The sequence below is a fragment of the Mesorhizobium sp. WSM3859 genome (assembly GCF_002295065.1).
Lineage (GTDB): Bacteria > Pseudomonadota > Alphaproteobacteria > Rhizobiales > Rhizobiaceae > Mesorhizobium.
On sequence record NZ_NSGG01000024.1, the window covers coordinates 1 to 56,233 of the forward strand.

Annotated in this window: 56 protein-coding genes, 1 tRNA gene and 3 pseudogenes (1 of these 60 cut by a window edge); 37 read left to right on the forward strand and 23 right to left on the reverse strand. The window is 63.3% G+C overall.

The features are described 5' to 3' along the window. The 3 genes and pseudogenes from CK230_RS30775 to CK230_RS30785 form a co-directional block, all read left to right on the forward strand. A partial coding sequence (locus CK230_RS30775) for a PLP-dependent aminotransferase family protein (RefSeq protein WP_141246162.1) occupies positions 1-1,462 on the forward strand: 1,462 nt, incomplete at its 5' end. Between the two features lie 201 nt (positions 1,463-1,663). After that, a complete protein-coding gene (locus tag CK230_RS30780; protein WP_095820600.1) occupies positions 1,664-1,879 on the forward strand; it encodes a hypothetical protein in 216 nt (71 codons plus the stop codon). 95 nt (positions 1,880-1,974) lie between these two features. Next, a pseudogene (locus tag CK230_RS30785) lies at positions 1,975-2,307 on the forward strand (formate dehydrogenase); the annotation flags it as partial. Here the strand turns inward: CK230_RS30785 and CK230_RS30790 are convergent. Next, positions 2,280-2,475: pseudogene (locus CK230_RS30790) on the reverse strand (MucR family transcriptional regulator); the annotation flags it as partial. The pseudogenes CK230_RS30785 and CK230_RS30790 sit on opposite strands and share 28 nt — an antisense overlap. Before the next feature lie 229 nt (positions 2,476-2,704). Between CK230_RS30790 and CK230_RS30795 the strand changes: the two are divergent. Beyond that, the gene (locus CK230_RS30795) at positions 2,705-4,060 is read left to right on the forward strand and encodes an FAD-binding oxidoreductase (protein WP_141246163.1); all 1,356 of its coding nucleotides are present in this window, start codon (positions 2,705-2,707) and stop codon (positions 4,058-4,060) included. A gap of 281 nt (positions 4,061-4,341) precedes the next feature. Here the strand turns inward: CK230_RS30795 and CK230_RS30800 are convergent, their stop codons facing one another. After that, complete coding sequence (locus tag CK230_RS30800; RefSeq protein WP_095820601.1) at positions 4,342-5,313, reverse strand: LysR substrate-binding domain-containing protein; 972 nt, start codon at positions 5,311-5,313, stop codon at positions 4,342-4,344. A gap of 138 nt (positions 5,314-5,451) precedes the next feature. On the opposite strand from CK230_RS30800, the gene CK230_RS30805 reads away from it, so the two are divergent. From CK230_RS30805 to CK230_RS34145, 5 genes are all read left to right on the forward strand, one after another. Beyond that, a complete protein-coding gene (locus tag CK230_RS30805; RefSeq protein WP_095820550.1) occupies positions 5,452-6,423 on the forward strand; it encodes an ABC transporter substrate-binding protein in 972 nt (323 codons plus the stop codon). A gap of 194 nt (positions 6,424-6,617) precedes the next feature. Beyond that, on the forward strand, positions 6,618-7,583 hold the full coding sequence (locus CK230_RS30810) for an ABC transporter permease subunit (protein WP_245430124.1): 966 nt from the start codon (positions 6,618-6,620) through the stop codon (positions 7,581-7,583). Further along, complete coding sequence (locus tag CK230_RS30815; RefSeq protein WP_095820552.1) at positions 7,580-8,671, forward strand: ATP-binding cassette domain-containing protein; 1,092 nt, start codon at positions 7,580-7,582, stop codon at positions 8,669-8,671. The genes CK230_RS30810 and CK230_RS30815 overlap by 4 nt, the downstream gene beginning before the upstream one ends. Then, positions 8,668-9,630, forward strand: coding sequence for an aldehyde dehydrogenase family protein (locus CK230_RS30820; RefSeq protein ID WP_348629179.1), 963 nt, complete (start codon positions 8,668-8,670; stop codon positions 9,628-9,630). The genes CK230_RS30815 and CK230_RS30820 overlap by 4 nt, the downstream gene beginning before the upstream one ends. Beyond that, positions 9,512-10,090: an aldehyde dehydrogenase family protein gene (locus CK230_RS34145; RefSeq protein WP_348629180.1), complete on the forward strand. Its 579-nt coding sequence runs from the start codon at positions 9,512-9,514 to the stop codon at positions 10,088-10,090. The genes CK230_RS30820 and CK230_RS34145 overlap by 119 nt, the downstream gene beginning before the upstream one ends. Positions 10,091-10,215: 125 nt before the next feature. On the opposite strand, the gene CK230_RS30825 is transcribed toward CK230_RS34145, so the two are convergent. The 7 genes from CK230_RS30825 to CK230_RS30855 form a co-directional block, all read right to left on the reverse strand. After that, positions 10,216-10,740 carry an NAD(P)H-dependent oxidoreductase gene (locus CK230_RS30825; RefSeq protein WP_095820553.1) on the reverse strand — a complete coding sequence of 175 codons (525 nt, stop codon included), beginning with the start codon at positions 10,738-10,740 and terminating at the stop codon, positions 10,216-10,218. A 149-nt stretch (positions 10,741-10,889) separates the two neighbouring features. After that, the gene (locus tag CK230_RS30830) at positions 10,890-11,927 is read right to left on the reverse strand and encodes a GlxA family transcriptional regulator (RefSeq protein WP_095820602.1); all 1,038 of its coding nucleotides are present in this window, start codon (positions 11,925-11,927) and stop codon (positions 10,890-10,892) included. Between the two features lie 60 nt (positions 11,928-11,987). Further along, positions 11,988-13,592, reverse strand: a complete 1,605-nt coding sequence (locus tag CK230_RS30835; RefSeq protein WP_095820554.1) for a GMC family oxidoreductase N-terminal domain-containing protein — start codon at positions 13,590-13,592, stop codon at positions 11,988-11,990. Then, positions 13,589-14,593 carry a flavin reductase gene (locus CK230_RS30840; protein ID WP_095820603.1) on the reverse strand — a complete coding sequence of 335 codons (1,005 nt, stop codon included), beginning with the start codon at positions 14,591-14,593 and terminating at the stop codon, positions 13,589-13,591. Before CK230_RS30840 ends, CK230_RS30835 begins: the two co-directional genes overlap by 4 nt. A 23-nt stretch (positions 14,594-14,616) precedes the next feature. After that, complete coding sequence (locus tag CK230_RS30845; protein WP_095820555.1) at positions 14,617-15,978, reverse strand: LLM class flavin-dependent oxidoreductase; 1,362 nt, start codon at positions 15,976-15,978, stop codon at positions 14,617-14,619. A 595-nt stretch (positions 15,979-16,573) separates the two neighbouring features. Next, positions 16,574-16,650, reverse strand: a tRNA-Arg gene (locus CK230_RS30850). A 214-nt stretch (positions 16,651-16,864) separates the two neighbouring features. Next, complete coding sequence (locus CK230_RS30855) at positions 16,865-17,806, reverse strand: DUF1003 domain-containing protein (protein ID WP_095820556.1); 942 nt, start codon at positions 17,804-17,806, stop codon at positions 16,865-16,867. Between the two features lie 585 nt (positions 17,807-18,391). On the opposite strand from CK230_RS30855, the gene CK230_RS30860 reads away from it, so the two are divergent. Next, entirely contained in the window at positions 18,392-18,841 is a 450-nt protein-coding gene (locus CK230_RS30860) for a universal stress protein (RefSeq protein ID WP_095820557.1), read from the forward strand. A 473-nt stretch (positions 18,842-19,314) separates the two neighbouring features. Here the strand turns inward: CK230_RS30860 and CK230_RS30865 are convergent. Continuing rightward, positions 19,315-20,055 (reverse strand): annotated as a pseudogene (locus tag CK230_RS30865) (D-alanyl-D-alanine carboxypeptidase family protein); the annotation flags it as partial. 451 nt (positions 20,056-20,506) lie between these two features. Between CK230_RS30865 and CK230_RS30870 the strand changes: the two are divergent. The 4 genes from CK230_RS30870 (at position 20,507) to CK230_RS30890 (ending at position 25,361) form a co-directional block, all read left to right on the forward strand. Further along, entirely contained in the window at positions 20,507-22,420 is a 1,914-nt protein-coding gene (locus CK230_RS30870) for a methyl-accepting chemotaxis protein (RefSeq protein ID WP_245430126.1), read from the forward strand. 371 nt (positions 22,421-22,791) lie between these two features. Next, the gene (locus CK230_RS30880; RefSeq protein WP_095820560.1) at positions 22,792-23,895 is read left to right on the forward strand and encodes a hypothetical protein; all 1,104 of its coding nucleotides are present in this window, start codon (positions 22,792-22,794) and stop codon (positions 23,893-23,895) included. Positions 23,896-24,216: 321 nt separating this feature from the next. After that, entirely contained in the window at positions 24,217-24,831 is a 615-nt protein-coding gene (locus tag CK230_RS30885; RefSeq protein ID WP_095820561.1) for a nucleoside triphosphate hydrolase, read from the forward strand. Between the two features lie 188 nt (positions 24,832-25,019). Beyond that, positions 25,020-25,361, forward strand: coding sequence for a hypothetical protein (locus CK230_RS30890; protein WP_095820562.1), 342 nt, complete (start codon positions 25,020-25,022; stop codon positions 25,359-25,361). A 77-nt stretch (positions 25,362-25,438) separates the two neighbouring features. Here CK230_RS30890 and CK230_RS30895 read toward each other — a convergent pair whose 3' ends face one another. The 3 genes from CK230_RS30895 to CK230_RS30905 all read right to left on the reverse strand — a co-directional run bounded on the left by CK230_RS30895 (position 25,439) and on the right by CK230_RS30905 (position 27,756). Further along, the gene (locus tag CK230_RS30895) at positions 25,439-26,143 is read right to left on the reverse strand and encodes a glutathione S-transferase N-terminal domain-containing protein (RefSeq protein WP_095820604.1); all 705 of its coding nucleotides are present in this window, start codon (positions 26,141-26,143) and stop codon (positions 25,439-25,441) included. Positions 26,144-26,288: 145 nt separating this feature from the next. After that, on the reverse strand, positions 26,289-27,497 hold the full coding sequence (locus CK230_RS30900) for a beta-ketoacyl-[acyl-carrier-protein] synthase family protein (protein ID WP_095820563.1): 1,209 nt from the start codon (positions 27,495-27,497) through the stop codon (positions 26,289-26,291). Positions 27,498-27,501: 4 nt separating this feature from the next. Then, positions 27,502-27,756, reverse strand: a complete 255-nt coding sequence (locus CK230_RS30905; RefSeq protein ID WP_095820564.1) for an acyl carrier protein — start codon at positions 27,754-27,756, stop codon at positions 27,502-27,504. Between the two features lie 256 nt (positions 27,757-28,012). On the opposite strand from CK230_RS30905, the gene CK230_RS30910 reads away from it, so the two are divergent. Genes CK230_RS30910 through CK230_RS30930 form a run of 5 tightly spaced genes read left to right on the forward strand, consistent with a single transcriptional unit; the run spans position 28,013 to position 30,364 of the window. Continuing rightward, complete coding sequence (locus CK230_RS30910; protein ID WP_245430128.1) at positions 28,013-28,840, forward strand: urease accessory protein UreD; 828 nt, start codon at positions 28,013-28,015, stop codon at positions 28,838-28,840. Between the two features lie 21 nt (positions 28,841-28,861). Beyond that, positions 28,862-29,164, forward strand: coding sequence for an urease subunit gamma (locus tag CK230_RS30915; RefSeq protein WP_041003069.1), 303 nt, complete (start codon positions 28,862-28,864; stop codon positions 29,162-29,164). Positions 29,165-29,176: 12 nt separating this feature from the next. Beyond that, positions 29,177-29,431 carry a DUF1272 domain-containing protein gene (locus CK230_RS30920; RefSeq protein WP_095820565.1) on the forward strand — a complete coding sequence of 85 codons (255 nt, stop codon included), beginning with the start codon at positions 29,177-29,179 and terminating at the stop codon, positions 29,429-29,431. Between the two features lie 26 nt (positions 29,432-29,457). Further along, positions 29,458-30,051 (forward strand): HupE/UreJ family protein, encoded by a 594-nt coding sequence (locus tag CK230_RS30925; RefSeq protein ID WP_095820566.1) that lies wholly within the window; start codon positions 29,458-29,460, stop codon positions 30,049-30,051. 7 nt (positions 30,052-30,058) lie between these two features. Beyond that, positions 30,059-30,364 (forward strand): urease subunit beta, encoded by a 306-nt coding sequence (locus CK230_RS30930; protein WP_095820567.1) that lies wholly within the window; start codon positions 30,059-30,061, stop codon positions 30,362-30,364. A 20-nt stretch (positions 30,365-30,384) separates the two neighbouring features. On the opposite strand, the gene CK230_RS30935 is transcribed toward CK230_RS30930, so the two are convergent. Both CK230_RS30935 and CK230_RS30940 read right to left on the reverse strand, forming a co-directional pair. Continuing rightward, complete coding sequence (locus tag CK230_RS30935; protein ID WP_095820568.1) at positions 30,385-30,870, reverse strand: hypothetical protein; 486 nt, start codon at positions 30,868-30,870, stop codon at positions 30,385-30,387. Positions 30,871-31,029: 159 nt separating this feature from the next. Continuing rightward, positions 31,030-31,401: a hypothetical protein gene (locus CK230_RS30940; protein WP_095820569.1), complete on the reverse strand. Its 372-nt coding sequence runs from the start codon at positions 31,399-31,401 to the stop codon at positions 31,030-31,032. A 164-nt stretch (positions 31,402-31,565) separates the two neighbouring features. Between CK230_RS30940 and ureC the strand changes: the two genes are divergently transcribed. The 8 genes from ureC to CK230_RS30980 all read left to right on the forward strand — a co-directional run bounded on the left by ureC (position 31,566) and on the right by CK230_RS30980 (position 37,754). Further along, positions 31,566-33,281, forward strand: coding sequence for an urease subunit alpha (gene ureC / locus CK230_RS30945; RefSeq protein ID WP_176480288.1), 1,716 nt, complete (start codon positions 31,566-31,568; stop codon positions 33,279-33,281). Positions 33,282-33,368: 87 nt separating this feature from the next. After that, positions 33,369-33,962, forward strand: coding sequence for a hypothetical protein (locus CK230_RS30950; RefSeq protein ID WP_095820570.1), 594 nt, complete (start codon positions 33,369-33,371; stop codon positions 33,960-33,962). A gap of 46 nt (positions 33,963-34,008) precedes the next feature. Next, complete coding sequence (locus CK230_RS30955; protein ID WP_095820571.1) at positions 34,009-34,614, forward strand: glutathione S-transferase family protein; 606 nt, start codon at positions 34,009-34,011, stop codon at positions 34,612-34,614. Further along, positions 34,611-35,174: an urease accessory protein UreE gene (gene ureE / locus CK230_RS30960; protein ID WP_095820572.1), complete on the forward strand. Its 564-nt coding sequence runs from the start codon at positions 34,611-34,613 to the stop codon at positions 35,172-35,174. The genes CK230_RS30955 and ureE overlap by 4 nt, the downstream gene beginning before the upstream one ends. Continuing rightward, entirely contained in the window at positions 35,116-35,838 is a 723-nt protein-coding gene (locus CK230_RS30965) for an urease accessory protein UreF (RefSeq protein ID WP_176480289.1), read from the forward strand. Before ureE ends, CK230_RS30965 begins: the two co-directional genes overlap by 59 nt. Then, a complete protein-coding gene (locus CK230_RS30970) occupies positions 35,835-36,275 on the forward strand; it encodes a DUF3995 domain-containing protein (RefSeq protein ID WP_095820573.1) in 441 nt (146 codons plus the stop codon). Before CK230_RS30965 ends, CK230_RS30970 begins: the two co-directional genes overlap by 4 nt. Then, positions 36,272-36,904 (forward strand): urease accessory protein UreG, encoded by a 633-nt coding sequence (ureG, locus tag CK230_RS30975; protein WP_095820574.1) that lies wholly within the window; start codon positions 36,272-36,274, stop codon positions 36,902-36,904. Before CK230_RS30970 ends, ureG begins: the two co-directional genes overlap by 4 nt. A gap of 82 nt (positions 36,905-36,986) precedes the next feature. Next, positions 36,987-37,754, forward strand: coding sequence for a class II aldolase and adducin N-terminal domain-containing protein (locus CK230_RS30980; RefSeq protein ID WP_095820575.1), 768 nt, complete (start codon positions 36,987-36,989; stop codon positions 37,752-37,754). 291 nt (positions 37,755-38,045) lie between these two features. On the opposite strand, the gene CK230_RS30985 is transcribed toward CK230_RS30980, so the two are convergent. After that, entirely contained in the window at positions 38,046-38,678 is a 633-nt protein-coding gene (locus CK230_RS30985; RefSeq protein WP_095820576.1) for an HAD family phosphatase, read from the reverse strand. Positions 38,679-38,887: 209 nt separating this feature from the next. Between CK230_RS30985 and CK230_RS30990 the strand changes: the two genes are divergently transcribed. Further along, positions 38,888-39,844: a sugar-binding transcriptional regulator gene (locus tag CK230_RS30990; protein WP_095820577.1), complete on the forward strand. Its 957-nt coding sequence runs from the start codon at positions 38,888-38,890 to the stop codon at positions 39,842-39,844. Between the two features lie 19 nt (positions 39,845-39,863). Here CK230_RS30990 and CK230_RS30995 read toward each other — a convergent pair whose 3' ends face one another. After that, the gene (locus CK230_RS30995; protein WP_095820578.1) at positions 39,864-40,049 is read right to left on the reverse strand and encodes a hypothetical protein; all 186 of its coding nucleotides are present in this window, start codon (positions 40,047-40,049) and stop codon (positions 39,864-39,866) included. A gap of 110 nt (positions 40,050-40,159) precedes the next feature. On the opposite strand from CK230_RS30995, the gene gcvA reads away from it, so the two are divergent. The 9 genes from gcvA (at position 40,160) to CK230_RS31040 (ending at position 50,162) form a co-directional block, all read left to right on the forward strand. Then, a complete protein-coding gene (gene gcvA, locus CK230_RS31000) occupies positions 40,160-41,068 on the forward strand; it encodes a transcriptional regulator GcvA (protein ID WP_095820579.1) in 909 nt (302 codons plus the stop codon). A 173-nt stretch (positions 41,069-41,241) separates the two neighbouring features. Beyond that, on the forward strand, positions 41,242-42,552 hold the full coding sequence (locus tag CK230_RS31005; protein ID WP_095820580.1) for a sugar ABC transporter substrate-binding protein: 1,311 nt from the start codon (positions 41,242-41,244) through the stop codon (positions 42,550-42,552). A 144-nt stretch (positions 42,553-42,696) separates the two neighbouring features. Continuing rightward, positions 42,697-43,569, forward strand: coding sequence for a sugar ABC transporter permease (locus tag CK230_RS31010; RefSeq protein WP_095820581.1), 873 nt, complete (start codon positions 42,697-42,699; stop codon positions 43,567-43,569). Positions 43,570-43,582: 13 nt separating this feature from the next. Continuing rightward, entirely contained in the window at positions 43,583-44,407 is an 825-nt protein-coding gene (locus CK230_RS31015; protein WP_042637460.1) for a carbohydrate ABC transporter permease, read from the forward strand. A 46-nt stretch (positions 44,408-44,453) separates the two neighbouring features. Continuing rightward, positions 44,454-45,458, forward strand: coding sequence for an ABC transporter ATP-binding protein (locus CK230_RS31020; RefSeq protein WP_095820582.1), 1,005 nt, complete (start codon positions 44,454-44,456; stop codon positions 45,456-45,458). 10 nt (positions 45,459-45,468) lie between these two features. Beyond that, positions 45,469-46,239, forward strand: coding sequence for an L-iditol 2-dehydrogenase (locus CK230_RS31025; protein WP_095820608.1), 771 nt, complete (start codon positions 45,469-45,471; stop codon positions 46,237-46,239). Positions 46,240-46,394: 155 nt separating this feature from the next. After that, entirely contained in the window at positions 46,395-47,873 is a 1,479-nt protein-coding gene (locus tag CK230_RS31030) for a mannitol dehydrogenase family protein (protein WP_095820583.1), read from the forward strand. A gap of 22 nt (positions 47,874-47,895) precedes the next feature. Continuing rightward, complete coding sequence (locus CK230_RS31035; protein WP_095820584.1) at positions 47,896-48,579, forward strand: HAD-IA family hydrolase; 684 nt, start codon at positions 47,896-47,898, stop codon at positions 48,577-48,579. Beyond that, positions 48,576-50,162 carry an FGGY-family carbohydrate kinase gene (locus CK230_RS31040; protein WP_095820585.1) on the forward strand — a complete coding sequence of 529 codons (1,587 nt, stop codon included), beginning with the start codon at positions 48,576-48,578 and terminating at the stop codon, positions 50,160-50,162. The genes CK230_RS31035 and CK230_RS31040 overlap by 4 nt, the downstream gene beginning before the upstream one ends. Positions 50,163-50,250: 88 nt before the next feature. Here CK230_RS31040 and ugpC read toward each other — a convergent pair whose 3' ends face one another. From ugpC to CK230_RS31070, 6 genes are all read right to left on the reverse strand, one after another. Next, positions 50,251-51,336, reverse strand: a complete 1,086-nt coding sequence (ugpC, locus tag CK230_RS31045; protein WP_095820586.1) for a sn-glycerol-3-phosphate ABC transporter ATP-binding protein UgpC — start codon at positions 51,334-51,336, stop codon at positions 50,251-50,253. A gap of 3 nt (positions 51,337-51,339) precedes the next feature. Beyond that, complete coding sequence (locus CK230_RS31050; protein WP_095820587.1) at positions 51,340-52,386, reverse strand: NAD(P)-dependent alcohol dehydrogenase; 1,047 nt, start codon at positions 52,384-52,386, stop codon at positions 51,340-51,342. 14 nt (positions 52,387-52,400) lie between these two features. Beyond that, positions 52,401-53,213, reverse strand: a complete 813-nt coding sequence (locus CK230_RS31055) for a carbohydrate ABC transporter permease (RefSeq protein ID WP_095820609.1) — start codon at positions 53,211-53,213, stop codon at positions 52,401-52,403. 5 nt (positions 53,214-53,218) lie between these two features. Further along, on the reverse strand, positions 53,219-54,085 hold the full coding sequence (locus tag CK230_RS31060; protein WP_095820588.1) for a sugar ABC transporter permease: 867 nt from the start codon (positions 54,083-54,085) through the stop codon (positions 53,219-53,221). Positions 54,086-54,189: 104 nt separating this feature from the next. Beyond that, entirely contained in the window at positions 54,190-55,464 is a 1,275-nt protein-coding gene (locus tag CK230_RS31065) for an extracellular solute-binding protein (RefSeq protein ID WP_095820589.1), read from the reverse strand. A 240-nt stretch (positions 55,465-55,704) separates the two neighbouring features. After that, positions 55,705-56,233, reverse strand: the 3' portion of a protein-coding gene (locus CK230_RS31070; protein WP_095820590.1) for an AraC family transcriptional regulator. The gene runs 389 nt beyond the window's last position; the window shows 529 of its 918 coding nt (coding positions 390-918); its start codon lies off the right edge, out of view — the gene reads right to left on this strand; it ends in the stop codon at positions 55,705-55,707.

Below are 56,233 nucleotides of genomic sequence, written 5' to 3' on the forward strand. Positions count from 1 at the left end.
CCCCAAACCCCAGCCCTTCCCCCTCGACACGCTCACCGTGAACCGCGCCAGCCCCGAGCATCTGTCGCGCCAGCTCTATCACGGCCTCGTCGCCATCATCCGGAGCCGCGCGCTTCCGCCCGGCTCGGAGCTCCCTTCCACCCGCGCCCTGGCCGCCGAGCTCGGCCTTGGCCGCAACACCATCGTCGCCGCTTACGACCAGCTCGTCACCGAAGGCTATCTCGCCAACCGCCAGGGCGCCCGCCCGGTGATCGTCGACCTGCCTGAAGGCCCGCGCGAGTCGCCGCGCGAGGAACCGCCGGTGCCGCTGCGATCACCCTCGCTGCGCGGCCAGCAGTTGCTCAGCCAGCCCTATCATCACGGCAGGCCGGGGCATGTCGCCTTCCACCCCGGCATGCCCGATGCGCAGAGCTTTCCCTTCGGCGTCTGGGGCCGGCTGGTGGCGCGCCGCGCCAGCCATGGCGGCGAGACGCTGTTCGGCACCTATGACGTCACCGGCCATCCGGCGCTGAAGGACGCGATCGCCGGCTATCTCTTCTCCGCGCGCGGCGTGCGCTGCCGACCGGAGCAGATCGTCGTCACCACCGGCGCGCAGGCCGCCTTCGATCTTCTCGCCCGCCTGCTGCTCGACCCCGACGACACGGTCTGGATGGAGGAGCCCGGCTATTACGGCGCCAAGGCAGCCTTCACCGTGGCCGGCGCAAGGATCCTGCCGATTGCGGTCGACCAGGAGCGCGGCTGGCGGCTCGATGCGCCTGTTTTCTCGCCCCGCCTCATCTATGTGACGCCCGCCTGCCAGCATCCGCTCGGCATCACCATGCGCATGGAGGAGCGGCTGCGCCTGCTCGACATCGCCGAGACCGCGAACGCCTGGGTGATCGAGGACGATTTCGACGGCGAATACCGTTTTCAGGGCCGCCCCGTGCCGGCGATCCAGAGCATGGACCGCTCCGGTCGCGTCATCTATGTCGGTACCTTCGCCAAGCTTTTGTTCCCGGCGCTGCGCCTCGGCTTCATGGTGCTGCCGCCGGAACTCGCCGGCCGCATCGTCAACGCGCTCTCCACCACCGGCCAGTTCGCGCCGCTGCTGCTGCAGGCCGCGCTCGCCGATTTCATCACCGAAGGCCATATGAGCCGGCACCTGAAGCGCATGCGCCGCATCTACGCTCAGCGCCGCCAGCTCTTCCGCGACATCGTCACCGAGCGCCTGCGCGACGAAATCACGCTTTCCCCCGCCGAGGCCGGCATCCAGGTGGTGGGCTATCTGAGGGACGGCATAGACGACATCAAGGTCAGCCAGGCCGCGGCGAAGCGAGCCATCAACGTCTCGCCGCTGTCGAAATATTTCCAGAACACCGCGCCGACCCAAGGGCTGGTGCTGGGCTATGCGGCGTGTGATGCCGCGCAGACGCGGGATGGGGTGGAGAGGCTGGCGGCGGCGATAGGGGAAGTGCTGGGGTGAGGCTTTGGCTGTCCAGAAAACTATATTGAACCGCCTGACATTGGGCACGCCGGAGGGGGATGAAACTGGGCAGTGCCATGTTATTTTGGCACCTGTCAATTCTTAGCACTCACCACTGAACGCACATTCGGTCGGGCATAAATGTCAACGCTAATCGCCGGCCGCTGTGCGAGCGGCGGAACATTCGAACCGGAGGCCCAAATGCCAGTTGTCCAGGAAGAAGAACCTTCGGCCGCCGTTCACTCACATCCTGAGGAAATCAAGTCGGTTTTTGACCTGCGTTTGGGTAAGCATGTCACCTTGCAAGGCAGTGCCAGGATAACGCCCGCAGGCGTGATCAGCGCCGGAATCGCGGTGGCCGCTATGATGCTTGCGCTGGGTTATCTGGCTTCGTCGGGCAGGCGTCGCAGGCAATAAGGTGGGTTGCCCGGCTTTAAATGGCGCACCCGACAAGATTCGAACTTGTGACCTCTGCCTTCGGAGAATGGATAATGGCTTTCGCGGAGGCACTCATGTCCAGTAAGAAGCGTATTCGCCGGTACAACGAACCTGCCGGGGGTTGGGGAGCACTGAAAGCGCTCGGCGCGCACCTCGTCGAACAGGAAATCCCGATCAAGGGCGCCACGACGCTGATGCGCATGAACCAGCCGGAGGGCTTTGACTGTCCCGGTTGCGCCTGGCCGGATCCGAAACACACCTCCTCCTTTGAATATTGCGAGAATGGCGGCAAGGCGGTGGCCTGGGAGGCCACTGAAAAGCGCTGCACTCCCGAATTCTTCGCCGCTCATACGGTCAGCGAACTGGAGAGCTGGACCGACTATGACCTCGAGATGGTCGGCCGCCTGCGTCCGAGCCCCGCCGCCTTCGCAAGCGTAGATCTTTGGGCCGCATAGTTCGGCGCAACCATTGGGTAGTCTGGCTTCAATCCCCACTTCTCTCGACTCGTCTGGAGTGAGCCCGTAATGTACCGCGAGATGCCTTTTCAACGATTTGAATTTCTTCCCGTCTTCCAGATGATGTAGTCCGGCGACGCTACCGACCTTTTCGGATTGATGGCTGGCCCGCGCGTTTCGGGCATTAGGATCCAGCGGCAACGTCAGCTGTTGCATCGGATCGTCGCCAGGATCATGATCCCCTTGGCTAATAAATTCCGACGTAGAACCGTTCGGACCGTTCGCTTTCTGCGCCGGTTTCACCGTGGCTTCCGCGGCGGTGCGGTCGCCTGACAGGAGGGGAAGCGTCATGGAAGTCCAAACAGAACTTGCTCGCAATTTTCTCGGATCAGTTCTCCAGCCCGGCGCGCCCACTTTTGATGAGGTAAGGAGGATACACAATGGCCTCGTCGACCGACGCCCCGCAGTCATTGCTCGTTGTCGAGGTATTGCCGATATCGTGGATGCTGTCCGTTACGCCCAAGCGACCGGTCTAGAGATTTGCGTACGCGGCGGCGGCCACAACGTCGCTGGGCGTGCGGTGGTCGACAATGGCCTTATGATCGACCTCTCCTTGATGAAAGGAGTTCACGTGAATGCTGCCGCCCGGACGGCCGTAGTCGAGGGCGGGGTGACTTGGAGGGAGTTAAATAGAGAGACACAGTTACATGGTCTTGCGACCACTGGAGGGGTGATTGGAAGTACTGGTGTTGCGGGACTTACCCTCGGCGGCGGCCTTGGATGGCTTATGCCGAAATACGGGATGGCGCTGGACAATCTGATTTCCGTCGATCTGGTGCTCGCAGACGGTTCTGTGGTGACGGCGAGCGCGGACGCAAATCCCGATCTGTTCTGGGCGCTCCGTGGCGGCGGTGGCAACTTCGGCGTTGCCGCTTCCTTCGAGTTCCGCCTGCATTCCGTCGGCCCAGTCGTGTTCGGAGGGATCGTTGCCTTTCCATTCCGAGAGGCGAGACAAGTCCTCCGCGGGTTCCGGGACCTCGCTGAAAATGCCTCGGACGACCTTATGATCGTCGCCGGCTTAACTACAGCGCCAGACGGGTCGGGCACCCCGATCGTTGCCATCGTTTCCTGTCATATCGGCTCACCCGAAGATGCCGAGATAGTTGGACGCCAAATCCGGAGCTTTGGTACCGTAGCGGTGGATGCGTTAGGGCCGATACCCTATGTGGACCTTAATGGAATGCTGGACGCGGGCTTCCCTTCCGGCGCATTCAACTACTGGAAGTCCACGTTCCTTCCGCGCCTTGACGACGATGCTGTCGAGGCCCTCGTGATCGCATATGAGCGCTGCCCGGTTCCAACAAGCTCGATCTTGCTGGAAGGTTTCCACGGCTTTGCGTCGCGCGTTCCGGTAGGATCCACCTCCTTCGCGCTCCGTGATATTGGCTTCAACACGCTCGTGCTTGGCCAATGGATGGACAACGCCTCTGCGGACCGCACCATCGCTTGGGCGCGCGCCAGCTTCGATGCCCTCGAGCCCTTTGCTGGCAAGCGTCGCTATGCAAATTATTTGGGGGCAGACGAGGACGCCGGCGCGGCAGCGTTGGCCGCCTATGGTCAAAACCTCGCAAGGCTGCGGCAGTTGAAAACGCGCTATGATCCCAACAACATCTTCCATCATAACCTGAACATACCACCCGCCTAGGATATGGCGTTCGAGTCAGTAGAGCGCGCTACCGCCTTTCCCCCACTGGGTTCTACGGTGTTCGGCCTGATAGGCCTGTCTCGGCGCTGACTGAGGAACGGGAAAGTCTGACTCGAAGCCGACCTGTGTTTTCCACGACGCGAGCGGCCGCTTTGCGCCTATTGTCAGCCGTTGGGATCTGCTTTGCAGCTTCCTCAAAGCGGACATAGTGGGCGACGGCGTCGCAGGCGTGGTTGCGCGAGCTGCTTCGCAGCGGGAGGTAGCTCCTACTGTCGTTACCCTCACTCCATTTCAATCGTCCCCTCAATGCCTGCCTTCTTCGCAGGGAAGGAACCTTTGATCCAATCCGCGAAGGCCTGGGCGGCAGCGGAAGGGATTGATAGCCGGGGAAGCAGGAGGTGAAAAGCATGACGGACCACGGGCCTGGCATTGACGGGTTGAATGAGCGTCCCGTTCGCGAGGAATCTCTGAACCAGCGGCGGGCCGATCAAGGCAAATCCCTGACCTTCGAGCGCGGCCTGAACCAGGTTCGTATAGGAATTCACGGTTATTCCGGCCTTCGCTCGTGCCAGATCGAGGCCGTGAACCCGTAGCCATGTCGACCACCTGGTATGTTCATCATATGGGCCTTCCAGGTGAATGAGGGGATAGGTCAGGAGTTCTGACGGCTCGAGCATCGTGCCCGCGGGAAGAAATGTATTGGCGCAGGTAGGACTTATTTCTTGCCGAACGAGGAATGTCGTCTCGGCGTCATCAAACGGCGGGGAACCGTATCGGATCGCGAGGTCCATATTGTCCTCGAACTGCAAGTTGCTGTCTGAGACGATAAACCTCAGTTCGATGTCGGGGTGGATCGCCCTGAACTCACCGAGTCTCGGTGATAGCCAATAGGTCATGAAACCCGGCGTGGCGCCAACATTGACGACGTTGGTGTCGGCGCGCCGGCTGATTTCGAGCGTCGCGCGCAGCGCTCGCTCAAGGACCTCAGAGATGGCGCGGTGATACCTCTCTCCTGTCCTCGTCAACCGAACCGAGCGTTGCAGCCGCTCGAACAGCGGCACACCGAGAAATCGCTCCAGGGCATGAATCTGCTGGCTGACCGCGACACGCGAAACATTCAGTTCCGACGCCGCTTTGGTAAAGCTAAGCTGACGTCCAGCGGCCTCGAAGGTGATTAGAAGATTGGGCGGCGGCAGCTTGTGGCGAAGTTTTTGCATAAAGCCCAGCTTACCCATTGCGTAGGAATTAAGCAACTTGCCAATCGGCTGCCGGGCCGTAATCTGCCTTCTGCTTAATAAGCCGAAAAAAGACCCGATCGCGCGCCGCAAGGACGCAGCAGCAATCGAGCTCGCCGCGATTGGTCAGGCATAACTTCGCCAAAGGGGAATGACATGAAATCTCTTCTTGCAGCAGTCGGCATGATCGGCGCGAGCTTTCTGGCAGGCGCATCGCCAGCCAGCGCCGCGTGCGGAACGGTGACGATCACCGAAATGAACTGGGCCTCGGCCGCCGTGGTCACTGCCGTCTCGAGCTTCCTGATGGAGCAGGGCTACGGCTGCACGGTGAAGAAGGTGCCGACCTCCACGGTCCCGGCGCTCACCTCGCTTGCCGAGACAGGACAGCCCGACATCCTGACCGAAGTCTGGCCCGGTGTCGCGGATATCTATTACAAGCTCGAGAAGGAGGGCAAGATCGTCAAGGTCGGCGACGTTCTGTCCGACGGTGGCGTCGATGCGTGGCTGATTCCAGATTATCTCGCCGAAGCCCATCCCGAATTGAAGACGCTTGACGGTATCCTGGCCAACCCCAAGCTCGTCGGCGGCCGGTTCAACAACTGCCCTGTCGGTTGGGGTTGTCGCACCTCGAATGATAACCTCATCAAAGCCTTCGAAATCGAGAAACACGGGATCGAGGTTTTCAACCATGGTTCCGGCGAGACGCTGGCGGCTTCGATAGCGGCGGCCTACACGGCGAAGGAGCCCTGGTTTGGTTACTACTGGGCGCCTACGGGAGTCCTCGGAAAGTATAAAATGGTAGAGGTCGACATGGGGCCGGTCGACAAGGACAAGGCAAAGTGCAACGCCACGGCCAATTGCCCAACCCCTGGCAAGACCGGGTGGCCGAAGGCCACGGTTTTGACCACGATGTCGAAGCCCTTCTATGACAAGAACCCCGAGCTGGTCGCGCTCATGAGCAAGGTGAGCTTCACCAACCAGATCATGAACGAGCTTCTTGCCTGGCAGGAGGACAAGAAAGCAACCGCCGACGAGACGGCCGTGTATTTTCTGACGAAGTACAAGGACGTCTGGCCGAATTGGCTGTCCGACGACGCCAAGGCGAAGGTCACCGCCATCGTGAAGTAACGTTTTGGGTTCGCGGACGGACACTGTCCGCGAACCCATTGCCGTTGTTGTGGATCCTGGCTTTCGAGATGGCGTTGCGTTGCGCCAATCCGATGCCAGACTGAAGGCGCCTCATGGCTTATTACGACGGACTATTCAATCAACTCGGACTTCGCGGGTGGTGCGATGCCTCGGACTCCACAGGTCCGATGAGCATGGCCGAATTGCTCAAGAAGAGCAAGGAAGCCGCGGACGGGCAGGCTCCAGAGAGCGTCCCGTTCCCATCGCTCGACGCGCTGCATGATGCTTGTCGCGCCGTGCCGCGCACCAGGGACTTCACTGCCGGCATCGAGAACAGCTTCCTCCATGTGCGGGTGGCGTTGAAGACGGTGCTCGATCCGCTGACGCAGCCACTGTCATGGCTGCTGGATTTCTCACTCAGGGTGGTCGAAGTCGTTCCGTGGTGGGCGCTGGTGATCGTGCTTCTGCTGCTCGTTTATTTCGTGTCCCGGTCCTGGTCCATCCTGGTCCTGGTCGCCGCGACTTTGTTGCTCTTTGGCTTCATCGACCATCTTCATTACGCGCTGCAGACGATGGCAATCGTCTTCACCTGCACGTTCATCTGCATCCTGATTGGCATACCAATCGGCATACTCATGGCGAAGAGCAACCGGTTCGAGAGGCTTTCGCTGCCCGTCCTCGATATGCTGCAGACGCTTCCGTCCTTCGTTTACCTCATTCCGCTGATCTTCCTCTTCTCGGTCACCGAGTCGAAGCTTTACGGGATTGCCATCATTCTTTATGCCGTCGTTCCGGTAATCCGGCTCACGAACCTCGGCATCCGTATGGTCGACGGCAATGTCGGCGAAGCCGCGGATGCCTTTGGCATGGACAGTTGGCAGAAGCTGGCGAAGGTGGAGATGCCGCTGGCGCTTCCGAGCATAATGGCCGGCGTCAATCAAACAATCATGATGGCGCTTTCGATGGTCGTCATCGCATCTCTGGTGTCGGCTCCGGGACTGGGCGTCCTCGTCCTGCGCGGCATCAACAACCTCGAACTAGGCGTCGGATTGGTCGCGGGCCTCGGCATCGTGCTCTTGGCCATCAATTTCGACAGGGTGAGCAAGGCCTCGATGGCGCGCGTCAATGGAACACTCCAGCCGCGAGGAGAAAGCCGTTGACCGAGCAACCGAAGATTTCCATCCGGAACCTGTACAAGATCTTTGGCCCTGACCCGCGGTCCATGGTGTCCAAGGTCCAGGCCGGCATGAGCAAGGCCGAGCTGCTGGGGAAGCACAACCATGTCATCGGACTTCAGGACATAAACGTCGACATGCGCAGCGGCGACATCACCGTGATCATGGGCCTTTCCGGTTCGGGAAAGTCGACGTTGATCCGCCATCTGAATGGCCTCATCAAGCCCACCGCCGGCGAAATCCTCCTCGATGGTGTCAATGTGGCGGGCCTCACCGGCGCGGCGCTCCGCGAGCTGCGCCGGTTTCGGATGTCGATGGTGTTCCAGAGCTTCGCCCTGATGCCGCATATGCGCGCGCTCCAGAACGTCGAGATGGCGCAACGCGTCAGGGGCGACAGCGAAGCGGATGCCAATCATAACGCGATCAGATGGCTGGAGCGGCTCGGCCTCAAGGGGTTCGAGAACCACTATCCGCACCAACTCTCCGGCGGCATGCAGCAGCGCGTGGGTATCGCGAGAGCGCTGGCCTCCAATTCCGATGTCATGCTCATGGACGAGGCGTTTTCGGCGCTTGATCCGCTGATGCGGACGGACATGCAGAGCCTTCTGCTCGAACTTCAGGCGGAGTTGTCCAAGACCATCGTCTTCATCACCCACGACCTGGACGAAGCGCTCAGGATCGCGGATCACCTGGTAATCCTGAAAGATGGCGTCGTCGTCCAGCAAGGCGAGCCACAGAGCATCATCCTCAATCCAGCCGATGCTTACATTGAGAAGTTCGTGAACGACATCAATCGCGCACGCGTGCTCCGCGCCGAGTCCGTCATGGTGCCAGGTATCATCGTCGAGTCCGGCACGTCGGGGCAGGTCGATGTGGACGACAATCTCGAAACGGTGATGGCGCGTTCGCAGGGCGATCTCAGCAAGACCTTCGTCGTCGTCAGGGACGGTGTTCCGGCTGGCTTGATAAAAATGCAGGACGTCTTCAAGGCACTGGTCCCGCGACATGCCGGCCCGCAGGCCCGCACTGGTGGCCAGGCCGCAGGGGCAATCAAAGAGGCACGGACATCTTGAAACATCTCGACCACTTCTACATCGACGGCCGCTTCGTTCCGGCGAGAGACAGGCCACAGAGGGTCGTCATCAACCCGGCTACGGAAGAACCGGCCGGGAGTATTGCAATGGGCACCGCGCAGGACGTGAATGCCGCGGTGCTGGCTGCCCGGAAAGCCTTCGGCACGTATGGCTGTTCGACGCGCGAGGAGCGCCTGGAAATGCTTCGGCGCGTGCTTGCGCTGTTCGATGAGCGTGCCGAGGAGTTTGCGCGGCTGACGACACTCGAGATGGGCGCGCCGATCACATTTGCGCGGCAGGCCCAGATCGCCGGATCGAGGGCGCATATCGCCGACACCATTCGCATTCTCGAACACTATGAATTCGAGCGGCTGGCTGGCCGGACAATGCTGGCGTTTGAACCGGTCGGCGTCTGTGCCCTTATCACGCCATGGAACTTCCCGGTGCTCCAGATCGTCACGAAAGTCATGCCGGCGCTGGCGAGCGGGTGCACGGTCGTGCTGAAGCCCAGTGAGTACGCACCGATCAGCCCGATGCTGTTCGCCGAAGTGCTCCACGATGCCGGCGTGCCGCCCGGCGTCTTCAATCTGATCAACGGCGACGGGGCAACGGTCGGCGAAGCGCTGTCGAGCCATCCGGATGTCGACATGGTGTCATTCACGGGGTCTACCCGTGCTGGCGTTCAAGTCGCGAAAAACGCCGCTGACACCGTCAAGCGCGTCCACCAGGAACTCGGCGGAAACTCCGCCAACATCCTGATGGCGGATGTCGACCTGGAGCCGGCCGTAATAAAGGGGCGCTTATCGCAACGCAGGCCAGTCATGCACTGCGCCGACACGGATGCTGGTTCCTCGGCAACTGCACGAGGAGGCGGTCGGGATCGCCAAACAGGCGGCCGAATCCGTGGTTATCGGCGACGTCAACGACGAAGCTACGATGCTCGGGCCGGTGATGAATGAGCGGCAGTTCGAGCGCCTCAATTCACTGATCGAATCCGCGGTCCAGGAAGGCGCTATCCTCGTCACCGGAGGGCCTGGTAGGCCGTCGTCGCTAAACCGGGGATTTTTCGTGAAACCTACCGTATTCGGTCATGTCACGGCCGAAATGACGGTGGCCCGGGAGGAGATGTTCGGCCCGGTCGTCAGCCTCATCCCCTATGACAGCGTCGATGAGGCGATCGAGATCACCAACGACACGCCCTACGGCCTTGCCGCTTATCTGCAGTCGAAGGATCTCGGCGCGGCCAAACGCGTCGCCTCGAAGCTTCGCGCCGGACAGGTTATGATCAACCACCCGACTTGGGATGCGTCCGCGCCGTTCGGAGGCTTCAAGCAGTCGGGCAACGGCCGCGAATGCGGGGAATTCGGTTTCGAGGCATTCCTCGAGGTCAAGGCGATTGGCGGACTCCATGAAGGCTAGTGCGTTTCGCCGTTTCACGGAAACGGCGAAACGCCCTATCTCTTTGTTTTTACGCAATTCCGAACGGAAAACCGCTCACACTTTTCCTGGAATTGCTCTAAGCCAAGCCGCACTCGCATTCGAACTCAGCGCACCGCGGCGACAAGCGTTCCCACGGCCGTCGCGATCCGCTGACGCAGTCCCTCCGTCGGTTCATTCTCCGGCCCGAAATCGTGGTCCAGGGCATAAACGGACCCGGCCACCACGTTCGCCCGAAAGAAGGCAAACAGCGGTCGAAACTGGTGGTCGATCATCAGTTCGTGGCTCGGCGCCTTGGCGGTCGCGGCGACCAGAACCGGACGCTCGCGAAGAGCGTTCATGTCCAGCACATCGAAGAGATGTTTCAGCAGGCCTGTGTAGGATGCCTTGTACACCGGTGAGCCGACCACGAGCGCATCACATGTTTCGATAGCCGTCCAAATTTCGTCGATTTCGCGCGGCGCCTGTTTCCTGCCGAAGGTGGCGCCAAGCGAAGGTCCGGCGTCCACCAGATCGAAGACCCGGGAATCCCAATTCAGTTCTCTCGCGGCCGTGTCGACAATCGTCTCCACCAAGCTGCGGGTCTTCGAAGGACGGCTGAAATTGCCGCTGATGCCGACTATGGTTGCCATGGAGCCAGCCTCCTCTTCTGCTGTGTGTCGAGTACGTTACAGGCCGGTTGCGGTTGACGGCGCGATCGACGTCAACCGAGCAGACAACGACCATCGCGGATCTATTGCCGCCTGTAGGCCGGTGCGCTCCGGCCCGACAATGTGCTCAGTCATACCATCCGTCCCAAAGATGCGCGCGATCCAACTCGTCCGAGAGAAGGAATGTAGGCACTTCTTGGACGCTGCGTCCGCATCCGCTGTGGGGATACGCCGTGGAATGCTTTGTAGCACTTGGCGAAATGGGACCCCGAGACAAAGCCGCACGCAACGGCCACGTCGATGATGGCCATGCTTGATTGCAGGAGCATCAGCCGTGCTCGATCCAGCCGAAGCTCGAGAAAGTAGCGGGAGGGAGATATCGCGAGCTCTCTGGCGAAAAGACGCTCCATCTGCCTGCGGGAAAGCTTGATGTGCCTCGCCACCGCCGTGATATCGGTCTGATCCGCGATACTGTCTTCCATGAACTGAACGGCCGATAACACGAGCGGGTTGACGCTGCCCAATGTTCTCAACGGACTGGGCTGCCGTTCAGACGGCTCCCTTATGCGGTCGACAATTGCCTGTTCGCATATCGCCAGCGCCACCCGTCGGCCGCAGTCCTTTTCGATAAAGTGGAGCATCATGTCGAAGGAGGCGGTCCCGCCAACGCAGGTATGGATGTTGTCGTCGCTTTCGATCAGGCCACTGCCGATAATGACAGACGGAAACGTCTCTCTGAAGATCGGAAGGTTCTCCCAGTGGATGGTGCAACGCCTCCCAGCCAACATTCCGGCATTCGCGAGGATGTAGGCGCCTGTACAGATCCCCGCCACGGGAATGCCGAAATTCCGGCTTTGGCGCAGCCACCCCGCGACAGATTTGTCCACCGTACGCTCGACGTGCCAGCCGGTGCAGACCACGATCATATTCGGCCGCTCCCCTGGGGTGCTCGAGCGCTCTTCAGCAACAGAGCGATCAGGTGAGACCCACAGTCCGCAACTGGATCGCACGGGGTTACCGTCAACGCTGACGATCCGCCATCGATAGACGTCTTCCCCCATGACCGCATTCGCCAAACGCAACGCTTCGATCGCGGACGTGAACGCAAGCATGGTGAATTCGGGCACGACGTAGAAGACGAAGGTCTTTGACACGCTCTCTTTGGTCATTGTCAGATCACTCGAAACCGGAGCGGCGGTCATGCTTTCGCGCCCCAATCACCCGTCAAATCATGCCGTCGCGTAGGCGGCTTGTTTCTGAAGGATCAGATCGGCGCCCTTCTCTCCGATCGCCATGCTGATGGCATTGAGATTGCAGCTCGGTATCTGCGGGATGATGGAGGAATCGACGACGCGCAAACCCTCCACGCCGATGACTTTCAGATCCGGTGTCACGACGGCCATGGGGTCGATGCCCATCTTGCAAGTGCCGCACGGATGATAGCTGCCGCTTGCGTTCTCGCGCATATAGGCGGTCCACTCATCGTCAGTCTGCACGTCCTTGCCAGGCTTGAACTCGCCGGTGACGTATGGCGCGAACGCCTTCGAGCTCAGCGCGGCGCGGGCGATCCTGCCGCCGGCCATCAAGGTTTCGATGTCATAGCGATCGCTCAGGAGGTTCAGCTGGATCTTGGGTTGCTGGTATGGATCGGCCGATCGCAGTTCGAGATAACCCCGGCTGCGTGAACTGTTGATGTTGGGCTGGAGGTTGATCGCGGCCTCCTTCTGCATCTCAATGCCATCATGGGTGTAGTTCGCCGAAAAAGCCCCGAAATGGTACTGGATGTCGGGATATTCGAGCTCTGGTCGAGTCCGGATGAGACCTACCCCCGTGTAGGTGTAGGTGGCGTAGCCTGAGCGGTCGAGGAGGAACTGCGCGCCGTATTTCAGCTTTCCCAGCAGGTTGAATTCCTGGTTTGCGGTCTTGACGTTGACGTAGGCCTTCACCTGCGTGCTGGCGTGCTCCTGGAGGTTCCGGCCCACGCCGGGACTGGCATGCAGCACGTCGATGCCGTGCGCCCGCAACTGCTCCTGCGGACCGATGCCCGACAGCATCAGAAGTTTGGGCGAGTTGACCGCGCTCGCGGACAGGACGATCTCGCCGGCGCATCGCTCAACCTGCGTCTTGCCACCGGCATCGAACTCGACGCCCCCGGCACGACGTCCGTCGAATAGTACCCTGCGCACCACCGCGTCGGTTATGATCCTGAGGTTTGGCCGCTTCTTGATCGGGTCCAGGTAGCCTCTGGCCGCGCTGAAGCGGGTTCCCATGTGCTGCGTGACATGGATGATGGCGGCGCCGTCGGTGGGTTCGGCGTTGTAGGCCGGGTTGTGTGGATAGCCGAGTTCCTTCATGGCTTCGACGAAGACGTAGGCAAGCTTGGGAGGCTTGCGCACGGCGCTGACGACGACCGGGCCGTCCTTACCGTAGATGTCGGTCACGCCGTCCCGGTTGCCTTCGACCTTCTTGAAGTAGGGCAGAATTTCGTCATAGGACCAGCCCCGGTTCCCTAGCTGCGCCCAATGGTCGTAATCGCCTCGGTTTCCACGGACATAGAACATCGCGTTGATCGAGCTGGAGCCGCCGAGTCCCTTGCCGCGGGGCATCATGTCCCGACGGTTGTTCCGGGTCGGGTCCGGCTCGGTCATGAATTTCCAGTTGGTTCGTTCGTCGGCCATCGCCTTGAAGGCCAACGCCTGCATGATGATGTTCAATCGCTTGTCGCTGCCGCCGGCCTCCAGCAACAGCACTTTCGTGGCTGGGTCAGCGCTCAACCTGTTGGCGAGCACGCAGCCTGCCGATCCGGCGCCTATGACAATGTAGTCCCAGTTCATGGTTTCGCCGGTCTGTTCTGGGCAATCAGCTTCGAGAGGGTTCGCAGCGTGGCACGAAGGTCTGCCTCCGGTATGCCCTCAAGCTGATCTTTCTGGAAATTCTGCCAACGCGTCCGGATTGCCTCGCGCCGATGCCGCCCGGCTTCGGTGAGTATCAACTGGCCGTCGGCCGAACTGACGAGCATCCCGCGCTCGACAAGCGTGGCCAAGGCGTCTTCCGTGTCCCGTTGCCCGAGATATGTCGCCCGCGCCACCTGGTCCGTCTTCAGGCCCGGCATGTCGTATACGCAGGCGATGACCCGGGCCACCGAGATATCGAGACCCTCGGCATGGCGGTGCTCGTCGAAAACTGCCGAAAGGAGATGGTGCGCTTCGAATATCTGAGGAATGATCGTTCCTTCGGTGGATGTCTCGGGGGTCAAGCGGCCGACCTCAGGCGCAGGCGAAACCTCCGGATGAGAGTAGGCGACGCTGTACTGGCCCTGGGCAAAAAGCAGTGGCTCCCCCTCGAAACGACTGGCGCGGCGTACGAGACCGATCAGGATCGTATGGTCGCCGCCTTCGACCTGCGCGTAGGTTTCGCACTCAAAGTGCGCCAGACAACCGTGAAGCAAGGGGGAGCCGAATTCCCCAAGCGACCATGAGGCATCCGCGAACTTGTCCTCGACCTTGCTGGAGAAATGTCTGGAGACATTCATCTGTGTCGAGGCGAGGATGTTTACGGCAAAGCGCTTGCCATTCGTGAACAGCGGATAGCTGCGTGAGGCGCGGCTGATGGACCAAAGCACCAGCGGCGGATCTAGCGACGCGGAAGCGAAGGAGTTAACGGTGACGGCGGCCCGCTGATCCTCCATCTCCGTGGTGATGATGGCAATGCCCGTCCCGTAAAGGCCGAGGCATCTGCGAAAGAGACGGCTATCGCTCGCTGGATCGCCCGCCTCGATCGGCAGGCGAGCGGTGCCCTCACCAAAGAGCGTGTCTCGACCGGGGTTCGTTTGCATATCCGATACTCGTTCGATCAAACTTAACCGGCGAGACGCCTGTCGGAGGAAGCCGTGGCCGCGTAGCGGCTGGCGGGAACGGGAAGGCCGAGATTCTCGCGAAGGGTTCGCCCTTCATACTCATCGCGGAATCGGCCGCGTCTGCGCAGTTCGGGCAGCACCAGTTCGACAAAGTCGTTGATGCCGTGCGGGAGAAGGGACGGCGTTATGTTGAAGCCATCGGCGGCGCCCTGCTCGAACCAGGACTCCATCTCGTCGACGACGTCGGCCGCGGTTCCCACGACGGTCTTGTGCTCCTGGGCCATGCCGATCTTTTTGTAGAGCTGGCGTATTGTTAGGCCCTGCTTCTGGGCGAGGTCGTAATACATCTCAGCGCTGCTCTTGAGGCCGACCTTGTCAAGGTCCGGTTTTGGCACCGGGCCGTCCAGCGGCAGATGCGAAAGATCGCCAAACGAGCGGTAGAGCATTGAAAGGCCAACGATCGGATCGATGAGCGCCTCGAGCTGTTCGTATTTCTCCTGTGCCTCCTCGCGGGTCCGGCCGACGATGGGTGTAAGGCCGAGCATCATGAGGAGATCGCTCCTCTTGCGGCCGAAGTGTTCCAACCGGTCCTTCACCGAGGAATAGTAGTCCTGGGCGGACTTGAGGTCGTTCTTGGCCATGAAGACGATATCGCAGTACTCGGCCGCGATCTGCTGACCAGGCTCCGATACGCCGGCCTGGACCAGGATCGGCCGACCCTGATGTGAACGTCGGACGCTCAACGGCCCTCGGACGGAGAAATGCTTGCCCACATGGTCGAGGACATGCATCTTCTTTTCGTCGTAAAAGACCCCGGATTCCTTGTCGAGAAGAAACGCGTCCTCGTCCCAGCTGTCCCAGAGACCGGTGACCACCTCGACGAATTCGTGCGCGCGCTCGTAGCGGGTGTCGTAATCGAGCTGCTTGCTCATCGAGAAGTTCCAAGCCTCCTGATCCGACCAGGAGGTCACCACATTCCAGGCGGCGCGGCCTCCGCTGATCTGGTCGAGCGAGCCGTATTTGCGCGCGATGTGATAGGGCTCATTGTAGGTTGTCGACGCCGTGGCAACCAGGCCGATGTTGCGGGTAAGAGGAGCCAAGGCTGACAGAAGCGTCAGCGGCTCCAGTTCCACATTGTGGCGCGATCTGCACATCGATCCCTTGGGCTTGTCGTCCAACCGGACCCCTATACCATCCGCCAGGAACAGCATGTCGAATTTGGCGCGTTCGGCTGTCTGCGCCACTTCCAGAAACGATTGGAAGAGAGAGGCGCCATCCGCCGGTACATCCGGATGCCGCCATGAGCCGACATGGTATCCCATGTACCGCATGGAGAGACCCAGCTTCATCTGCCTCTTGCTCATTAAGAAAACCCTCCGTTGGCATGTGCGGCGGCGGCGATCTAACGACCGCCGACCCCTGGGGACATGCTCTTGTTGAGGGCAACGTCCGACTTCGGCCGGATATTGTAAACGCCGAAAAAACTGCCGTTGTTGTTAAGCGGAGCTTACGCCTGGCATGGCAGAAGTTCTAGAAATATGAGGAAATCGTACCGCCAATTTCTCGACCATTGCACCAAGTCAAGTGGGTGCCGGAACAAGAGGTCGCGCCGCTTTCGACGCTAATCCAGCCAGCCTGAAATGTCGCTTTTCGGCATACCACAGCGCGAAGCCACAGACTGCTTGCGGCCCCATTTCGGCCATCTCCAAGCTCCGGGAGATTGCACCTCCGGTGACGCCAAACTCTCCCGTTGAGCGTTGCCCACGTCGGCAACGCTCAACCCCATTTCTAAAGTTCGCCTGCTGTAAACCGGCGTTTTCACACCGTTTCACCGAAATCTGCGGGATTTGGCGACATGGTTTCGCCCGAAATCAGGTTCTCAGCGCTTACGCCGCTCAGCCCTGAAGAACTTTAGGCGAGCAAAGTGCAGGGCTAACTATTTGATACGCAATGAGAAATTGGCGCACCCGGCAGAATTCGAATCTGCGACCTCTGCCTTCGGAGGGCAGCGCTCTATCCAGCTGAGCTACGGGTGCTTCCCGGGGAACCGGAAAACGAACCGGCCGGTGAGCCGGCCAGCCACGGCTTCTTAGCGGAAGCGGCGGCGGGCTTCAACGGGCAATTGGCGATCGTGCGGCGGCAAGGTGGGTCGATTGGCTGGCCGATGGACTATCGGAGAGGGCGCTCCCCTCTCCGTCTCGGCTTCGCCGAGCCACCTCTCTCCGCCTCTGGCGGGGCGAGGAACTGGCGTCACCCCTCCGCCCCCACCTTCGCCGTCTTCCGCCGCACCGCCCGTGTCGCGCGCTTCACCTTCTTCGCCGCGGTCAGCTCGTGCATGGCATCGAGCTGCATCTGCTGCATTTCGGCCAGGCGCTGCCATTGGCGCGAGATCAGGTAATCGAGCTTTTCGTGCAGGTGCCGCACTTCGAGCTCGGCCTTGAGGTTCACCCGGTAGTCGTTGAAGGAGCGCAGCCGGTCTTTGGCTTCCTGGCGCTTCTGGCTCATCATGATCACCGGCGCCTGGATGGCGGCGATGCAGGAGAGCAAAAGGTTGAGCAGGATGAACGGGTAGGGGTCGAAGGCGCTGGTCGTGCCAGCGATCAGGTTGATGCCGATCCACAGCAAAAGCACCGCCGCGAAGGAGATAAGGAACCACCAGCTGCCGCCGAACTCGGCCATGGTGTCGGAGACGCGGTCGAGGAAGGAGCGGTGCTCTTCATATTCCTCTTCCGAGTTCTCCGAGATCGTGTCCTGCTTGGCAATCGATTCCACCACCTGGCGGTCAAGCTCGGAGAATTCGCCGTGCTCCTGCTGCAGCAGCTCCTCCATGTAGCGCATGCGGTAGCGGCCGAGCTCCTCGCGGCTGATGCGGGCGCCGCGCGGCAGGTCGGGATGGTCGGAGCGGATGCGGTCGGCGAGGCTGGGCCTCAGATCGTCGATGCGCACCAGGTCGCGCTTGCGGAATTTCCGACCCGATATCGCCGAGGGTCTTTTCTTGGGCTTGATCCGGGCGGCGCCCGGAACATGCGGTTCGGCCTGCGGCTCGGAATCCGGCACCTCCGGCGCTTCGAGGATCTCGTCGGCGGCTGCCTGCGCATCCTCCGGCACGGTTTCCGCCTCGAGATACTCGCCGGCGACGTCGTTCTCGTTGTCGGCCTGGATTTGCGCGGATGCCTTCGGGTCGCCTGCCATGGTCGGTGCTCCTGTTCGAGGCTTTGCGGGTACGATACGCCAAGCCGGCTCGGCATATCCATGGTGAGTGTGAAGCTGGTGTGACCGAACAAGTTCTTGTGATGGGGGGAGCCGCCGTCGGAGCGCAAACCTTAGCGGGGATGCAGACTGCCAGACCGGCAAGCAACGGCCAATCTCCGAAGTCACCGCTGCCCCTCATCCGCCCTTCGGGCACCTTCTCCCCGTATAGTGACGGGGAGAAGGAAGCGCCCCGCCGGCTAAGCGTCTTCCTGCAACGTTGATGATTGGCGAAACCGTCGAGGAGAGCGCCCCTCTCCCCGTCACTATACGGGGAGAGGATGAGGGCAGGCAGGTGAGGGGCAGCGCCATCTTTGGGATCCTTGACCCCCGGCCCGCTTCATAAGGCATGCCGCTGCGCTATCAATGTTGGAGCAAAGCTCCTGGCGTAATCGTCTCCGCCGCCTGGCCTTGATCCACATCAAACCGGCCCCTGTGGCAGGCCTGATAGGCTGACTATATCCAAACCAGGCCTGATCGTTCAGGCCCACCGGGGCGCATCGCCCCGAGAAATGAGGGATCGCCACCATGTACAAGAAAATCCTGATCGCCACCGACGGTTCGGAACTCGCCCAGAAGGGCGTCGCCCACGGGCTGGAGCTGGCCAAGGGCTTGGGCGCCACGATCACCTTCGTCACGGTCTCCGAGCCGTTCCCGACGCTCGCCTGGGGCGGCGCCATGGCCGGTTACGTCGCCGCCGACGAGCTGGTCAATTACGAGGAGAGCGCGCGCAAATACGCCAGCGAGCTGCTCGGCAAATGCAAGGCCGAGGCCGATGCCAAGGGCGTCGGCTCGAAGGGCGTCCATGTCGAGAACCGCACGCCCGCCGAGGCGATCCTCGAGGTGGCCGCCAGCGAGGGCAGCGATATCATCGTCATGGCCTCGCATGGCCGCCGCGGGCTGGGCCGGCTGGTGCTCGGCAGCCAGACGGCGGAAGTGGTGTCGCTGACCAGGATTCCGGTGCTGGTGGTTCGGTAGGGTCCGCCCGGCGGAGGCGGTGTGAGAATGAGATAGGCAGCGATCCTTCGCGCCCCCCTCTGTCCTGCCGGACATTTCCCCCACAAGGGGGGAGATCAGCCGGCGCCGCCGATTTCGCCAACCACCAACGATGCAGGAGTGAGCCTGCGCCGAAACCGCCAATCTCCCCCCAAGTGGGGGAGATGTCCGGCAGGACAGAGGGGGGCGCTGTCCCGCCGGACATCTCAGACTGTCCCGTCGGCCCCGCCGTCCTACTGCGTCGGCAGCAGCGGCGCGCCGGGCGATGCTAGGTCCGGAGACGGAAAGTCGGACGCCGGCTGGCCCGGCACCGCCGACGCGGGCGTCACCGAACCCGGCTGCGGCAAACCGGGCAACGCCGAGTCCGCCGGCGGAAGCAGGGTGGGCGGCGGCGAGGCCGGCTGCTGCCCGGAATACATCAGCCTCGGCTGGCCGGCATCGGCGATCGTCGGTCCGAGGCTGCGCTGGATCAGCGCCTCGACGTGGTCGTTGCGCTGGCGCGCGCTATCGGCGCCCATCACCACCACGACCAGATGCCGCCCGTCGGCATTGTAGGAGGTGACGATGTTGTAGCCGGAGGCACGGATGTAGCCGGTCTTGATACCGTCGACGCCGCGCACGCGGCCCAGCATGTCGTTGTGGCCGCGCACCAGCCTGCCGCGGAACATGAAGTCGCTTTCGGAGAAATAGTGGAAATGCTGCGGGAAGCGCTTTTCCAGCGCCATGCCCAGCACCGCCATGTCGCGCGCCGTGGTCACCTGGCCGTCGTCGGGCAGGCCGCAGGCGTTGCGGAAATTGGTGCCGCTCATGCCGAGCGAGCGCGCCTTGGCGGTCATCATGGCGGCGAACTGGTCCTCCGAGCCGCCGCCCAGATATTCGCCCACCGCCACCGCCACGTCGTTTGCCGACTTCACCACCATGGCGCGGATGGCGGAATCGACGTCGATCGTCTCGCCGCGCCTAAAACGCAGTTTTGTCGGCGGCTGCGAGGCGGCATGGTCGGAAACCGGGATCCGCGTTTCCTTGGTCACCCGGCCGCTCTCCAGCGCCTCGAACAGCATGTAAAGCGTCATCATCTTGGTCAGCGACGCCGGATAGCGCTGCGACCGCGAATTGACCTCGAACAGGGTCTTGCCGGTCGAGGCGTCGACCACGATCGCCGCGTATTTCTGCGGTTGCGCCGGCACGGCAAGCACGCTTTCAGGCGGTGCTGCCGTCGTGCAGCCGGCAACCAGCGCGAGCAAGGCCAACACGGCGATGAGTTTCTGGAGGAAAGGGAAGGGACGGGGCAAGACTGTTCTAAAGCTGTTGCTGAGATGCGGCGAAGCTAACGTAACCCATGTGCCGCGTCCAACTGGTTAACGGCGGCAATGAAGCATTTGCCCAGGTTTTGGGGGGTGGAGAAGGTGGTTCTTTGTCCTTCGACGTTGGCGCCGCCCCCTCATCCGGCCGCTTCGCGGCCACCTTCTCCCCGTGGGGGGAGAAGAGGCTGGCGCCGGCGCCGACAGTCTCCTCTCCCCTTGGGGAGAGGTCAGCCGAGCGAAGCGGAGGCTGGGTGAGGGGCCGTCCACCCTGGCTTCGCCCCGCTTTTGCCATCCGCCCCAGCTTTCCGCTAATATGTCGCGGCTTGGATTTGGGGGGATCGGCATGTCGGAAATCGCCACGGGTACGACCTCGTTGCTCAGGGCCTCGCTCAGCCGCACCGGCAAATGGGCGGCGAGCTTCGCTTTCATCAGCGGCGCGGTCGGCGACGTGCTCAACCCGCTCGGGCCCTTTGCCGCCTATATTGCCCTGGTCGCTGCCGTCGCGGCCATCGTCATCGCCATCGCCATCGTGCTGCGGCTGGTGCTGGCCGCCAAGGCGATGCCGGCGCTGATCTTCGCCACCAGTGCGGCGGCAATCGCCGGCGGCGTCTACGGCATCCAGCAGGAAACGAGTTCGCAGAACGGCGTGATCGCCAATCTTGTGCCTGCGGTCGCCGAGCTGCAGCAATCGCTGGGCATCGTCTCGCAGAAGGTGGCGAAGATCGAGCAGACGGTCACCCAGACGCAGAAAACGGTCGAGGAGGTCAAGAAGTCGACCGACACGGTCGCCAAGACCGCGCAGGAGATCGCTTCCACGCAGCAACAACAGACCGCGCAGGGCGCCGAGACGCAAAAGACCGTGAAGGCGGTGAAGCAAACCACGGATACGGTCGCGCAGAAGACCGAGCAGATCGCGTCCGCCCAACAGCAGCAGTCGGCGCAGGGGGCGGAGACGCAGAAGACCGTCGAAGCGGTCAAGCAGACGACCGACACCTTGGCCGCCGGCCAGCAACAGCAGCAGGCGCAGGCTGAAAAGCTGCAGGCGACCACCGAGCAGATCGCCGCTTCGATCGACACCATCGCCAAGGGTTTTGCCCAGCTCTCCGCGCAGGGCGGGGCGATCGCCGATCCGAAGCGTCCGGACGAGTTCTACCACAACGCCCGCGTCTATGAGCTCGCCGGCGACATGCTCAATGCCCGCCGCTCCTACCTCGCCTTTGCCGGCTTCGATGTCGACGCGATCGATCCCTATACGCGCTTTGCCACGCTGCTCCGGGTCCAGGACGGCAAGGCCGGCGCCCGCGAAGTGTTCGGCACGCTCGCGGAAAAGGCCAAGGCGCCGTCGATCAAGCTCGTGCATCTCCTGCAGTTCGACGATGCGCAGCGGCTCGACAAGCTCAACGTCTTCATCGCGGCCAACCCGGATTACGCGCCGGCTTACTTTCTCCTGGCGCAGGAGTTTTCCGAGGACCGCCTCGGCAGCCAGACGCTCGCCGACAAGCGCAGCGAGGCGCAGGCGCTGAGCAAATTCGTCTCCTACGAGAAGGATGGCGGCCTGCTCAAATATTTCGTCGACCAGACGCAGCTGGCCGACTGGCTGGACCGCAGCCGCAGCCGGCTGACGGCGTTGGGCGATGTGCTCGACCCGTCGCGCTTCGTGCCGACGCTGACTCCGATGCGCTCCAATTCCGGCTGGTCGATGACGATCTCGCTGCCCGAGCCGGCAACGGCGATCTCCTGGCGCCTCGGCGATTCCGGCCCGTTCACCGACACCGGGGTTATGGCGATGAACGACCAGCGCACCGGCAAGCCGATGCCCAATCCGAGCTTCGAATTGCCGGACAGCACCGCCGCCACCACCATCGCCATCAAATATCTCGACATCCGCGGCCGCGAAACCGGCCCCTTCGACATCCGTTTCGATCCGGACGGCGCGCTGCAGCAGGAGAACAAGCAGGTCCTCGATCAGTTCTGGACGTCGTGGATCGCTTTTGATTCCGGCGGCAATCGCGGCCTGGTCTATTTCACCCAGATGCTGTCCTACCGCTGCGCGATCAAGGAAGTGCATTACAGCCTGAACGGCACGGCGCTCGACAAGGAGATCAAGATGCCGCCCTGCGACGCCAAGGACCCTTATGCCATTCCCTCCGACTACCAGCCCTATTTCAAGGTCAAGGACGACGTGAAATCGATGGCGGTGCAGGTGACTTATACGGACGGCACCAAGTCGCCGGTCAGGGAGTATAAGCGGCAGTAGCGAAGGCCTGCTCGCTGCGAAATCGGTCTGGGGGTTGAGAGTGGATATTTTCTTCCAGCGTCGGCGCCGCCCCTCACCTGCCTGCCGGCATCCTCTCCCCGTGTAGTAACGGGGAGAGGGGGGCAGTCATCGCGGGTTTCGCCAATCGCCAACGTTGCCGGGAAGGCGCCGAGTTTGCGGCCAGCCCCTTCTCCCCGTCACTATACGAGGAGAAGTGCCCGGCAGGGCGATGAGGGGCGGCGCCGACGGTCAAGAATTGGCTTTCTCGTCCGGACAGGCACGGCTGATGCAAATTGCCAACCACTGCGCTTGCGCCGAGAGCCCTGAGCAGGCTCTGTTGCCGGCCACCAAAAGATTCGCGGGATAGCACAATGGATGCCGTCACCATCAACGCAAAGGGCATCTCCGTCTCGCTCGATCTCGCCGTCGGCCATATCGCCGCCATGGAGGTCGAGGCCGACGGCCGCGTCCTGACGCCGCTGCATCGCGCGCCCTGGGTCGGCTCGCCGCGCGAGACATTGCCCGCGAACCTGCCCGAAGGCACGGTGCGACTCTCGGGCGATTTCCTCTGCGCGCCTTTTTCGACGAGCGATGTCGAAGCCGCGCCCCTGCATGGCTGGCCTGCCAACAGCGAATGGGACGTCGTGGAGAACGCCGCGATTGCCGGCGGCCGGCGCGCCGTGTTCCGGCTGCGCCGTAAGGTGATGGGCGCCACCGTCGACAAGGTCTTCACGCTGCGCGACGGCCATCCGTTCCTCTACCAGGAGCACATCTTCTTGGGCGGCTCGGGCGCGATCTCCGTCGCCCATCATCCGATGACGGTCATGCAGGGCGGCGGCCGGCTCGCCTTCTCGCCCAAGCGCGTCGCTGTCACGCCCCCAACGCCGCTGGAGCCCGACCCGGCGCGCGGCCGCTTCATGCTGGCCTATCCGGCCAGAGCCGACGACCTCACGCAGTTTCCGCTCGCCACCGGCGGCACAACAGACCTCACCGACTACCGCATGGAAGACAAGCGCGAGGATTTCATCACCCTGGTCGAGGCGGATCACGGCGGCCCCGGCTGGACCGCTGTTGCGCGCCGCGCCGAGCGGGACCTGGTGCTGGTGCTGAAGAACCCGGCCGAACTGCCGGTGACGATGCTCTGGTTCTCGAATGGCGGCCGCGACTACGCACCCTGGAGCGGCCGCCATCTCGGCGTGCTCGGCATCGAGGACGGCCGCAGCGCCATCGGCCACGCCGCCTCGCTCGGCGACAATTGGCTCAAGCATGAAGGCGTGGCGACTGCGTTTGCGCTGGCCGAAGGGCGGTCGGTCTCGTTCCGCCATGTCATCGGTGCGGTTCCGTTCGCCGAGGCCGAGGCGCCGGGCATCGAAGCCGCTCGTGACTACTTGCGCGTCCGTACTGTTGACGGTTCGCAAAAGGACGTCCCGTTCGACGGTGACTTCCTGCGCATTGGGCGCTCGGTTCCGGCGTAAGTTGGAGGGGCAGCGCATCTGGAAATTCGTCATCCACGGGCGGAGCAAGGAGCGAAGCGACGCGCGCAGACCCTGGAATCCATGCCGTTACCTTGATCGCGCCGTTACAAGGCCTTGGCGTCACGGAATGGATCCTCGGGTCTGCGCGCGTCGCTTCGCTCCTTGCTCCGCCCGTGGATGACGAAGGGAAGGGCGTTCCGGCCAATCTCGAAGGCAGAGACCGCCGGCAAGCCGTCCTAACCTCGGCATCAAGGAACGAGGTTTGAATTTTCCATCCACACCCGCCAAAATACCGGCCGCAACCTTACCGAAGAGGCGCCGATGTCCGAGATCGCCCATATCACAGCCGCCATCTTCAAGCGTGCCGGCAAGGCCAAGCGCTTCGTCGTCGCCATTGCCGGTCCGCCGGGTTCCGGCAAGTCGACGCTGTCGGCGAGCCTGCATGAGCTTCTCCCAGAAGGTAGCTCGGAAGTCGTGCCGATGGACGGCTTCCATTATGACGACATCATCCTCAACCGCCGTGGCCTGCGTCCCCGCAAGGGCGCGCCGGAAACCTTCGATTTCGCCGGCTTCGAGACGCTGCTGAAGCGCATCCGCTCCGGCGAGCCGGACATCGCCATCCCGGTCTTCGACCGCAGCATCGAACTGTCGCGCGCGGCGGCCGAGATCGTTTCCGCCGACACAAAATTCATCCTGGTCGAGGGCAATTACCTGCTGCTCGACGAGGAGCCGTGGTCGCGGCTGGCGCCTTTGTTCGATTTCACCATTTTCGTCGACGTGCCGCGCAACGAGCTCGAGCGCCGGCTGATGGAGCGCTGGCGCGAGCATGGCAAGTCGGATGAGGACGCCCGCGCCTGGATCGCCTCCAACGACATGCCCAACATCGAGCGGGTGCTGGCGCGGCGCAGGCCGGCCGATCTGGTCATTGGTCAATGACTGGTCGTTGGTTAACGACCCTAGTGATTGGTTAACCTGCTCAATTTTCAATATTTTCCGGCGGGAACTTTAAGGTTTTCACCCCGTTATCACTCTGTTCCGAATTGTGCGGTGACGGAGCAATTCCGAGTGGGCGTGCAACCGCCTTCCGTCCGGAATTGCGAAAGAAAACAAGCAGGAGCCGTCAGATGGCAACCAACAGCAGAAAACCCGTGGCCAAGAAAACCCGGGCCACACAATCCAGAGCGACGCAGGCCAAGGCCGGCGCCGGCCCCGCGACCGCCGAGCGGTCGAAAGACGCCAAGCTGGCCTTTGGCAAGGCGGCACCGAAGAAAGTGACGCCCGGCGCGGCTCACAAGGCAGCGGTCCACAAGGTCGCGGCCAAGAGCGGGAAGCATCCGAAGCCCGCGGCCAAGACGTCTGGTCCGATCAGTACCGTGGCGAGCGTCGCGACAGGGGCGGTCGTTGCCACCGCGCGGCTTGCGGCCTCGGTGTTCAACCGTGGTGGCGCCAAGGCCAAGGCGAAATAGGCCCTAGGTTACGCAATCCCACACGGCAGGCTGTGAAGTCGCTGCGCCCGGCCATTATTCGCTTTCCTGAATAGCTTTTAGCCCCTTGCCGGAATAGTGAGGCCCCTTTTCACCGCCGGCCGCGCCAACCCGCGCTCCAGCCATTCGGCGACGGTCGGGAAATCATCGAAGCCGACCAGGTCGCGCGCTTCGTAGAAGCCGATCAGGTTGCGCACCCAGCCCAGCATCGACACGTCGGCGATGGTGTAGTCGTCATCCATGATCCACTTGCGGTTCTTCAGCCGCGTTTCGAGCACGCCGATCAGCCGCCGCGACTCGTCGCGGTAGCGCTCGAGCGGCCGCTTGTCGGCAATCTCGCGCCCGGCGAATTTGTGGAAGAAGCCGACCTGTCCGAAGATCGGGCCGATTGCCGCCATCTGGAAGAACACCCACTGGATCGTCTCGTAGCGCCGCGCCGGATCGGCGGGAACGAGCTTGCCGGTCTTGTCGGCCAGATAGAGCAGGATGGCGCCGGACTCGAACAGGCCGATCGGCTTGCCGCCCGGACCATCCGGATCGATGATCGCCGGTATCTTGCCGTTCGGGTTGAGCGACAGGAACTCCGGCGTCCAGCTCTCGTTCTTGCCGATATCGACATAATGCGGCTCATAGGGCAGGCCGATCTCCTCCAGCGCGATCGAGACCTTCACGCCATTGGGCGTGGTGGCGGAATAGAGCTGCAGGCGCTCGGGCTGCATGGCCGGCCAGCGCTTGGCGATCGGAAAGGCGGACAGGTCGGTCATCGGAAACTCCGGATAGGGACTGGCGCGGGCGGCGCTCATAATGGGTGGCAAAGAATACTGCGGGGTGAGCATGAATTAGGTCCGCAACCGGCCAGGATCAATACACCGGCAAGCGGCTTGCCATGCGCCAACCGGCAGGCTGCGCTCAGACGGCCTTGAAGGCCAGCACCGCGTTGGTTCCGCCGAAGGCGAAGCTGTTGCTGAGCGCGGCGCGCACCTTGCGCTCGCGCGCCGTGTTCGGCGTCACGTCGAGGTCGCATTCCGGGTCCGGCTCGCGGTAGTTGGCGGTCGGCGGCACGATGCCGTCGCGGATCGCCATCACGCAGGCGATCATCTCCAGCCCGCCGGAAGCGCCTAGGCAATGCGCATGCATCGACTTGGTCGACGACACTGAAAGCGAAGGGGCGTGGTTTCCGAAGACGCGCTTGATCGCGGCGGTCTCGATCTGGTCGTTGGCCTTGGTGCCGGTGCCATGCGCGTTGAGGTAGTCGACGTCTTCCGGGTTGAGCCCGGCATCCGCCAGGCAGAAACGCATCGCCGCTTCCGGTCCCTCGACGGTCGGCGCGACGATGTCGGAGGCATCGGCGGAAAGCCCGACGCCGGCGATCTCCGCCAAAATCGTGGCGCCGCGCGCCATCGCGTGATCGTAGCTTTCGAGCACCGCCATGCCGGCGCCTTCGCCAAGCACAAGGCCGGCGCGGTCGGCCGAGAACGGCCGGCAGGTGTCGGGTGAAAGCACCCTCAGCGCCTCCCAGCCCTTGAGCACGCCCCACACCAGCGGCGCTTCGGTGCCGCCGGCGACCATCACGTCGGCGCGGCCGAGCCTGATCTGGTCGACGGCCGAGGAGATCGCATGGTTGGCGGACGAGCAGGCCGAGGTGGCGCCGAAGACAGGGCCTCGCAGCCCGAGCGCCATGCTGACCTGGCCGGCGGCCGCGCCCGGCATCACTTTCGGCACGGTGAAGATGGCGGCGCGGTTGCGCCCCTCGATCAGGATCGCGCGGTAATTCTCCTCGATGGTCTCGAAGCCGGCGACGCCGATGCCGACGATCGCGCCCATCCGGTAGGTGTTGTCGGCATGCGCCGTCAATCCGGATTGCCGCATGGCCTCGCGCGCGGCGATCACCGCCAGCAGGCTGAAGCGGTCCATCGACACGACCTGCTTGCGGTCGATGCCATGGTCCGGCAACTGCTTGATTTCGCAGCCGGTCTTGACCTTGAGGTCATGCAGCGACGGGTTGTCGATCGGGCCGATGGCCGAGCGGCCGGCGCGCATGGCGTCCCATATCGCCGCCGCATCGTTGCCGAGCCCGCAAATCCCGCCGATGCCGGTGATGACGACGCGTTTTTGCATGCAGTCAGGCTTTTTTCGCGATCAGTTCGCGAACCGCCTCGACCATGTCGCCGACGTTCTTGAGGTTGCTCCAGGCGTCGACCGTGTTCATCTCGATCTCGATGCCGTACTTCTCCTCGAGATCGAAGATGATCTCGGTCAGCTCCAGCGAATGGATGCCGAGCGTGCTGAGATCGGTGGCGGCGGTGATCTCCTCGCCGCCGGTATCGGCATGCGCTTTGATCTTTTCGATGATCTCGGTCGTCAGTTGGTCAGCCATTCGGTTCCTTCCCTGTCGTTTCCCGACGCCAACTGATCAGCGCCCCTTTTGATCCCCGGATCCAACAACGCCGTTGCCCTTACCTCGCCAGACACCGCGCGACCGCTCCAGGGTGGCTTCCCTCTATAGAAACCAAAACGTTGTCAAGCAACAAGCGATATATCGACAAAGCCGGCGGAGTGCTTAACCTGGAATCGTGGACACGATCGAGAACACCTTGGCATCCAACCCCGCCTCGCCTTTGGCCGCTCCTCCTCTGCCTGCCGCGCAACGTGTTGCAGGGCGAGCCAGGCTTTTCTGCGGCAAGAGCGATGGCCGGACGCGCCTGCAGCGGCTCTATCAGGACGGATCGGCCAAGATCCGCCTGCCGGCGGTGCAAGGCGATCCGCTCGAGGCGGTGCTGATCAACACAGCCGGCGGAATGACCGGGGGCGACCGCCTCGGCTGGACGATCGAAGTCGGCGCCGAGGCCTCCGCCTCCATCACCACCCAGGCCTGCGAAAAGGTCTATCGCGCCGCCGCCGACAGGGCCGAGACAACCGTCGGCCTGCGGGTTGGTCCGGGCGGCCGCATAGCCTGGCTGCCGCAGGAAACCATCGTTTTCGATCGTGCCGCCTTCGCCCGCACGCTGGATGTCGATCTCGCTGAGGATGCCGAGGCGCTAGTGCTCGAAGCCACGCTCTTCGGCCGGCTGGCGATGGGCGAGCGGACGGTTCAAGGCAGCTTCCACGACCGCTGGCGGGTCCGCCAGGGCGGCACGCTGATCCATGCGGAGGATTTCCGGATCGGTCCGGATATCGCCGCAACGCTCCAGCAGCCGGCAGCGACCAGCGGCGCGCTGGCCGTCGCCACGGTGCTGCTTGTCTCGCGGCAAGCCGAAGACCTGCTGGACAAGGTCCGCGCCATCATCGGCGATCCCGGCATCGGGGGCTGGGGCGGCGCCAGTTTCTGGAACGTCGGCCGATCTGGCAAGCTTCTTGCGAGGCTTAGCGCCGGCGACGGCTACCAGCTCCGCAAGCGGCTGGTTCCGCTTGTCGAACTGCTCAATGGACGGGCCGGCCTGCCTAAATTGTGGTCACTCTGATCTGAAATACCGGGACATTGCATGAATCTTACGCCGCGTGAAAAAGACAAGCTGCTCATCGCCATGGCGGCGATGGTGGCGCGCAAGCGCCTGGAGCGCGGCGTCAAGCTCAACCATCCCGAAGCCATCGCCCTGATCACCGACTTCGTCGTCGAAGGCGCGCGCGACGGCCGCCCGGTCGCGGAACTGATGGAGGCGGGCGCCCATGTCGTCACCCGGGCCCAGGTGATGGACGGCATCGCCGAGATGATCCACGACGTCCAGGTCGAAGCGACGTTTCCCGACGGCACGAAGCTGGTGACCGTGCACGAACCCATCCGGTGAGGAGGAAGACCGATGCTGGAACTCAGGCCCAATTGTGAATGCTGCGACAAGGATCTGCCGCCGGAGGCGGCCGATGCGCTGATCTGCACCTTCGAATGCACCTTCTGCGCCGACTGCGTCGATAATGTGCTGGGCGGCGTCTGCCCGAATTGCGGCGGCAATTTCGCGCCGCGGCCGATCCGGCCGGCGGGGAAGCTGACGAAATATCCGCCATCGACCAGGCGCGTGCTCAAGGCCGAAGGCTGCGGTCCGCGCAAGGCCGCTTGAACAGGACAATTGGAAAGGGCACAAAGATGATCTCCGCCTCGACGAAACGCAGCACGCTCGCCGTCATCCTCCTGCTGGCTGCGGCGATGCCGGCTTACGCCCATGTCGGAGCAGGCTCCACCTTGTCCTTCGCTGCCGGCTTCGCGCACCCGCTGTGCGGCCTCGACCACATGACGGTGATGATCGCCGTCGGCCTGTGGGCGGCGCTGAAGGGTGGCAAGGCGCTCTGGGCCTGGCCGCTTGCCTTCCTCGGCGTGATGCTCGCCGGCGGCGCGCTCGGCATGCTGCATGTGCCGGTGCCTTTCGTCGAGCCAGGCATCCTCGCGTCGGTCGTGGCGCTCGGCCTGCTGGTGGCGCTGGCGATCGACCTGCCGGTCTCGGCCGGGGTGGCCATCATCGGCCTGTTCGCGTTGTTCCACGGCCACGCCCATGGCACCGAGGTGCCGGAAAATGTCGGGGGCCTGGACTATATGGCCGGTTTCGCGATGGCCACGGCACTCCTCCACGGTATCGGCATGGCGGCCGGCCTCGGGCTTGGGTCGCGCTTCCGTGGCCTGGCGCGCGCCGCCGGTGCCGCTTGCGCGGCGATTGGCATTGGCCTGGCCTTTGGCATGGTGTGAGGGCGCGATGATCCCCGGTGAAGTTATTGCGGCCAAAGGCGACATCGAGCTCAACAAGGGCCGGCCGACCGTCACGCTCAAGGTCGCCAACAGCGGTGACCGTCCGATCCAGGTCGGCAGCCACTATCATTTCTTCGAGACCAATGAGGGCTTGAAATTCGACCGCGAGAGCGCGCGCGGCATGCGCCTCGACATTGCCGCCGGCACCGCCATGCGCTTCGAGCCGGGGCAGGAACGCGACGTCACGCTGGTGCCGCTGGGCGGCAAGCGCGAGGTCTATGGTTTTCAGCAGAAGGTGATGGGCAAGCTGTGAGATCCGGCGGTGCGCCCACATCACCTCGGCGGCTTGGCTGCCGCGTAGATGACGACCTTCCCCGGATTGTCGAACTGCACGGCGAGCACGTCCTCGGCCTGCACGCGCCGCGAATCGATCGCGTTGAAGAGCAAGGCGTTCGCCTCGATCTCCTGGCGCAGCTCGGCGACGTCCTCCTGATGCTGCTTCATCTTGTTCTCGATGGCCGGCGGCGGCCCGCCTTCGCTGCGCGCCGCATCGGTCAGGAACACGATGTCGACCGTGTCGAGCTTGGTGGTCTTGCGCACCGTGCCGATGTTGTCGCGGGTGCGATTGATGGCCGAGATGACCTTTCCGGCCTCCGTCCGGGCGAGCGCCTCTTCCTGGCGGACATCGGAATCGACAATCGCCGCGGCAGGCCTGCCGTTGTTCAGCGGCTGCGCCGCGGACGCCGCCTGGGGCGCGACCATGAAGAGCGCGGTGACAACCACGGAACTGCATTTTGCAAAAGGCCGAGTATTCGCCATTATTCGCTCCTGACTGAACTCGTGACGGGGCGAAAACAGCGAAACTGTCCGGTCTGGCCGGTGGTTCCCAGCAAAAGCCGGATGGCGGACCGCAAGGCGGCCCGCATTCTTTTCAAAATATGGGCGGCGGACCGCGAGGCGGCCCGCCCTGGCGCGCAATCAGCTCGCCTTCTTGGTGATCAGCGTCAGCGCGCCGTTGGGCTGCATGCTGGCGGCGATCACCTGCGCCGAGCTCATGCCCTTGGCTTCGAGCGCGGATTTCACCTTGGGCGTGGCGTCGATCGACTTGCGCAAGCTCTGCAGGCCGGCATCGCCGCGCTGCGCCACGATCTGGTTGACCTGCGTCTGCGTGTCCTTGGGCAGTTCGGTAATGTCGACGACGTTGACGCTCTGGATCGTCGGCACGGCCGGTTGGCCCTTCGGCGCCGCCTGATCAGGCGCGGTCGGGGTCGGACTGGGCTGTTGCTGGGCGCTCGCGGCGCCCGCCATCATCAGGGTGGTGGCTGCGGCGATGACTATCGTTTTGCGCATGGATGTTCCTTCCATCGGTTGGGCAAACGGTCGTTTTGGGCTGACTCGCGTACCTCAACCGCCAAATGGGCGCGCAAAGTGTCGCCGAACGGGTCATTGCGTGACCATTGGGTGGCGACAATGTGTGCCCTCTACACAAACAATTGGAATTTTGGGAGCAATCGCTGATGGCCAGGATAAGCCGCGCCTCCTATGCGCAGATGTATGGACCGACTGTCGGCGACAAGGTGCGGCTTGCCGACACCGAGCTGTTCGTCGAGGTCGAGAAGGACCTCACTGTTTACGGCGAGGAAGTAAAATTCGGTGGCGGCAAGGTCATCCGCGATGGCATGGGCCAGAGCCAGGTCACGCGTTTGGGCGGCGCGGTCGATACCGTCATCACCAATGCGCTGGTCGTCGATGCGCTTACCGGCATCGTCAAGGCCGATATCGGCCTGAAGGACGGCCGCATCGCCGCGATCGGCAAGGCCGGCAATCCGGACATGCAGGATGGCGTCACCATCATCATCGGTCCCGGCACCGAGATCATCGCCGGCGAAGGCAAGATCCTGACGGCCGGCGGCTTCGATGCGCATATCCATTTCATCTGCCCGCAGCAGATCGAGGAAGCGCTGATGAGCGGCATCACCACGATGCTGGGCGGCGGCACCGGTCCGGCGCATGGGACCTTGGCCACCACCTGCACGCCCGGCCCCTGGCACATGGCGCGCATGATCCAGTCTTTCGACGCCTTCCCGATGAATATCGGCCTGTCGGGCAAGGGCAATGCGTCAAGGCCGGCGGCGCTGGAAGAAATGGTGCTGGCCGGCGCCTGCTCGCTGAAGCTGCATGAGGACTGGGGCACCACGCCAGCGGCGATCGATTGCTGCCTGTCGGTCGCCGACGACTATGACGTGCAGGTGATGATCCACACCGACACGCTGAACGAATCGGGCTTCGTCGAGAACACGGTGGCGGCAATCAAGGGCCGCACCATCCATGCCTTCCACACCGAGGGCGCCGGCGGCGGCCACGCGCCCGATATCATCAAGGTCTGCGGCCTGCCCAACGTCATCCCGTCCTCGACCAATCCGACCCGGCCTTACACGGTCAACACCTTGGCCGAGCATCTCGACATGCTGATGGTCTGCCACCATCTGTCGCCGTCGATCCCCGAGGACATCGCCTTCGCCGAGAGCCGCATCCGCAAGGAGACGATCGCGGCGGAGGACATCCTGCACGACATCGGCGCCTTCTCGATCATCTCCTCCGACAGCCAGGCCATGGGCCGCGTCGGCGAGGTGGCGATCCGCTGCTGGCAGACCGCCGACAAGATGAAGCGCCAGCGCGGCGCGCTGCCCGACGAAACCGGTGACAACGACAATTTCCGCGTCCGCCGCTATATCGCCAAATACACCATCAATCCGGCCATCGCGCATGGCTTGTCGAAGGAGATCGGCTCGATCACGGTCGGCAAACGCGCCGATCTCGTGCTGTGGAACCCGGCCTTCTTCGGCGTGAAACCCGAAATGGTGCTGGTAGGCGGCTCGATCGCGGCCGCGCCCATGGGCGACCCGAACGCCTCGATCCCGACGCCGCAACCGATGCATTATCGGCCGATGTTCGGCGCCTATGGCAAGGCGCTGACCAACTCCTCGGTGACTTTCGTCTCGAAGGCGGCGCTTGACTCTGGCCTGCAGCAAAGGCTGGGAGTCGACAAGGCGATGGTCGCGGTCGAGAACACGCGTGCCGGCATCGGCAAGCATTCCATGGTGCTCAACGACGCCACGCCGCATGTCGAGGTCGATCCCGAAACCTACGAGGTGCGCGCCGACGGCGATCTCTTGACCTGCGAGCCGGCGACCGTGCTGCCGATGGCGCAGCGGTATTTCCTGTTCTGACAGCGCTTATCGGTGAACGGCCAAATATCGTTGCAGCGCGCGTGCGCAGATCGCAATATGCGGCAAGCAGCAGCATTGTGAACAGGCATGTCCACCGAAATCGCCTCCCAGCACGACATCTTCCCGCATATCCGCATCGTCATGGGCATGGTGATCGGCCTCGGCGTCACGCGTCTGCTTTCGGGAACCGCGCGCATCGTCCAGCATCCCGGCCAGTATCGGCTCTACGCCGTGCATCTCGCCTGGGTCGCCTCGGTGCTGCTGATGCTGGTGCATTTCTGGTGGTGGGAGTTCGGCCTTTACGCCATCGAGAACTGGACCTTCGGCAAGTACCTTTTCATCATCTTTTACGCCATTACGCTGTTCCTGCTCTGCGCACTGCTGTTTCCGGATTCGATGCTCGATTACACCAGCTACGAAGATTATTTCTACTCGCGCCGCGCCTGGTTCTTCGGGCTGCTGGCGGCGACCTATCTGCTCGACGTGATCGACACGCTGCTCAAGGGTCCGGCGCATTTCGCCCGCTTCGGCAACGAATATCTGATCCGCACGCCCGTCTTCGTGGCGCTGTGCATCGTCGCGATCCTGGTGCGCGACAAACGCTTCCACATCGCTTTCGTCACGGCCGCGCTGATTTACCAGATATCGTTCATCCTGCGGCTGTTCGACACCATCGTCTGAGCGTTCGCGATGCGGTAGAGTTCTCGGAAAAGGCAAGAGTTCAACCATGTACAAGGCTGTCGGATCGCGCGGCTCCCGCGTCAGCCGGGTGCTCTGGATGCTCGAGGAGCTCGGGCAGCCCTACGAGTTCGTCGAGGTCAAGCTGCGCTCACCGGAAGCCTATGCGCTCAACCCGTCCGGCAAGGTGCCGATCCTGATCGACGGCGACCTTAAAGTCACGGATTCCGCGGCGATCTGCGTCTATCTGGCCGACAAGCATGCCGACAAAGGCATGGGCGCCAATCCGGGTGTTGCTGGGCGCGCCGAGATGGACTCATGGATGCACTTCGCCCAGAGCGAGCTCGAAGCGCCGCTCTGGAACAAGCTGCGCCACCGCTTCCTGCTGCCCAAGGACGTTCGGGTCGATGTCGGCCCGGCCGCGGCCTATGATTTCGCATCCGAAATAAAAGCGCTGGATCGCCGGCTTGGCGACAAGCCCTATGCTTTGGGCGATCGGTTCTCCGCCGTTGACGTGTTGCTGGGCGATATGGGCGGCTGGGCTCGCGCCGGCAGATTCCCGATCGACTCAGAACGGGTCGGCGCCTATTTCGACCGCGTGCTGTCGCGACCCGCTCGTGCCCGCGCCCAAGCTAATGGCGGAGCCATGAAATGAAGCTCAACATCAATACCGATTTCACCAAGTTTCCGCGCGCCGTCTCGGTGCTTGCCGCCGGCGATCCGGGTTTGACCGCGCCCTACGACAAGGCCGTGCTGCCGCATGACGAGCGCCATCTGCGCCGCCGCGCCGTCGAGACCGCCGGCGGCGACAAGGTGCTGGTCGACCTGCCCGAGCCGGTGGCGCTCGCCAATGGCGACCGGCTGGTGCTGGAAGACGGCCGCCAGCTCGAGATCGTCGCGGCGCCCGAGGAGGTCTACGACATCCGCGCCCGCGACGCGGTTCATCTCACCGAGCTTGCCTGGCACATCGGCAACCGCCACCTCGCGGCGGCGATCGAGGCCGACCGCATCCTCATCCTGCGCGACCATGTCATCAAGGCGATGCTCGAAGGGCTCGGCGCCACGGTGAAAGAGGTTTCGCAGCCGTTCAGTCCGGTGCGCGGCGCCTATTCCGGGCATGGCCACGACCACGGCCATTCGCATGATCATCACGATCATGACCACCATGATCATCACGATCACGACCATCACCACCACCACCATCATCATGACTGAGCAGCTTTCCACCGTCGCACTTTTGCGGCTGATGGCCTGGCTGTCGCCGGCCTTTCCGGTCGGTGGTTTCTCTTACAGTCACGGGCTCGAGCGCGCCGTGCATGACGGATTGATCGCCGATCGCAAAGATCTCGCCAGCTGGCTTGAGACTCTGGTCGAGATTGGCTCGGGCTGGAACGACGCCGTGCTCTTCGCCGAAAGCTGGCGCCGCGCGCGCGATGATGGCGATCTCAACGAAGTCGCCGCGCTGGCCGAGGCGCTTGCCAGCTCACAGGAACGCCATATGGAGACAATGCTCCAAGGCGCGGCCTTCCTCCAGGCGGCGTCCGCCTGGTCGTCTCCGGCTTTGGAGCGTTTGCCGGCCGACTGCCCCTATTGCGTTGCGGTCGGCGCCGTTGCCGGCAGCGGCGGTGTCGACCTTTCGCCGGCCCTGTCCGCCTTCTTGCAGGCTTTCTTCTCCAATCTTGTGCAGGCGGCGATCAGGCTCGGCGTCATTGGCCAGGCCGACGCTGTCGCATTGTTAGCCGGCTTCGAATCTTTGGCGCTGACGACTGCCTCGCGCGCCGCCGCTTCCAGCCTGGACGATCTGGGCGGCGCGGCCTTCATGTCCGACATAGCGGCGATGCAGCACGAAACGCAATATTCCAGGCTGTTCCGCTCATGACCGTGCTTGCCATCATCCTCTCCTTCGTCCTGCTCCTGATCACCACGCTGCATGTCTATTGGGGCATAGGCGGCATCTGGCCGGGTACGGACCAGCCGTCCTGCGCCCGTGCCGTCGTCGGCTTCCGAGGCATCGATGAGATGCCGTCGTCCTTCGCGAGTTTTGCCGTCGCCGCTTGCCTGGTACTGGCGACGCTCTGGCCGCTGGCGCTGGCTGGCGTCTTCGCGACGCCCTTTCCACGAGAAGGTCTGGCGGCCACCGCATTGATGATCGGCCTCGTCTTCCTTGGTCGCGGCATAGCCGGCTTCACGCCTTGGTGGCGCAGGCTGGCGCCCGAGCAGCCTTTCGCGCGGCTCGACCAAAGCCTCTATTCGCCGCTCTGCCTGTTGATCGGGCTGGGCTTCGCAATTCTCGCCATCACGGAGTTCCCGGCATGACGTCGAAAAACGGTCCTCTTCGCATCGGTATTGGCGGCCCCGTCGGCTCCGGCAAGACCACGCTCACCGAAAAGCTCTGCAAGGCGTTGCGCGACGATTTTTCAATCGCCGTCGTCACCAACGACATCTACACCAAGGAGGACGCGATGATGCTCGCGCGGCTACAAGCATTGCCCGAAGAGCGCATCGTCGGCGTCGAGACCGGCGGCTGTCCGCATACGGCCATCCGCGAGGACGCCTCGATCAATCTGCGCGCCATTGCCGAGCTGAACAAGAAATTCCCCGACCTCGACATCATCTTCATCGAATCCGGCGGCGACAATCTCGCCGCCACCTTCTCGCCTGACCTCGCCGATCTGACGCTTTATGTCATCTCGGTCTGCCAGGGCGAGGAAATCCCGCGCAAGGGCGGCCCAGCCATCACCCGCTCCGATTTCCTGATCATCAACAAGAGCGATCTGGCGCCCTATGTGAACGTCAACCTTGAGGTGATGGAGAGCGATGCCGGCCGCATGCGCGGCAAACGGCCCTTCAGCTTCACCGATCTGTCGCGCGGCAAGGGGTTGCAGGAGGTGATCGACTTCATCGTCGAGCAGGGCGGGCTGCAGTCGGCGCGTCCGGCGGCTTGATCCGCTGAGCCACCGATTATCGGTTGCTGGCAGCTGCCACGCGCGGCATTCTCGGAAAACAAACCCAAGCGGAGGATTTTCGATGAGCCTTGCCCGCCTGCATAAGGAGCCGCTGAGCAACCTGCCCTATTACGAGGAGCGGGTCGACCTCGCCGCCGCCTTCCGCTGGACCGCGCGGCTCAACATGCATGAGGCGGTGGCCAACCACTTCTCGCTGTCCGTCAATGAGGACGGCACAAAGTTCCTGATGAACCCGAACCAAGTGCATTTCTCACGCATCAAGGCGAGCGACCTGCTCCTGATCGACGCCAACGATCCTGCCACGCTCTCCGGCCCCAACGCGCCGGACCCGACCGCCTGGGGCCTGCATGGCGCCATCCACCGCAACGTCGCGCATGCGCGCTGCGCCATGCATGTCCATTCGATCCACGCCACGGTGCTTGCCTCGCTGGCCGACTCGACGCTGCCGCCGGTCGACCAGAACTCGGCCATGTTCTTCAACCGCCATGTCGTCGACGCCAATTACGGCGGGCTGGCCTTCGAGGAGGAGGGCGAGCGCTGTTCGCAGCTTCTCATCGACCCCAAGGTCAAGGTGATGGTCATGGGCAATCACGGCGTGATGGTCATCGGCGACACGGTCGCCGACACCTTCAACCGCATGTTCTACTTCGAGCGCGCCGCCGAGACCTATATCAAGGCGCTCTGGACCGGCCGCCCGCTGCGCACGCTCTCCGACGAGATCGCCGAGAAGACCGCGCGCGAGATGGACGATTATCCCGGCCAGGCCGAGCGCCATCTGGCGGAGCTGAAAGCGATCCTCGACGAGGAAGAGCCGGTCTATCGGAATTGAGCGGCCTTTCCCTGCTCCCCGTGAACGGCAGGGCAATCGCATATGGCTCTCGGAGTTCGGATAACGTGCAGGCCTCGATGACGTCACCCTCGGGCTTGTCCCGAGGATCTACCGGCCTCCCCGAACTGGTCGCGCTCTATCCGCCTGCGACGGCGGATCCTCGGGACAAGCCCGAGGATGACGGCGTTGCGTTGGCTTTCGCCAATAAACCCATATTCGATTGCCCTGCCGTTTTACGGGGAGAAGGTGCCGGCAGGCGGATGAGGGGCGGCGCCTGCTTTGGCGATTTTCTCAGAGCCCCAACTGCGCCCGCAATTCCTCGGCGCTGTTGATCACAATCGCTCCGGCCGGGCCCTCCATCGGCGCTTCCGGCCAGAAGATCGTCTTCATGCCGGCCGCCAGTCCGGCCATGGCGCCCGTGAGGCTGTCGTCGACGGCGAAAGCATCCGCCGGGTCGACGCCGGCGAGATAAGCGGCGCGCAGGAAGGGTTCGGGAAGCGGCTTGCCGTCGATCACGTCGTTGCGGCTTACCGTCATCATGCCCGGATAGGTGAGGCCGACAGCGCGCAAATTGGCATCGACGATCAGCCGGTCGGAGTTGGAGACCACCGCCTGCTCCACGCCGAGCGCGCGCAATTCATTGAACACCTCGATCGCGCCGGGGCGCGGCCTCAGCGTTTCGGCCAGCGGCAGGTAGTGATCGTATTTGCGCAGGATCCAGTCGTCGAAGGGCAGGTCGAGGCCGAACTCGTCCCGCAGCATCTCGTAGACCGGCCATGCCGCGATGCCCAGCACGCGCTCGTGCAGGTCGTGCGGCGGGGCGATGCCGACGCTGCGCAGCGCCGCCACAAGCGCTGCCTCATGCAACGGCTCGCTGTCGACCAGCGTCCCGTCCATATCCCAGAAAACGGCTTTCGGCGTCATGCGCGGCTCCCTTCGCCGATCCCCTTAATCGGTTTCCCAGTGGAGATAAACCATCCCGCCGGCAAATGGGCGCAAGCGCGACGAATTGATCCTTCGTCAGCCCGCGAGACGTCCAAGCAATTGCTCTTTCGATAGACAATTGCGCGCTGGCATATTCGCTGTAAGCTATGGCGCCCATTTCAGCGTTGCGCGGGTTTGGGAGGCAGGACGTGAGTTTGCGACAGGAAACCGGCAGCACCAGATTGGACGATGCCGCGCGCGCCGGTTGGCTTTATTATGTTGCCGGCAACACGCAAGACCAGATCGCCGCCAAGTTGGGCATTTCCAGGCAGACGGCGCAGCGGCTGGTGTCGCTGGCCATGTCGGAGGGTCTGATCAAGGTGCGCGTCGACCACCCGATCGCCAACTGCCTCGACCTTGCCGCCCGACTAAAATCGCGTTTCGCGCTCGACCTTGTCGAGGTGGTGCCGAGCGATCCGACATCGAACTCGACGACAATCGGCATCGCCGAGGCGGCGGCGGCCGAGATCGAGCGCCGGCTGCGCTCGGAAGCGCCCATTGTCATGGCGATCGGCACCGGACGCACACTGAAGGCGGCGATCGAGCAACTGCCGCCGATGGACTGCCCGCAGCATAAGGTCGTGTCCTTGACCGGCAACATCTCGCCGGACGGCTCGGCCGCTTTCTACAACGTCATCTTCACCATGGCCGATCGCGTCAAGGCGCGCTCCTTCCCGATGCCGCTGCCGGTCATCGCCTCCTCGCCGGAGGAACGCGAAATGCTGCTTAACCAGCCGATGATCCAGCCGACGCTGGCGCTGGCCGCGGAAGCCGATGTCACCTTCGTCGGCATCGGCGATCTCGGGCCAAAGGCCCCGCTCTATGAAGACGGCTTCATCTCCGAAAGCGAGTTGAAGGCGCTTCAGAAAGCCGGCGGCATCGCCGAGATCGTCGGCTGGGTCTTCGACCGCGAAGGCCGCATGATCGAGGGCATAACCAACGACCGTGTGTCTTCCGCCGCGTTGCCGTCGCGGGAAAAGTCGCTGGTCATCGCCTTGGCCATGGGCGACCGCAAGCTGCCGGGCATCCTCGCCGCCGTCAACCGCCGGCTGGTCAATGGCCTCATCACCGACGAGTGGACAGCCGAAGCCCTGCTTGCCGGCTGATGCCCATAAAAGAAGTCGGCTATTGCGAGGGGCCGCGCGGATCGTTGCCGTCGAGAAAACCCATGTCGCGCTGCAGATGCTCGGATAGCTCCCGGACATCGATATAACGGCGCCTGCGGCCCGAAAACCTTGCAAAATCCCGCATCAGCGTGAAAAACCAGCCGCGTGCGGGGGTGGAAACGAGCTTTTCCTGAACCGTGACCATGATCGTCAGCCTTCGCTATGCTTGAACTGGATTGATCGTCGACCCCAAATATCGGGGTGGCTGGTTCGTGCTTCCAATTAAACCTCGATCATGACCCATAAGGAGGCCTTATGCCCGATCTGAACCCCCCGCAGCTTGCGCCGCTGCCGCCGCTGCAGGCGGTCCGGGTATTCGAAGCGGTGGCAAGGCACCTGTCCTTCACCAAGGCGGCGCAGGAACTGGGCATGACCCAGGCGGCCGCGAGTTACCAGATCAAGGTGCTGGAGGAGCGCATCGGCGCGCCGCTGTTCCTGCGCAGGCCTAAGCAGATTGAGCTGACCGAGCCCGGCCAGCGCCTTGCGCCCGCCGTCAGCGAGGCTTTTTCCATCCTAGGGCAGGCCTATGCCGCGGCGCGCGGCGGCGTCGACGGGCTGCTTTGTGTCACCACCGTGCTGACCTTCGCCTCGAACTGGCTGGCGCAGCATCTGGGCTCGTTCCAGCTCGCGCATCCCGCACTTGCCGTGCGGCTCGACACGTCGGCCCGCCTCACCGATTTCGCGCGCGAGGACGTCGATCTCGCCATCCGTTCCGGCGGGGGCAAATGGCCGGGCCTGGAGGCGCACAAACTGCTCGACGCCGACTTCACGCCGATGCTGAGCCCGAAGCTTGCGGCGAGCATCGGCGGGGTCAAGGAACCGGCCGACCTTTTGCGCCTTCCGATCCTCGACCCCGGCGACATCTGGTGGTCGCAATGGTTCGAGGCCGCCGGCGTGACCGGGCACGATCTCGCCAAGCGGCCGGGCTTCAGCATGGGCGCGCAGGCCTATGAGGCTAACGCGGCGATGGCCGGGCATGGCGTGGCGATCCTGACCAGGGCGCTGTTCAAGAACGAGCTCGCTGACGGCCGCCTGATCCAGCCTTTCGATCTCGTGGGTGATGACGGCCATGCCTATTGGCTGGTCTATCCGACGGCACGCCGCAACGTGCCGAAGATCCGCGCCTTCCGCGACTGGATCCTGGCCGAGATCGCCTGCCCGTAAGCCGGCTGCCTTCAGCTCCCGTCTCCAATGTGCCGGCCACGTCGCCGGACAGGGTCACGTAGCGTCATTTCTGCTGCGCTGCAGCATCGATTCCGCCTTGACATAAATCACGGCAAGTGAGTAATTGCTCAAAGCCAAGGCAAATGCTCATCTTGGTTTAAGGGAGGAATTTGATGAAACTTCGCACGCTCACCCTGGGCCTGTTGTCGGCCAGCGCTCTCGCTTTCGCCGCGCATGCCGAATCCATCACCATCGCCACCGTCAACAATGGCGACATGGTCCGCATGCAGAAGCTGACGGACGACTTCACCAAGGCCAACCCCGACATCCAGCTCAACTGGGTCACGCTTGAAGAGAACGTGCTGCGCGAGCGCGTCACCACCGACATCGCCACCAAGGGCGGCCAGTACGACGTCATGACCATCGGCACCTACGAGGTTCCGATCTGGGCCAAGCAGAGCTGGCTGCTCCCGCTCGACAAGCTCGGCGACGACTATGACGTCAAGGACATCATCCCGGCCATCGCCGGCGGCCTTTCGGTCGACGGCAAGCTCTATGCCGCGCCTTTCTACGGCGAAAGCTCCTTCGTCATGTACCGCAAGGACCTGATGGAGAAGGCGGGCCTGAAGATGCCCGATGCGCCGACCTGGGACTTCATCAAGCAGGCAGCCGACAAGATGACCGACCGCGCCAATGGCGTGAACGGCGTCTGCCTGCGCGGCAAGGCCGGCTGGGGTGAGAACATGGCCTTCCTCACCGCCATGTCGAACTCCTTCGGCGCCCGCTGGTTCGACGAGAACTGGAAGCCGCAATTCGATCAGCCGGAATGGAAAAACACATTGCAATTCTATGTCGACCTGATGAAGGCCGACGGTCCGGAAGGCGCTTCGTCAAACGGCTTCAACGAGAACCTGGCGCTGTTCCAGCAGGGCAAGTGCGGCATGTGGATCGACGCCACCGTCGCCGCGTCCTTCGTCTCCGATCCGAAGGCCTCGCAGGTCGCCGACAAGGTCGGCTATGCGCTGGCGCCCGACAATGGCCTCGGCAAGCGCGGCAACTGGCTATGGGCGTGGTCGCTGGCGGTCCCCGCCGGCACCCAGAAGGCCGATGCCGCCGAGAAGTTCGTCTCCTGGGCAACCAGCAAGCACTATGCCGAGCTGGTCGCCTCGAAGGAAGGCTGGGCCAACGTTCCTCCTGGAACGCGTTCTTCGCTCTACGCCAATGCGGAGTACCAGAAGGCGGCGCCTTTCGCGAAGATGACGCTGGACTCCATCAATGCCGCCGATCCGACGCATCCGACCGTCAAGCCGGTGCCTTATGTCGGCGTGCAGTTCGTCGCCATTCCTGAATTCCAGGGTCTTGGCACCACCGTCGGCCAGCTCTTCTCGGCCGCCCTTGCCGGCCAGTCGAGCGTCGACGATGCCCTCAAGCAGGCCCAGGACGCAGCCACCGCGGCAATGACCGAAGGCGGCTACATCAAGTAAGGCTCCTCCCGGTGCCGAACGCCGGTCGCCCATCATGGCCGGCAAGGGGCCGCCCGAAACCCAGTTCGGGCGGCCACCCTTCAAGATCGGGAAGATTCTGGGCACAACTCTGAAAATCCGGCTGACCTTGGGAGGGTGACCGTCATGGCTACTCAGCAAACCCGTTCGCTTGCCCGTTTCATGATGGCGCCATCGGTGGTCCTGCTGTTCATCTGGATGATCGTGCCGCTCGTCTTCACGATCTACTTTTCGCTCCTGCAGTACAATCCGCTGAACCCGATCCGCGACGGCTTCGTCTGGTTCGCCAACTACAAGCTCTTTTACTCCAATCCGGCGTTCTTCGCCGCCATCCTCAACACGCTCACCATCGTCGTCAGCGTGCTGGTCATCACCGTGGTTGGCGGCATCCTTCTGGCGATGCTGCTCGATCAGCCGATCTGGGGCCAGGGCATCGTGCGCATCCTGGTCATCTCGCCGTTCTTCGTCATGCCGCCGGTCGCGGCGCTGGTCTGGAAGAACATGATCATGCACCCGCAATATGGCGTCTTCGCCGATATAGCGCGCTTCTTCGGCGCCGATCCGATCGACTGGTTCGGGCAGCATCCGCTGACCGCAGTCATCCTGATCGTCGCCTGGCAGTGGCTGCCTTTCGCCACGCTGATCCTGCTGACCTCTCTGCAGTCGCTCGACGGCGAGCAGAAGGAAGCGGCCGAAATGGATGGCGCCGGCTTCCTCAGCCGCTTCATCTACCTGACGCTGCCGCATATGTCGCGCGCCATCACCGTCGTCATCCTGATCCAGACGATCTTCCTGCTCTCGGTCTATGCCGAGATCCTGGTCACCACCAATGGCGGCCCCGGCTACGCCTCCACCAACCTGCCCTTCCTCGTCTACCAGAAGGCGCTCTTGGAGTTCAAAATCGGCCAGGCATCCGCCGGTGGCGTGATCGCCGTCATTCTCGCCAACATCGTTGCCTTCTTCGCCATGCGCGCCGTCGGCAAGAACCTGGACAAGTGAGGGAGGACCTGACATGGCCCGCGCAGTAACCACCCAGCACAAGACCATCGCCACGGCCGCGGCCTGGGTCGTCGCCCTGCTGATCTTCTTTCCGATCCTCTACACGATCATCACATCGTTCAAGTCGGAGCAGGAGGCGATTCAGGGCTTCAACCTGATCCCGTCCGGGACCTTCGAGAGCTATTCGGAGGTCCAGCAGCAGAGCGGCTACTTCAAGTTCTTCTTCAATTCGGTGCTGCTCTCGGTCGGCTCGACCATCCTCGCGCTCATCGTCGCCATCCCGGCGGCGTGGTCGATGGCGTTCTCGCCGACCAAGCGCACCAAGGACATCCTGATGTGGATGCTGTCCACCAAGATGATGCCGGCGGTCGCGGTGCTGTTCCCGATCTACCTGATCTTCCGCGATAGCGGCCTGCTCGACAGCCGTATCGGCCTCACCGTCATGCTGATGCTGATCAACCTGCCGATCGTGGTCTGGATGCTCTACACCTATTTCCGCGAGATCCCGGGCGAGATCCTGGAAGCGGCCCGGATGGACGGCGCCTCGCTGTGGAACGAGATCATCTACGTGCTGACGCCGATGGCCGTTCCCGGCATTGCCTCGACCATGCTCTTGAACATCATCCTCGCCTGGAACGAGGCGTTCTGGACCATCCGGCTCACCACCACCAACGCCGCGCCGCTGACGGCCTTCATCAGCTCCTTCTCCAGTCCGCAAGGCCTGTTCTGGGCCAAGCTCTCGGCGGCCTCGACATTGGCGATCGCGCCGATCCTGATCATGGGCTGGTTCAGCCAGAAGCAGCTGGTGCGCGGCCTGACCTTTGGCGCCGTGAAGTAGGAACGCCCAAGCGGCGGACGACAAAGACCATCCCCGGGAGGAAACCATGGGAAACATCACGCTCAAGAACGTCTCCAAGTCCTTCGGGTCGACGACGATCATTCCGAACATCGACCTCAACATCGAGGACGGCGAGTTCGTGGTGTTCGTCGGCCCCTCGGGCTGCGGCAAGTCCACGCTGCTCAGGCTGATCGCCGGGCTGGAGGACACCAGCGGCGGCAACATCTCGATCGATGGCCGAGACGTCACCCGCGAGGCGCCGGCCAAGCGCAAGCTCGCCATGGTGTTCCAGTCCTACGCGCTCTATCCGCATATGACGGTCGCCAAGAACATCGCCTTCCCGCTGAAGATGGCCGGCGAAGACCAGGCGACCATCGACAAGAAGGTGAAGGACGCGGCCAGGGTGCTGAACCTCACCAACTATCTCGAGCGGCGTCCGGGCCAGCTGTCCGGCGGCCAGCGCCAGCGCGTCGCGATCGGCCGCGCCATCGTGCGCCAGCCCTCGGCCTTCCTGTTCGACGAGCCGCTGTCCAACCTCGACGCGGCACTTCGCGGCACCATGCGGCTGGAGATCAGCGAGCTGCACCATCAGCTGAAGACGACGATGATCTACGTCACCCACGACCAGGTCGAAGCCATGACCATGGCCGACAAGATCGTCGTACTCAACGCCGGCAACATCGAGCAGGTCGGCTCGCCGATGGAGCTCTACAAGACGCCGAAGAACCTCTTCGTCGCCGGCTTCATCGGCTCGCCCAAGATGAACATGATCGAAGGCGCGCCAGCGGAGAAATACGGCGCCAAGACCATCGGCATCCGGCCCGAGCATTTGAACATCTCGACCTCGGCCGGCGACTGGAAGGCGACGGTCGGCGTTGCCGAGCATCTCGGCTCCGACACCTTCCTGCACGTCCAGACGGACGGCATCGGCACCCTCAATGTCCGCGCCGATGGCGAGGTCGCGGTGAGGCATGGCGATACCGTCTACCTGACCCCCGACAAGACCAAGCTTCACCGCTTTGGCGCCGACGGCAAGGCGCTGGCCGCGTGAGGACGGGACAGTGAGGTTGAAAGGCAAATCGGCGCTGATCACCGGATCGGCGCGCGGTATCGGCAGGGCCTTCGCCGAAGCCTATGCGCGCGAAGGCGCGACGGTGGCGATTGCCGATATCGACCTCGACGCGGCGCAAGCGACGGCGAAAGCGATCGGCTCCGCCGCCTACGCGTTGTGGCTCGACGTCACTGATCAGTCCTCGATCGACGCGGCGGTGAAGGCGGTCGAGGAGAAGACCGGCGGTCTCGACGTGCTGATCAACAATGCCGCGATCTTCGACCTGGCGCCGATCGTCGAGATAACCAGGGCGAGCTACGAAAAACTGTTCGCGGTCAATGTCGCCGGCACGTTGTTCATGCTGCAGGCCGCCGCCCGCTCGATGATCGCGCGTGGCAAGGGCGGCAGGATCATCAACATGGCGAGCCAGGCCGGCCGCCGTGGCGAGCCGCTGGTCGCGGTCTATTGCGCCACCAAGGCCGCCGTCATCTCGCTCACCCAATCGGCGGGGCTCAACCTCATCAAGCACCGCATCAATGTCAACGGCATCGCGCCCGGCGTCGTCGACAGCGACATGTGGGACCAGGTCGATGCGCTGTTCGCCAAATATGAGAACCGGCCGAAGGGCGAGAAGAAGCGGCTGGTCGGCGAGGGCGTTCCCTATGGTCGCATGGGCAAGCCGGAGGACCTCGCTGGCATGGCGGTTTTCCTCGCCAGCGACGAGGCCGAATACGTTGTCGCCCAGACCTACAATGTCGATGGCGGGCAGTGGATGAGTTGAACGGTTGAGGGGGAAGGCGCTTCTCTCTTTCCTCCGGAGAAGACGCCACGGGGCAGGTGAGGGGCGGCACACTGGAACACCAGGCGCCGTCCCTCACTCCCACTCCACAGGAGGCGGAACAGTCGGGCTGCGGATCGGCCAAAGGGTAAAATGAGATGACCGTGAAACTCTCTTCCTCCAATCTCGCCAGTCTGCCGGCCAAGGTCGCCGGTCCGAAATACGACCGCTCGGCGCTGAAGGCCGGCATTGTCCATTTCGGCGTCGGCAATTTCCACCGCTCGCACCAGGCAGTCTATCTCGACGATCTGTTTGCCACCGGCGAAGGCCATGACTGGGCGCTGATCGGCGCTGGCGTGTTTGAGGGCGAGAAGATCGGCCGTTCCAAGCTCGAGGAGCAGGACTGGCTGACCACGGTCGTCGAGCAGGACCAGGGCCATATGAGCGCCCGCGTCACCGGCGCCATGATCGATTTCCTGACGCCCGGCGATGCCGCCGCGACCATCGACCAGCTTGCCGATCCGGCGATCAAGATCGTCTCGCTGACCATCACCGAAGGCGGCTATTTCATCGACCCGGCTTCCGGCAAGTTCAACCCGGCCCATCCCGATATCGTCGCCGATGCGCAGCCGGGCGCGGCGCCGAAAACCGTCTTCGGCATCATCCTTGCCGGCCTGCGGCGCCGTCGCGCCGACCGCATCGTGCCGTTCACCGTCATGTCCTGCGACAACATCCCCCACAACGGCCACGTCACCTCAGACGGCGTCATCGGTCTCGCCCGGTTGATCGACGAGGACCTCGCCAAATGGGTCGAGGACAAGGTCGCCTTCCCGAACGGCATGGTCGACCGCATCACGCCGGCCACCACCGACCGCGAGCGCAAGATCCTCGCCGACGATTTCGGCCTGGAGGACAATTGGCCGGTGTTCTGCGAGCCGTTCAAGCAATGGGTGCTGGAGGATCATTTCACCGCCGGCCGCCCGGCGCTGGAAAAGGTCGGCGTGCAATTCGTCAAGGATGTCTCGCCCTACGAGCTGATGAAGATTCGCATCCTCAATGGCGGCCACGCGACAATAGCCTATCCGGCCGGGCTGATGGACATCCATTTCGTCCATGAAGGCATGCAGGAGCCGCTGGTGCGCGCCTTCCTGTCCAAGCTCGAGCATGACGAGATCATCCCGACCGTGCCGCCCGTGCCGAACACCGATCTGGAGGACTATTACCAGCTCATCGAGCGGCGCTTCTCCAATCCCAAGATCGGCGACACCATCCGCAGGCTTTGCCTCGACGGCTCCAACCGCCAGCCGAAATTCATCATCCCGACAATTGCCGACCGGCTGAAGGCGGGCGAGGGCGTTGCTGGCCTCGCGCTGGAATCCGCGCTCTGGTGCCGTTACTGCTTCGGCACCACCGACAGCGGCGCCGTCACCGAGCCGAACGACCCCAACTGGGATCGCATGCAGGCCACCGCGAAGGCGGCGAAAGGCGATCCGAAGGCCTGGCTGGCGATGGATGACATCTATGGCGATGTCGGCCGCTCGCCCGTCTTCGCCGAGGCCTTCGCCCATGCCTTGAAGGTCCTGTGGGCCAACGGCGCGCGCGAGACCCTGGCGCGCTATCTCGCCGGCAAGCTCTGACGCTCACTGGAAGCAGATCGCGATGCGGCCGGAACTGGTCATCTTCGACTGTGACGGCGTGCTGGTCGACAGCGAGGCGCTTTCGGTCTCGGCACTGCTCGGCATGATCGAGCTCGCCGGCGGCACGGTGAGCGAGGACGCCGCCTACGAGCATTTCCTCGGCAAGAGCATGAAAAGCGTGCGCGAGATCCTCGGCCGCGATTTCGGGCTGGAGATCAGCGACCAGCATCTGACCGCCATGCGCGTCGACCTGATGCGCAAATTCCGCGAGGAATTGAAGCCGATCCCGGGCATCAAGGAGGTGCTGCCGAAGCTCGGCCTGCCTTGCTGCGTCGCCTCGTCCGGCACGCTGGAACGCATCCGCTACGCGCTCGACGTCACCGGCCTGCTGCCGCTGCTGGAGCCGCATATCTTCAGCGCCACCATGGTCAAGCGCGGCAAGCCGGCGCCCGACCTTTTCCTCCATGCCGCTGCCTCCCTGCGGGCGCATCCGCGCAATTGCCTGGTCGTCGAGGACAGTCCAGCAGGTGTTGCCGCCGCGCGCGCGGCGGGCATGCGGGTCTTCGCCTTTACCGGCGGCTCGCATGCCGGAAATCCCGGCTTGAAAGCCCGGCTTGCGTCGACCGAGCCGGACTCTATATTCGCTGACATGCTGCAATTGCCCGATCTGATTGCAGGCCTGGGAGCGAGAGAAAAAGCATCTTGACGAAGAGTTTCGTTTGCGCGGTCGATGTCGGCACCGGGAGCGCTCGCGCGGGCATTCTCGACGCGCGCGGCAACCTGCTCGCCCGCGCCGATCATCCGATCGCCATGCATCAGCCCAAGCCCGATCATGCCGAGCATGATTCGGAGGACATCTGGTCGGCGGTCTGCAAATCCGTGCGGGCCGCGCTCCAGAAATCCGGCGTTGCAGCCGCGGATATCGCCGGCATCTCTTTCGACGCCACCTGCTCGCTGGTGGTCCGCGACAGGCAGGGCGGCCAGATCAGCGTCTCGGTCACCGGCGAGAAGCGCTGGGACACGATGGTCTGGCTCGATCACCGCGCCATCGCCGAGGCCGATGAATGCACGGCAAGCGGCCACGCCGTGCTCGATTACATAGGCGGCGTGATGTCGCCGGAAATGGAAACGCCGAAGCTGATGTGGCTAAAGCTTCATCTGCCGAAGACATGGAATGAAGCCGGCTATCTGTTCGACCTCGCCGATTTCCTGACCTGGAAGGCGTCCGGCTCGCTCGCCCGCTCGCAATGCACGCTGACGGCCAAATGGACCTATCTCGCGCATGGGGAAGAAAGCTGGCGGCGCGACTTCTTCGAGCTCGTCGGCCTCGGCGATCTTTTCGAGCATGGCAATCTGCCGGAAAAGGCGAGCCCAGTCGGCACCGATATCGGTCCGCTGACGGCGAAGGCCGCCGCCGAGCTCGGCCTGACTGAAAAATGCCGGGTAGGCGCCGGCGTCATCGATGCCTATGCCGGCGCGCTGGGTGTCCTAGGCGGCTTTGCCGGCGACGAGGACAACATCAGCCGGCACTTGGCGCTGATCGCCGGCACATCGTCCTGCGTCATGGCGATGTCACATGACCCGCAGCCTTTCGCCGGCGTCTGGGGTCCCTATTTCGGCGCGGCCCTACCGACGTTGTGGCTGTCGGAAGGCGGCCAGTCGGCCACCGGCGCGCTGCTCGACCACATCATCCGCTGGCATGGAGCCGGCGGCGAGCCGGACGCGGCCATGCACATGAAGATCGCGAGGCGCGTCGCCGAGCTGCGCGCCGAGGACGGCGACGCGCTGGCCGCAAGGCTGCATGTGCTGCCGGACTTCCACGGCAATCGCTCGCCGCTCGCCGATCCGCATGCGGTCGGCGTCATCAGCGGGCTGACGCTCGACTCTTCCTTCGACAGCCTGTGCAAGCTCTATTGGCGCACCGCCGTCGGCATCGCGCTTGGCGTGCGCCATGTGCTGGAAGCATTGAACGAGAACGGCTATTTGATCGACACGCTGCACGTCACCGGCGGCCACACCAAGAATCCGCTTTTGATGGAGCTCTACGCAGACGCCACCGGCTGCACGGTGGTCGAGCCGCTGGCCGACGAGGCGGTGCTGCTCGGCACCGGCATGGTGGCAGCGACAGCCGCCGGGCTCTATCCCGACCTCAACGCGGCCTGCGTCGCCATGCAGCAGGGCGGCAGGACGCGCGCGCCCAACAAGGAAGCCGGCGCCCGCTTCGAGCGCGACTACCGCATCTTCCTCGAAATGCACCGCCAGCGGCAGATGCTCGATGCGATCAGCTAGCTTCTATCTCTTGTTTCACGCAATTCCGGACGGAAAGTTACGGCCAAGTGGCCGAACCTAACCGTGTCACACTTTTCCTGGAATTGCTCTACTGCTGGCGCAGCGACTTGCCGGTCTCGGCGTCGAACAGATGGATGCTTTCCTCGTCGAAGCCATAGCGCACGGGCGCTCGCAACTCCGGGCATTCGCGGGCCGGCACCAGCGCGCTGATCTCCTTGCCGCCGGAGCCGAACGTCACCAGCGCGTCATTGCCGTGGAATTCGATGAGGTCGGCGGTGCCTTGCAGGATGTTGCCTGCGCCTCCGTTCGCCGTCTTGAGATCCGGGGGCCGGATGCCGAGCACCACCCGATCGCCGTGCTGCAGATGGAAGCCTCCGCCTTCGAGCGATAGCACCGTCCCCGCGCCGGTCAGCGTCCAGCCATCGCCGTTGCGGCCGACCATCGCCTCGATGAAATTCATGTTCGGCGTGCCGATGAAGCCGGCTACGAACTGGTTGCCGGGACGCCGATAGATCTCCGCCGGCGAGCCGATCTGCTCGATCACGCCGTCCTTCAATAGCACGATGCGGTCGGCCAGCGTCATCGCTTCGAGCTGGTCGTGCGTGACATAGACGGTGGTGGTCTTCAGCGACTGGTGCAGCCTGGCTATCTCGACCCGCATATGGTTGCGCAGCTTGGCGTCGAGATTGGAGAGCGGCTCGTCGAAGAGGAAAACTTTCGGCGTCTTGATCATGGCGCGCGCGATCGCCACGCGCTGTTGCTGGCCGCCGGAAAGCTCTGTCGGCTTGCGGCCGAGATAGGGTTCCAGCCCGAGCGTCCTGGAGACAGCCTCGACCCGCTTCTTGATCTCGGCCGCCGGCACTTTCTGCCGCTTCAGTCCGAAGGCGATGTTGTCGAAGATCGTCATATGCGGATAGAGCGCATAATTCTGGAACACCATGGCGATGCCGCGGTCGCCTGGCTCGAGATCGTTCACCACCTTGCCGCCGATCGATACCTCGCCGCCGCTGATGTCCTCCAGCCCCGCCAGCATCCTGAGCAGCGTGGACTTGCCGCAGCCGGAGGGCCCCAGGAACACGACGAATTCATGCTCCTCGATCGCGAGATTGAGGTCGCGGATGACGGTCGTGGCGCCATAGGCCTTGTCGACATGGGAGCAAACGATCGCGGACATGCCTTATCCCTTCTCGCCGGTGAGCAGGATCTGCAGCTTGACGTCCTGCGGCCTCCCCTGCGCAGCGCGCTCGAACGCCTTGATGCTTTCGGAGAAATCATAGGTGCCGGTGATCAGCGGCTTGAGGTCGACCTTGCCGGAGGCGATCAGCTGCAAAGCGCGGTCGAAGATGTTGGCATAGCGGAACACCGTCTCGATGCGCACTTCCTTGGAGATCGCCGCTGGCACGTTGAGCTCGACCGTCTCCACCGGCAGCCCGACCAGCACCACCGCGCCGCCCGGCCGCACGATGTCGAACAGATCGGCGAAGGCCTTCGGGCTGCCGCTCGCCTCGAACACGATATCGGCGCCCCAATTGTCGGTCGCGGCCGCAACGGCGTCGACCAGCGACTGTTCGCCGACATTGACTGGCACGATGCCCGCATACTGGCCGGCGATCTCCAGCTTCGGTGCGGAGAAGTCCGAGATCAGCACTTTGGAGCAGCCGCCCGCCAGTGCGGCGAGCGCGATCATGATGCCGATCGGGCCGCAGCCGACGACGACGGCAACGTCGCCCGGCACGATACGAGCGCGCGCCGCCGCCTGCATGCCGATGGCGAAGGGCTCGACCATCGCGCCCTCGGCGAAGGAGACATTGTCCGGCAGCTTGTAGGTGAAGGCCGCCGGATGGACGGCTTGAGGAGCGAGCACCCCATGCACCGGCGGCGTTGCCCAGAAGCGGACGTCCGGGTCGACATTGTAGATGCCGAGCTTCGTCGCGCGCGACGCAAGGTTCGGCACGCCGGGTTCCATGCAGACGCGGTCGCCGACCTTCAGGCTCGTGACATTGGCGCCGGTCTCGACGATCGTTCCCGAGGCCTCATGGCCGAGCACCATCGGCTGGCGCACGATGTAGCTGCCGATGGCGCCATGCGTGTAGTAATGCACGTCGCTGCCGCAGACGCCGACCGTGTGGATGGCGATCCTGACATCGTCCGGCCCGACATCGAGCGGCAACGCGATCTCGCGCAGCGACAGTTCGCCTTTTTTCTCAAGCACCAGTGCCCGCATCGGGTATCCTCACTTCAACTTTTCTTTTGCCGGAAAACGGAATTCAGGAAGCCGCTCAAAACACCGAGGAAGAGCAGCGGGGGCAGCGACAGGAGCACCACCGAGGCGTTGAGTATGCCCCAGGGCACGTTCATGCCTTGCTGCGAGAGCTCGGAAGCCACGATCGGCAGCGTCTTGGCATTGGAGCTCGACAGCATCAGCGCGATGAGGAACTCGTTCCAGACCAAGACGAAGCTGAAGGCGATGGCGCCGATCAGCGAGCGCGCCGCCACGGGAAGCGCGATCCGCCAGAACACCGAATAGGCGCCGTAGCCGTCGACGAAGGCCGCCTCCTCGATCTCCTTCGGCACGCCCTGGAAGGCGGGAATGGCAAGCCACATGATGACGGAAATGGTGAGCAGCGAATAGGTGACGATCAGCGCCGGCAAAGTGTCGTAGAGGCCGATCTGCAGCCAGATCACCATCAGCGGGATGGCGACCGCCACCGGCGGCAGGAAACGCAACGAAAGTACGAAGAACTGGATGTCGCCGGCGAAGCGGTTGGGATAGCGCGCCACCGCATAGGCCGCCGGCAGGCCGAGCACGATGCCGATCAGCACCGCCGCGCCGCAGGCGACCGCGGAGTTGTAGAGTCCCGTCAGCACGCTGTCGCGACCGAGGATATAGCTGATGTTGGCGAGCGTCGGCGTGAAGACCACCTTCGGCACGCGCGTGATGATGTCGACATTGTTCTTGAGCGCGTTGAGCGCCGTCCAGGCCAACGGGAACACGGCGAGGAACCCGGCCAGCGCCAGGACGGCCTTGGCGATCAGGCGGCTCGGTCTTATCGGCTTCATGCTTGCACCCGCTTCCACAGCATGGTGAAAGTGATGACGGTCGCGATCATCATCAGCACCGCCATGGCCGAAGCGTACGAGACCTTGCCGGACTCGATGAAGCCCTGCGAGAAGGCATACATGTCGAGCGTCTCTGTCACGACGCCCGGCCCGCCGCGCGTCATCACATAGATCAGGTCGAAGGAGCGCAGCGACTCGATCATCTTGACGAACATCAGGCTGACCAGCGGCGCTTTCAGCATCGGCAAGGTCACATAGGCATGGATCTGCCAGCGTTTGGCGTGGTCGAGCCTGGCCGCTTCGATCGGCTGCGGCGGCAGGGTTTCGAGCAGCTTCAGCACGATGACGGCGAAGAACAGTCCCCATTGCCAGACGTCCACCGAAGCGACGGCGAAGAGCGCGGTGCCGGGCTTGGACAGCGGATCGAAGATCAGCCCGCCGGTGACGAGCCGATAGGGGTAGGTCGCGATGCCGTAGAGCGGGTGATAGGCGAACTTCCAGACGAAGGCGGCCGAGACGCGCGGCAAAAGCACTGGGATGATGAACAAAAGGCAATAGAAATTGCGCAGACGCGGCGAGGCGACCTCGAACATCAGCACGCCGAGCCCGATCGCCACCACCATCGTCGCCACGACCGTGACGATCTCCCATTTCACCGAAACCCAGACGGCATTGAGGAAACGGCGATCGGTAAAGAGGTCGGCGAAGTTCGAGAACCAGACCCAGGAATAGCCCGGCGCGCTGAGTTCGCGGTTCTGCAGCGCGATCACGATGGCGTAGAGCGTCGGCACCATCGACAGCACCAGAAGGATGGCGAGGGTGGGAACCAGAAATGTGACCGGCAGGGAAGAGCGTCGCCGCATTGCCTCTCCTCGGGTTTGTCGCGGTGCCGTGGATCGAGGGTGACCCGCGGCGCGCATGCCGGCATTCCTTCGAATGCTGTGAACGCGCGCCGCGGGTGGGAGGATTACTTCTTCTTCGCCAGCTCGTTGGCACAGGCCTCGAGCTCGCTGAGGCCGCCCTTGATGTCGGTGCGCGTGCCGGTGACCAGTTCCTCCAGGATGATGCCCCAGCGGTCGCCGAGATCGGGCCAGCGTGGATCCTGCCAGAAGTTCACCGCCGTCACCTTGCCGGTATCGGCCAGCGCCTTGCCGAGATCGGCGCCATAGATGTCGGCGAATTCCTTGCTGGAGAGCACGCTGGTGCGGTTCAGCTCGCCGAACTGATGCGCGTCGAGCCGGCGCTTCTCGTTGTCTTTGGACGTCGCCCAGGCGATGAACAGGCCGGCGCATTTCTTCGCCGCGTCGTCCGCATTGGCCTTGGTGCCGATGGCAAGCCCATGGCCGTAGCCGCCGCCCGGCAGCGGCGAGGGCGGCGGCAGGAAGCCGACCTTGCCGACCACCTGCGAGGTCTTCGGGTCGACCGCCATACCCGACAGCGGCGTCGATTCGACGAGGATGGCGACCTGGCCGGAGAGGAAGGCGCCAGTCGATTCATCCCAGCTGCCGGTCTGGGTGCCGGGCGCCGAGTCCTTGAACAGTTTCAGATAGGTCTCCGTCGCCTTCACGGCGGCGTCCGAATTAAAAGCCGGCTTGTCGCCGTCGAACCACTTGCCGCCATAGGCCTTGAAGAACGGCATCCAGCGCCAGACATTGGCGCCCGAGCCGCGCGCGCCGCGCAGCGCGATGCCGTATATGCCCTTGTCGGCATTGGTCAGCTTCGGCACGTCGGCGATCAGCTCATCCAGCGTCTTCGGCGGCTGGATGCCGGCGGCTTCCAGTACGTCCTTGCGGTAGACCATCAGGTCGCCGCCGCCGGTCAGCGGCGCAAACCACACCTTGCCGTCATAGGTGGCGACCTTCTGGCGGCCCGGATCGAAATCGGCGAAGTCGTACTCAGCCGGATAATAATCGGTCAGCGGCGCGATCCAGCCCGAGGACGCGAACAGCGCCACATTGGCCTCGTCGACATAGTAGACGTTGTAATTGCCGACGGTCGAGGCGTCGGCGCGCGACTTGGCGCGGCGGTCGTTCTCGTTGAGGTAATCGATCTGGAACGAGGCGCCGGAGAGTTTTTTGAACTCGTCCTTGGAGTCCTCCAGAAGTGTCAGGCCGTCGCGCGGCTGTGCCAGCACCTTGACCGGCGCCGAGCAGACCGGCGCCTGGGCAAGTGCTACGGTTGATACGGAAGCGGTAAGCACGAACGCTGCGCCGAGGCTGGCAGCGAGCCGATATGATTTCATTGATTTTTCTCCTCCAGGAACACTCGTGGCAGCGGAGGTCATCTAACTAAGCGACCCTCACCGTCGCCCGTCTGACCTGCCACCCGTCCCCAAAATGAGCAGTTGGAGAAGGCGAGACTAGAAGCCCCCTTGCGGCAGACCTGTACTTTTATGCATTGTGCGGTGCAAAAAACGTAGCCGTCCGAACCTACCCGTCACACGAGTATCAGTGGCTCTTGTGAATCTCGTTTTCGGTCTTGATCACGCCCTGAGCGTCAGCCGTTGCCGCGACAGCTTGCGGTAGGAGGACGGCGTCATCTTGTGCTTGCGCAGGAAGGCGCGGTTGAAGTTCGAGATGTTCATATAGCCGACCTGGAAGCAGATGTCGGTGATCGGGATCTCGGTGTCGGCGAGCAGCTTGCAGGCCTGCCAGAGCCTCAGCTTGGCGACATGGTCGCTGAAGGAGTTGCCGGTGTTCTTCTGGAAGAAGCGCGAGAACGTGCTTTCGCTCATGCCAGCCAATGCCGCCACCTCCGGCAGCTTCAGGTCCTCGGCAAAGTGCTGGAACAGATAGGTCAGCGAGCGCTGGATGATATCGAGCGATTCTGCGTCGAGCAGCGGGGAGAAATCCGGCGACGACAACAGCGCGTATTCGTCGGTGGTGGCCAGCAGATCCAGCAGCTCGAGGAACAGGCGGAACCGCGCCAGCCCGTGCACCTCGCCCATTCTTTGCATCAGCTCGGCGCCGTCGAGCGCCGCCTGGCCATGGAACACCATGCCGCGCAGCGAG

Coding starts and splice junctions, on each gene's coding strand:
- CK230_RS30880 (WP_095820560.1), top strand. CDS start 22,792: ATGGATGCCGTCACCATCAACGCAAAGGGCATCTCCGTCTCGCTCGAT.
- CK230_RS30940 (WP_095820569.1), bottom strand. CDS start 31,401: ATGCGCAAAACGATAGTCATCGCCGCAGCCACCACCCTGATGATGGCG.
- CK230_RS30995 (WP_095820578.1), bottom strand. CDS start 40,049: ATGGTCACGGTTCAGGAAAAGCTCGTTTCCACCCCCGCACGCGGCTGG.
- CK230_RS30950 (WP_095820570.1), top strand. CDS start 33,369: ATGTCCACCGAAATCGCCTCCCAGCACGACATCTTCCCGCATATCCGC.
- CK230_RS30920 (WP_095820565.1), top strand. CDS start 29,177: ATGCTGGAACTCAGGCCCAATTGTGAATGCTGCGACAAGGATCTGCCG.
- gcvA (WP_095820579.1), top strand. CDS start 40,160: ATGCCCGATCTGAACCCCCCGCAGCTTGCGCCGCTGCCGCCGCTGCAG.
- CK230_RS30935 (WP_095820568.1), bottom strand. CDS start 30,870: ATGGCGAATACTCGGCCTTTTGCAAAATGCAGTTCCGTGGTTGTCACC.
- CK230_RS30890 (WP_095820562.1), top strand. CDS start 25,020: ATGGCAACCAACAGCAGAAAACCCGTGGCCAAGAAAACCCGGGCCACA.
- CK230_RS30860 (WP_095820557.1), top strand. CDS start 18,392: ATGTACAAGAAAATCCTGATCGCCACCGACGGTTCGGAACTCGCCCAG.
- CK230_RS31010 (WP_095820581.1), top strand. CDS start 42,697: ATGGCTACTCAGCAAACCCGTTCGCTTGCCCGTTTCATGATGGCGCCA.
- CK230_RS30885 (WP_095820561.1), top strand. CDS start 24,217: ATGTCCGAGATCGCCCATATCACAGCCGCCATCTTCAAGCGTGCCGGC.
- CK230_RS30895 (WP_095820604.1), bottom strand. CDS start 26,143: ATGACCGACCTGTCCGCCTTTCCGATCGCCAAGCGCTGGCCGGCCATG.
- CK230_RS31065 (WP_095820589.1), bottom strand. CDS start 55,464: ATGAAATCATATCGGCTCGCTGCCAGCCTCGGCGCAGCGTTCGTGCTT.
- CK230_RS30780 (WP_095820600.1), top strand. CDS start 1,664: ATGCCAGTTGTCCAGGAAGAAGAACCTTCGGCCGCCGTTCACTCACAT.
- CK230_RS30980 (WP_095820575.1), top strand. CDS start 36,987: ATGAGCCTTGCCCGCCTGCATAAGGAGCCGCTGAGCAACCTGCCCTAT.
- CK230_RS30845 (WP_095820555.1), bottom strand. CDS start 15,978: ATGAGCAAGAGGCAGATGAAGCTGGGTCTCTCCATGCGGTACATGGGA.
- CK230_RS30955 (WP_095820571.1), top strand. CDS start 34,009: ATGTACAAGGCTGTCGGATCGCGCGGCTCCCGCGTCAGCCGGGTGCTC.
- CK230_RS30985 (WP_095820576.1), bottom strand. CDS start 38,678: ATGACGCCGAAAGCCGTTTTCTGGGATATGGACGGGACGCTGGTCGAC.
- CK230_RS30905 (WP_095820564.1), bottom strand. CDS start 27,756: ATGGCTGACCAACTGACGACCGAGATCATCGAAAAGATCAAAGCGCAT.
- CK230_RS31030 (WP_095820583.1), top strand. CDS start 46,395: ATGACCGTGAAACTCTCTTCCTCCAATCTCGCCAGTCTGCCGGCCAAG.
- CK230_RS30930 (WP_095820567.1), top strand. CDS start 30,059: ATGATCCCCGGTGAAGTTATTGCGGCCAAAGGCGACATCGAGCTCAAC.
- CK230_RS30855 (WP_095820556.1), bottom strand. CDS start 17,806: ATGGCAGGCGACCCGAAGGCATCCGCGCAAATCCAGGCCGACAACGAG.
- CK230_RS30805 (WP_095820550.1), top strand. CDS start 5,452: ATGAAATCTCTTCTTGCAGCAGTCGGCATGATCGGCGCGAGCTTTCTG.
- CK230_RS31060 (WP_095820588.1), bottom strand. CDS start 54,085: ATGCGGCGACGCTCTTCCCTGCCGGTCACATTTCTGGTTCCCACCCTC.
- CK230_RS34145 (WP_348629180.1), top strand. CDS start 9,512: ATGCTGGTTCCTCGGCAACTGCACGAGGAGGCGGTCGGGATCGCCAAA.
- CK230_RS30835 (WP_095820554.1), bottom strand. CDS start 13,592: ATGAACTGGGACTACATTGTCATAGGCGCCGGATCGGCAGGCTGCGTG.
- CK230_RS31005 (WP_095820580.1), top strand. CDS start 41,242: ATGAAACTTCGCACGCTCACCCTGGGCCTGTTGTCGGCCAGCGCTCTC.
- CK230_RS30900 (WP_095820563.1), bottom strand. CDS start 27,497: ATGCAAAAACGCGTCGTCATCACCGGCATCGGCGGGATTTGCGGGCTC.
- CK230_RS30915 (WP_041003069.1), top strand. CDS start 28,862: ATGAATCTTACGCCGCGTGAAAAAGACAAGCTGCTCATCGCCATGGCG.
- CK230_RS31015 (WP_042637460.1), top strand. CDS start 43,583: ATGGCCCGCGCAGTAACCACCCAGCACAAGACCATCGCCACGGCCGCG.
- CK230_RS31050 (WP_095820587.1), bottom strand. CDS start 52,386: ATGCGGGCACTGGTGCTTGAGAAAAAAGGCGAACTGTCGCTGCGCGAG.
- CK230_RS30965 (WP_176480289.1), top strand. CDS start 35,116: ATGACCACCATGATCATCACGATCACGACCATCACCACCACCACCATC.
- CK230_RS30840 (WP_095820603.1), bottom strand. CDS start 14,593: ATGCAAACGAACCCCGGTCGAGACACGCTCTTTGGTGAGGGCACCGCT.
- CK230_RS30795 (WP_141246163.1), top strand. CDS start 2,705: ATGGAAGTCCAAACAGAACTTGCTCGCAATTTTCTCGGATCAGTTCTC.
- CK230_RS30825 (WP_095820553.1), bottom strand. CDS start 10,740: ATGGCAACCATAGTCGGCATCAGCGGCAATTTCAGCCGTCCTTCGAAG.
- ureE (WP_095820572.1), top strand. CDS start 34,611: ATGAAGCTCAACATCAATACCGATTTCACCAAGTTTCCGCGCGCCGTC.
- CK230_RS30830 (WP_095820602.1), bottom strand. CDS start 11,927: ATGACCAAAGAGAGCGTGTCAAAGACCTTCGTCTTCTACGTCGTGCCC.
- CK230_RS30970 (WP_095820573.1), top strand. CDS start 35,835: ATGACCGTGCTTGCCATCATCCTCTCCTTCGTCCTGCTCCTGATCACC.
- CK230_RS30925 (WP_095820566.1), top strand. CDS start 29,458: ATGATCTCCGCCTCGACGAAACGCAGCACGCTCGCCGTCATCCTCCTG.
- ureG (WP_095820574.1), top strand. CDS start 36,272: ATGACGTCGAAAAACGGTCCTCTTCGCATCGGTATTGGCGGCCCCGTC.
- CK230_RS30870 (WP_245430126.1), top strand. CDS start 20,507: ATGTCGGAAATCGCCACGGGTACGACCTCGTTGCTCAGGGCCTCGCTC.
- CK230_RS30810 (WP_245430124.1), top strand. CDS start 6,618: ATGGCCGAATTGCTCAAGAAGAGCAAGGAAGCCGCGGACGGGCAGGCT.
- CK230_RS31020 (WP_095820582.1), top strand. CDS start 44,454: ATGGGAAACATCACGCTCAAGAACGTCTCCAAGTCCTTCGGGTCGACG.
- CK230_RS31035 (WP_095820584.1), top strand. CDS start 47,896: ATGCGGCCGGAACTGGTCATCTTCGACTGTGACGGCGTGCTGGTCGAC.
- ugpC (WP_095820586.1), bottom strand. CDS start 51,336: ATGTCCGCGATCGTTTGCTCCCATGTCGACAAGGCCTATGGCGCCACG.